This is a genomic window from Stenotrophomonas nematodicola, from assembly GCF_009467805.1.
In the GTDB taxonomy this organism is placed as follows: Bacteria; Pseudomonadota; Gammaproteobacteria; order Xanthomonadales; family Xanthomonadaceae; genus Stenotrophomonas; species Stenotrophomonas nematodicola.
Genome location: NZ_WIAY01000003.1, coordinates 168,912 through 226,582 on the forward strand (window position 1 = coordinate 168,912; position 57,671 = coordinate 226,582).

At 69.3% G+C, this 57,671-nt stretch carries 41 protein-coding genes and 1 pseudogene (2 of these 42 cut by a window edge); 11 read left to right on the forward strand and 31 right to left on the reverse strand.

The genetic code is table 11. The features are described 5' to 3' along the window. From GDJ08_RS11655 to purL, 23 genes are all read right to left on the reverse strand, one after another. On the reverse strand, positions 1-698 hold the 5' portion of the coding sequence (locus GDJ08_RS11655) for an alginate O-acetyltransferase AlgX-related protein (protein ID WP_165699798.1). 427 nt of this gene lie to the left of the window's left edge; 698 of the gene's 1,125 nt are visible here — the first part of the coding sequence; its start codon is at positions 696-698; its stop codon lies beyond the left edge, outside the window. A 4-nt stretch (positions 699-702) separates the two neighbouring features. Then, entirely contained in the window at positions 703-1,740 is a 1,038-nt protein-coding gene (locus GDJ08_RS11660; protein WP_017357517.1) for an alginate O-acetyltransferase AlgX-related protein, read from the reverse strand. A 20-nt stretch (positions 1,741-1,760) separates the two neighbouring features. Next, on the reverse strand, positions 1,761-4,589 hold the full coding sequence (locus GDJ08_RS11665) for an NfrA family protein (protein WP_153164914.1): 2,829 nt from the start codon (positions 4,587-4,589) through the stop codon (positions 1,761-1,763). After that, positions 4,586-6,730, reverse strand: coding sequence for a glycosyl transferase family protein (locus tag GDJ08_RS11670; RefSeq protein ID WP_136003638.1), 2,145 nt, complete (start codon positions 6,728-6,730; stop codon positions 4,586-4,588). The genes GDJ08_RS11665 and GDJ08_RS11670 overlap by 4 nt, the downstream gene beginning before the upstream one ends. Positions 6,731-6,736: 6 nt before the next feature. After that, positions 6,737-8,953 carry a hypothetical protein gene (locus GDJ08_RS11675; RefSeq protein WP_153164915.1) on the reverse strand — a complete coding sequence of 739 codons (2,217 nt, stop codon included), beginning with the start codon at positions 8,951-8,953 and terminating at the stop codon, positions 6,737-6,739. Beyond that, the gene (gene wecB / locus GDJ08_RS11680; RefSeq protein WP_153164916.1) at positions 8,950-10,134 is read right to left on the reverse strand and encodes a non-hydrolyzing UDP-N-acetylglucosamine 2-epimerase; all 1,185 of its coding nucleotides are present in this window, start codon (positions 10,132-10,134) and stop codon (positions 8,950-8,952) included. Before wecB ends, GDJ08_RS11675 begins: the two co-directional genes overlap by 4 nt. Positions 10,135-10,306: 172 nt before the next feature. Then, positions 10,307-11,482 (reverse strand): nicotinate phosphoribosyltransferase, encoded by a 1,176-nt coding sequence (pncB, locus tag GDJ08_RS11685; protein ID WP_153164917.1) that lies wholly within the window; start codon positions 11,480-11,482, stop codon positions 10,307-10,309. Positions 11,483-11,593: 111 nt separating this feature from the next. Further along, a complete protein-coding gene (locus GDJ08_RS11690) occupies positions 11,594-12,439 on the reverse strand; it encodes a glycosyltransferase family 2 protein (RefSeq protein WP_017356673.1) in 846 nt (281 codons plus the stop codon). Beyond that, a complete protein-coding gene (locus tag GDJ08_RS11695; protein ID WP_017356672.1) occupies positions 12,436-13,290 on the reverse strand; it encodes a glycosyltransferase family 2 protein in 855 nt (284 codons plus the stop codon). The genes GDJ08_RS11690 and GDJ08_RS11695 overlap by 4 nt, the downstream gene beginning before the upstream one ends. A gap of 64 nt (positions 13,291-13,354) precedes the next feature. Next, positions 13,355-15,556 (reverse strand): type II secretion system secretin GspD, encoded by a 2,202-nt coding sequence (gspD, locus tag GDJ08_RS11700; RefSeq protein WP_136003631.1) that lies wholly within the window; start codon positions 15,554-15,556, stop codon positions 13,355-13,357. A 9-nt stretch (positions 15,557-15,565) separates the two neighbouring features. Next, entirely contained in the window at positions 15,566-16,372 is an 807-nt protein-coding gene (locus tag GDJ08_RS11705; protein WP_153164918.1) for a general secretion pathway protein GspN, read from the reverse strand. Beyond that, on the reverse strand, positions 16,362-17,120 hold the full coding sequence (gspM, locus tag GDJ08_RS11710; protein WP_153164919.1) for a type II secretion system protein GspM: 759 nt from the start codon (positions 17,118-17,120) through the stop codon (positions 16,362-16,364). Before gspM ends, GDJ08_RS11705 begins: the two co-directional genes overlap by 11 nt. After that, on the reverse strand, positions 17,095-18,255 hold the full coding sequence (locus tag GDJ08_RS11715) for a PilN domain-containing protein (protein ID WP_153164920.1): 1,161 nt from the start codon (positions 18,253-18,255) through the stop codon (positions 17,095-17,097). The genes gspM and GDJ08_RS11715 overlap by 26 nt, the downstream gene beginning before the upstream one ends. Continuing rightward, positions 18,252-19,118 carry a type II secretion system minor pseudopilin gene (locus tag GDJ08_RS11720; RefSeq protein WP_017357531.1) on the reverse strand — a complete coding sequence of 289 codons (867 nt, stop codon included), beginning with the start codon at positions 19,116-19,118 and terminating at the stop codon, positions 18,252-18,254. Before GDJ08_RS11720 ends, GDJ08_RS11715 begins: the two co-directional genes overlap by 4 nt. Further along, complete coding sequence (locus GDJ08_RS11725; protein WP_153164921.1) at positions 19,115-19,756, reverse strand: prepilin-type N-terminal cleavage/methylation domain-containing protein; 642 nt, start codon at positions 19,754-19,756, stop codon at positions 19,115-19,117. Before GDJ08_RS11725 ends, GDJ08_RS11720 begins: the two co-directional genes overlap by 4 nt. Continuing rightward, on the reverse strand, positions 19,753-20,181 hold the full coding sequence (xpsI, locus tag GDJ08_RS11730; RefSeq protein WP_017357533.1) for a type II secretion system protein XpsI: 429 nt from the start codon (positions 20,179-20,181) through the stop codon (positions 19,753-19,755). Before xpsI ends, GDJ08_RS11725 begins: the two co-directional genes overlap by 4 nt. After that, positions 20,178-20,678 carry a type II secretion system protein XpsH gene (gene xpsH, locus GDJ08_RS11735; protein ID WP_153165011.1) on the reverse strand — a complete coding sequence of 167 codons (501 nt, stop codon included), beginning with the start codon at positions 20,676-20,678 and terminating at the stop codon, positions 20,178-20,180. Before xpsH ends, xpsI begins: the two co-directional genes overlap by 4 nt. Then, a complete protein-coding gene (gene gspG / locus GDJ08_RS11740) occupies positions 20,678-21,106 on the reverse strand; it encodes a type II secretion system major pseudopilin GspG (RefSeq protein WP_017357535.1) in 429 nt (142 codons plus the stop codon). The genes xpsH and gspG overlap by 1 nt, the downstream gene beginning before the upstream one ends. A 47-nt stretch (positions 21,107-21,153) precedes the next feature. Next, entirely contained in the window at positions 21,154-22,374 is a 1,221-nt protein-coding gene (gene xpsF / locus GDJ08_RS11745; RefSeq protein WP_017357536.1) for a type II secretion system protein XpsF, read from the reverse strand. Positions 22,375-22,411: 37 nt separating this feature from the next. Further along, positions 22,412-24,139: a type II secretion system ATPase GspE gene (gene gspE / locus GDJ08_RS11750; protein WP_136003618.1), complete on the reverse strand. Its 1,728-nt coding sequence runs from the start codon at positions 24,137-24,139 to the stop codon at positions 22,412-22,414. A gap of 123 nt (positions 24,140-24,262) precedes the next feature. Then, complete coding sequence (locus GDJ08_RS11755) at positions 24,263-26,122, reverse strand: S8 family peptidase (RefSeq protein ID WP_153165012.1); 1,860 nt, start codon at positions 26,120-26,122, stop codon at positions 24,263-24,265. 158 nt (positions 26,123-26,280) lie between these two features. Continuing rightward, positions 26,281-33,858: an ESPR-type extended signal peptide-containing protein gene (locus GDJ08_RS11760; protein ID WP_153164922.1), complete on the reverse strand. Its 7,578-nt coding sequence runs from the start codon at positions 33,856-33,858 to the stop codon at positions 26,281-26,283. Between the two features lie 447 nt (positions 33,859-34,305). Continuing rightward, the gene (gene purL / locus GDJ08_RS11765; RefSeq protein ID WP_037591298.1) at positions 34,306-38,235 is read right to left on the reverse strand and encodes a phosphoribosylformylglycinamidine synthase; all 3,930 of its coding nucleotides are present in this window, start codon (positions 38,233-38,235) and stop codon (positions 34,306-34,308) included. A gap of 289 nt (positions 38,236-38,524) precedes the next feature. On the opposite strand from purL, the gene GDJ08_RS11770 reads away from it, so the two are divergent. Then, a complete protein-coding gene (locus tag GDJ08_RS11770; protein ID WP_153164923.1) occupies positions 38,525-40,630 on the forward strand; it encodes a glycosyl hydrolase family 18 protein in 2,106 nt (701 codons plus the stop codon). 69 nt (positions 40,631-40,699) lie between these two features. On the opposite strand, the gene GDJ08_RS11775 is transcribed toward GDJ08_RS11770, so the two are convergent. Together GDJ08_RS11775 and xerD are read right to left on the reverse strand one after the other, a co-directional pair. Beyond that, complete coding sequence (locus GDJ08_RS11775) at positions 40,700-41,479, reverse strand: thioredoxin fold domain-containing protein (protein WP_017356283.1); 780 nt, start codon at positions 41,477-41,479, stop codon at positions 40,700-40,702. A 102-nt stretch (positions 41,480-41,581) separates the two neighbouring features. Beyond that, on the reverse strand, positions 41,582-42,559 hold the full coding sequence (xerD, locus tag GDJ08_RS11780) for a site-specific tyrosine recombinase XerD (RefSeq protein WP_026070805.1): 978 nt from the start codon (positions 42,557-42,559) through the stop codon (positions 41,582-41,584). Between the two features lie 70 nt (positions 42,560-42,629). On the opposite strand from xerD, the gene GDJ08_RS11785 reads away from it, so the two are divergent. Next, entirely contained in the window at positions 42,630-43,103 is a 474-nt protein-coding gene (locus tag GDJ08_RS11785; protein ID WP_136003777.1) for an RDD family protein, read from the forward strand. A gap of 167 nt (positions 43,104-43,270) precedes the next feature. Here GDJ08_RS11785 and lptG read toward each other — a convergent pair whose 3' ends face one another. Both lptG and lptF read right to left on the reverse strand, forming a co-directional pair. Beyond that, the gene (gene lptG / locus GDJ08_RS11790; protein WP_017356286.1) at positions 43,271-44,377 is read right to left on the reverse strand and encodes an LPS export ABC transporter permease LptG; all 1,107 of its coding nucleotides are present in this window, start codon (positions 44,375-44,377) and stop codon (positions 43,271-43,273) included. Beyond that, positions 44,374-45,453: an LPS export ABC transporter permease LptF gene (gene lptF, locus GDJ08_RS11795; RefSeq protein ID WP_017356287.1), complete on the reverse strand. Its 1,080-nt coding sequence runs from the start codon at positions 45,451-45,453 to the stop codon at positions 44,374-44,376. The genes lptG and lptF overlap by 4 nt, the downstream gene beginning before the upstream one ends. Positions 45,454-45,557: 104 nt before the next feature. On the opposite strand from lptF, the gene GDJ08_RS11800 reads away from it, so the two are divergent. The 5 genes from GDJ08_RS11800 to GDJ08_RS11820 all read left to right on the forward strand — a co-directional run bounded on the left by GDJ08_RS11800 (position 45,558) and on the right by GDJ08_RS11820 (position 51,517). Next, positions 45,558-47,036, forward strand: a complete 1,479-nt coding sequence (locus tag GDJ08_RS11800; RefSeq protein WP_153164924.1) for a leucyl aminopeptidase — start codon at positions 45,558-45,560, stop codon at positions 47,034-47,036. An 85-nt stretch (positions 47,037-47,121) separates the two neighbouring features. Next, positions 47,122-47,547 carry a DNA polymerase III subunit chi gene (locus tag GDJ08_RS11805; protein WP_017356289.1) on the forward strand — a complete coding sequence of 142 codons (426 nt, stop codon included), beginning with the start codon at positions 47,122-47,124 and terminating at the stop codon, positions 47,545-47,547. A 45-nt stretch (positions 47,548-47,592) separates the two neighbouring features. Then, entirely contained in the window at positions 47,593-47,781 is a 189-nt protein-coding gene (locus GDJ08_RS11810; protein ID WP_017356290.1) for a YqaE/Pmp3 family membrane protein, read from the forward strand. Positions 47,782-47,824: 43 nt separating this feature from the next. Next, a complete protein-coding gene (locus GDJ08_RS11815) occupies positions 47,825-50,593 on the forward strand; it encodes a valine--tRNA ligase (protein ID WP_017356291.1) in 2,769 nt (922 codons plus the stop codon). 99 nt (positions 50,594-50,692) lie between these two features. Next, entirely contained in the window at positions 50,693-51,517 is an 825-nt protein-coding gene (locus tag GDJ08_RS11820; RefSeq protein WP_017356292.1) for a DMT family transporter, read from the forward strand. Between the two features lie 7 nt (positions 51,518-51,524). Here the strand turns inward: GDJ08_RS11820 and rimI are convergent, their stop codons facing one another. Genes rimI through pssA form a run of 3 tightly spaced genes read right to left on the reverse strand, consistent with a single transcriptional unit; the run spans position 51,525 to position 53,280 of the window. Next, positions 51,525-52,022 carry a ribosomal protein S18-alanine N-acetyltransferase gene (gene rimI / locus GDJ08_RS11825; protein WP_017356293.1) on the reverse strand — a complete coding sequence of 166 codons (498 nt, stop codon included), beginning with the start codon at positions 52,020-52,022 and terminating at the stop codon, positions 51,525-51,527. Further along, positions 52,019-52,504: a hypothetical protein gene (locus GDJ08_RS11830; protein ID WP_165699799.1), complete on the reverse strand. Its 486-nt coding sequence runs from the start codon at positions 52,502-52,504 to the stop codon at positions 52,019-52,021. Before GDJ08_RS11830 ends, rimI begins: the two co-directional genes overlap by 4 nt. After that, a complete protein-coding gene (pssA, locus tag GDJ08_RS11835) occupies positions 52,501-53,280 on the reverse strand; it encodes a CDP-diacylglycerol--serine O-phosphatidyltransferase (RefSeq protein ID WP_136003604.1) in 780 nt (259 codons plus the stop codon). Before pssA ends, GDJ08_RS11830 begins: the two co-directional genes overlap by 4 nt. Before the next feature lie 112 nt (positions 53,281-53,392). On the opposite strand from pssA, the gene GDJ08_RS11840 reads away from it, so the two are divergent. The 3 genes and pseudogenes from GDJ08_RS11840 to GDJ08_RS11850 form a co-directional block, all read left to right on the forward strand. Beyond that, the gene (locus tag GDJ08_RS11840; protein ID WP_136003602.1) at positions 53,393-53,773 is read left to right on the forward strand and encodes a DUF4124 domain-containing protein; all 381 of its coding nucleotides are present in this window, start codon (positions 53,393-53,395) and stop codon (positions 53,771-53,773) included. A gap of 148 nt (positions 53,774-53,921) precedes the next feature. Then, on the forward strand, positions 53,922-55,613 hold the full coding sequence (locus GDJ08_RS11845) for a proline--tRNA ligase (RefSeq protein ID WP_017354683.1): 1,692 nt from the start codon (positions 53,922-53,924) through the stop codon (positions 55,611-55,613). 152 nt (positions 55,614-55,765) lie between these two features. Next, positions 55,766-56,137, forward strand: a pseudogene (locus GDJ08_RS11850) (H-NS histone family protein); the annotation flags it as partial. A gap of 75 nt (positions 56,138-56,212) precedes the next feature. Here GDJ08_RS11850 and GDJ08_RS11855 read toward each other — a convergent pair. Next, on the reverse strand, positions 56,213-57,472 hold the full coding sequence (locus GDJ08_RS11855; protein ID WP_017354685.1) for a threonine/serine exporter family protein: 1,260 nt from the start codon (positions 57,470-57,472) through the stop codon (positions 56,213-56,215). A 149-nt stretch (positions 57,473-57,621) separates the two neighbouring features. On the opposite strand from GDJ08_RS11855, the gene GDJ08_RS11860 reads away from it, so the two are divergent. After that, on the forward strand, positions 57,622-57,671 hold the beginning of the coding sequence (locus GDJ08_RS11860; protein WP_017354686.1) for an ABC transporter permease. 1,063 nt of this gene lie beyond the right edge of the window; the window shows 50 of its 1,113 coding nt (coding positions 1-50); its start codon is at positions 57,622-57,624; its stop codon lies off the right edge, out of view.

A 57,671-nucleotide genomic window follows, 5' to 3' on the forward strand; every position in this document is an offset into this window, starting at 1 on the left:
TGTCCGCGACCGCCCAGCAACGGCAGGGCGGACGCGGCGACCGCATCGGCGGCGCGCTGCGCGCCGATCCGGTTCATGTGCACGTCGGTGCGGAAGAACACCGGTTCGGATGCGCCCTGCAGCACCGGCAGCAGGTCGGTGGACGGCACGCCGGCGGCGGCGAGCGCCTGCTGCCACTGCCCCAGGCGCGCGCGCATCGGCGCGGAATGGCGCAGGCCGCAGGTGTGGGACGCCTCAATCCGCGATTTGTCCGGCACCACCACCACCAGCAGTTGCACGCCCTGCGCCTTGAGCTGCTGCGACCAGTGCTGCATCAGGCGCGTACGCTGGGCGAAGACGGCATCGCCGGTACCGGCCGGCGGGCGCAGCCCATCGCGGTAGAACAGCCAGTCCGGGCAGCCCAACGCCACCTGCGGACCGGTGTCGCCCAGAAAGCGGTAGCGCACGGCGGCACTGGCCAGATCGGCCTGCGCCTGTATGGGCAGCTTCAGCGCGTCGTTGATCGCGCGTCCGGCTTCGCCATCGGCCCAGCGCGCCGGCGCCAGTGAGGCCGCCGGCAGTCTGGCGTGGGCCAGCATCCAGGCGCCGGACGCCAGGCCGAACACGAGCAGCACGATCACCACCACAGCGGTGGCGATGTGCGCACGGGCCGGCGCGGCCGGTGGCAGGGGCGCGGGTGCGCCGGGGCGGGCACTCATCGGATCACTGTCCCAGGGCTTTGAGCAGGCGCGCCTGCCACTGCTGCGGCGTCATGATCGAGGCGTTGTCCCACTGGCCACGCGCGTCCGGGCCCTGCACGTAGGAGGGCTCGAACATCTGCCATACCAGCACCTGCGGCTTGTGCTGCTTGAACTCGGGCGATTCCAGGTACTCCAGCAGCATCACCCAGTGACCCACGTTGCCGGGCTTCCAGTTCACCGACACCGGCCGGTCGAGCACATTGGACAGCTTCTGCGGGAACCCGAAGTACGGCTGCACCATGCTGTGTCCGGTCACGTGCACGGGCGCGGGCGCGTCATCCAGCAGCGACTGCTGGTCGGACTGGCGTCGCACGGTGAAGGTGTCGCGACCGATGGCCTTGCGCTGTGCGTCGGTGAGGAACAGCTCGGCCAGATCGCCGAAGCGGCGCTCCTTGATCTCGCTGCCCAGCGCCATGCCGGTGCCGGCCTCGCCAGCGAGCGTGGGCACCTGCTGCCGCACCTGGGCAGCCACGGCCACGGCCACCGCATCGGCGGCGGCCTGGGTCCAGTGCTGATCGCTGCGGTAGAACACGTCCTGCCCGCCCTGCTTGGTCTGGTGCAGCACCTGCAGCGCGTCCACCGCCGGCACGCCCGCCTTCTCCAGGCCGTCGTGCACCAGCGCATAGCGCCCCCGCACCGCATCCCCCAGCCGTTTGCCGTCGGGCAGCCTGTCCTCGTAGAACAGCGCCTTGTCCGGCAGCACCAGCACCTCCAGTTTGACGCCGGCGGCGTCCAGGGCGCGCTTGGCATCGGCGATCAGTGCGGTGTTGCGGGCGATGGCCGGCGCATCCACGTCGGTCAGGCTGCCCCAGGCCGGGAACAACCAGCCGTCCTTGCCGATCAGCACGATCGAGGAATCCTGGTTGGCCGCGGCGGGGGCCGGCGCTGCGGCCGGCGCCTGGGCAACTGCCGGGGCCGTTGCCAGCAACGTGGCGCACAAGGCGGCCGGCAGCAGCAGCGCCGAACGGAGCGGCGGCGTGGGGCGATGGGGTCGGGTCATCGTCGATTCCTTTTCGATGGTCAGTAGTAGAGCGTGGCGGTGGCGAACAGGCCCTTGGCCCGCTGGGTGTCGCCGCCGCCAATGGCAAAGCGGTACTGCACGCCCAGATCGAGGTACGAGCGCGCCGCGTTGTAGTGGTCTTCGCGGAACCAGTAGCGCACGCCCACGCCCGGCCCGGCACCCAGCGACCAGCTGCTGGCGGTGTCGGACAGGTCGAAGGACTGCGCGCCGATCAACGGATAGGCGATGCCGCGCACCTTGGAACGCTGATCGATCCAGTCCGCACCGACCACCAGGTAGGGATTGATCACCCAGCGGGTCTGGTCGGCGCCGAAACGGTAGCTGCGTCCGGCACGCAGCTCGGCCGCGCCAAACCACTGCTGGCGGCGCAGGCGGCCGTCGGAGTCGGTCAGGCGCGCCATCGTGTCACCGTTCATGTCGATGCGGTCGACGGTGAAATGCGCACGGTTGTCATCCCAGCTGAAGCCGGCCTGGGCATAGCCGCTGATGGTCCACCACTGATTGACGTCGGTGCGCACGCCGGTGCCGTTGTAGAAGCCGTAGGTCAGGTAGGACATCCAGCCGCCGGCGTTGTCGCTGAGCCGGTAGCGCGCGGCGGTGGTCATCTGCAGCGGCTGGCTGGATTCCAGCTGGATACGGCACTGGATCGCCGCCGAATCCGGGTAGACGCCGCCGTTGCGGGTGGCCGTGCCGATGAACTGGCGGCGCTCGATGCCGGCGCTCAGGCCGGTCTGGCCGAAGGCGTAGCGGACGCCGAACGAGGCGATGGTGGACGGCCAGCCGGCAATGGAGCGCGACCGGCTGAGGCGTTCGGCACGCGCGCGTGCGTCTTCGGTCGCCACGCCCGTGCAGGGGTCCACGGCCAGGATCGACTCGTAGGTCCCGCCTTCGTCGTACAGCGTGTTGGCGATGCGCGCATACGCCTCCAGCGTCCCGTGGCGGGTGTTCAACGCCGGCGGACGCCAGAACGCTTCCAGCGTACCGAACACCGAATCGCCGGGCGTGCTGATGGCCGCGCCGCCCAGATTGGTGGCGGCCTGGCGGGCACCGCGGTAGCCGGCCGAGGCGGTGATGCCCCATTCGCGCGAGAGATTGGCGATCGAGCTGCGGGTGTTGTAGCGCTGGCTTTTGTCCAGCTTCAGCGTCCCCGCGTCGGCGCTGTCGATGGCGCCGCGCAGCAGGCTCACGGCCTGGCGGTTGTCGCCACTGGCGGCACTGGCGTAGGCCTGGTCCAGCACCACGGTCGGCGGTGCCTTGCCGGTGGCCTGGGCCGCGCGGAAATCGGCCAGCGCCTGTTCGGGCTGGCCGACGCGCTGGTTGAGGTAGCCGCGCTGCATCAGCAGACCGGCATCGGCGGGCCTGGCTGCCAACGCCGTATCCAGCCGCTCACGGGCCTGTGCCGCCTGGGCGCGATCACCGGCCGACAGCGTGGTGGTCAGCAGCGACTGCAGTGTCGGGTTCTGCGGATCTTCCTCCACTGCGCGCTGCGCCTGGCGGATCGCTTCCTGGTAGTCCTGCCGGCCGAACGCCGCGTAGGCACGCTGCGCGGGGCCGCCTTCGCCCTGCAGGTCGGCCGGCATCAGTTCGCACTGCGTGCCGTAGGGCGTGTCGCGGCACTGCTGGAACGGTGCAGGGTAATCGGCCAGGGTGAGTTCCTTGCCGCTTCCAGCATGGCGCAGCGTCTTGGCACGCTGCGCCACGGCAGCCTCGAGGACCTGGCGCGCATCGCCATCCAGGTCGGCATAGGTGTCCTGCTGCAGCGGCTGCAGCGGCTGCAGCAGCGCCGCCGCGCGCGCGCGGTCACCGGCCGCGATGGCGGCATCGGTGGCGAGCAGTCGCACATTGCGCCGCTGCTGGTCGTCCAGCCAGTCCTGCTGCAAGGCCGCATCGAAGTCGGCATTGGCCGCCTCGGTCTTGCCCTGGCGCTGGCGCAGGTATGCGCGCATGACCAGTGCCACGGTATCTTCGCTGTCGTTTTCCAGCGCCTGGTCGGCGGTGCGCTCGGCCGCAGGCAACTGCTCGTCGAGCAGTTGCGCGGTCATCAGCAGCAGCCGGTGGGATGCCACGTCCGGCGCACGCGCAACGGCCTCCCGGGCATAGCCGGTGGCCGCGTTGAAATCCTGCGCGATCAGCGCCTGGTAGCCTTCCTGCGCCGGCTTGACCGCGCGCTGGCGCCCCAGCGCGACACGCTTGGCCTGCAGGTCGCCGACATTGGGCGCGCCCAACTGGATGGCCATCGCCGCCGCCGCATCGGCCTGTTCCAACTGCTGCTGCGCTTCCAGCGACGCCACCCACAGGGTCGCCCAGGCGCCCTGCTGCGGCTGCTGGCGGAAGGCCTGCTCGGCCTTGCTGGCCGCTTCATCCATGCGGTCGTTGTTGTAGGCCTCGTACGCCTGCGTGGCCAGCGCGAAGGCACGCTGGTACGCCTGTTCGGACGCGCTTGGCCGGGCGGCAGCGGACGGGCGGCCGCCGCTGGTGGAGGCACCGCGCGCTGGCGCCGCAGCGGCCAGACCGGGCAGCGCCGGGTCGCGCAGGCCATCGGCGATGGCCCGCTGGGCCAGGCGGCGTGCCTCGTCGGGGCGGCCGAGTTTCTGCGCGGCGTAGATCTGCAGCAGGCGCAGGCGGACCACGTCGGGGCGCAGGCGCGCCGCCTCGGTGGCCGTGCGGTAGGCCTGCGGATAGTCACCGCGCTCGTAGGCACCGAACGCCTGCTCGGCAATGCGGTAGGCGTTGCCGGACAGCGGCAGCGGTTCCTGCGCCTGCGCGCTGGCGCAACCCAGCCCGAGCAGGCTCAGCGCGATCATGCTCGAAAGCAGCGTGGTTCTCATGCCTTCAGCTCTCCGCTGGCACTGTACTGGGGAAGGCCCGAGCGGCGGTGCTGCTCGCGCACGGCGGTGGCGATGGCCGCTTCGGTGGCCACGCCATGTTTGACCAGATAGTCGCCGATGCGGCCGTCGCGCTGCGGCTTGTACTCGTCCAGCACGCGCTCGAACTGGTCGCGCGGGATCAGGCGCATTTCCACCAGCAGGTCGCCGAGCAGCGGCACCGCGTCGATGCGGTAGGTCTCGCCACTGATCAGGCGCAGGCCGGCATTGATCTCGCTTTCGCGGGCGATCGACTGCACCACTGAGGTGGCCGGCAGCCCCTTCAGCAGTTGCGCCTGTTCGGCCTCGGACAACGGGTTGGCGACCGCCACCGACAGTTCGTCGGGCGTGTCCGAGGGCAGCGGCAGCAGCCGCCACTGCACGCATGCGTCCACCGGCAGCGGGAACTGCCCGCTCTGCAGGTACGCCACGTCGATCACCGCCCGCGGCAGGTCACCCTGGAAGGCGATGGCTTCGGCCAGCGTTTCATCATCCAACCACCCCTGCGAGACCAGAATGCGGCCGAGCGGCTGCTGACGCCCGCCCTCCTGCTGCTGCAACGCTTCTTCCAGCCGTTCCGGCTCGACCGCCTGCCAGGTGGTGAGCAGCTCGCCCAGGCGCTTGCGGGTCTGCACAAGCTGCGAGGCGCTGGGGAAATCGTGCATGGTCTTGTCCCATACCATGCGCTTGCCGAACAGCAGGTACAGCAGGAACATCCGCCACGCGCGGGCGGTGGCCATGAAGTTGATCATGTTGCCGACCACCATGCGCGGGATCGACATCAGCGCATGTTCCCAGCCGTACAGCTTGTTGACGAAATAGAAGCGCTGCACCACGCGCGTGGCCAGTGCGGCGGTGGTCAGCAGCGCCACGTTCATCTGCCAGGTGCCGGCCTGGAAGATGGTGGGGAACTGGGTGTTCCACAGGCCGCTGACCTTGAGCACCCAGAACAGCAGCAACTGCAGGAAGATCACGTAGGCAATGATGCTGACGAAGGACGTGACAATGCCCTTGCGATCGCGCGCGAGCAGGTATTTGGTCGCCAGCGAGCCGCGCCAGCCCAGCGTTTCCCAGCTCTGCAGGCCGATGCCCAGCACCCAGCGCGCCTTCTGCCGGTAGGACGCGCGGAAGTTGTCGGGGAAGTACTCACGCACGCACAGCGCCATGCCCTGGGTGCGCTCGCGCACCGGACCCCAGCCAAACCACGACGGACGGCGCACGCGGAACTGCACCGGGAAGCGCGCGAAGATGGAATGCATGCCCATCGCCGCCAGTCGCGCGCCGACGTCGTAATCCTCGGTCAGGCTGTCAGTGTTGAACGGCTGGTTGTTGGTGGCCTCGCTCAGTGCCAGCAGTGCCTTGCGCGAGAAACACGTGCCGACGCCGGCCGAGGGCACCATGCCGGAAACGCTCTCGCGCACTACCAGGTCCTTGGCGTGCCATTCGGCGAACTCGTCCATGTACACGCCGGCGATCAGCTCGTACCACTCGCGGTCCAGCGAGGTCACCGGCAACTGGATCATGTCCTTGCGCGGCAGCAGGTAGTTGAAGAAGCGCAGCTCCATCGGGTGCAGCACGTCCTCGCTGTCGTGCAGGATCACTCCGGCAAACTCGATGCCGTGGCGCTTCTCGTAGTCGAAGATCGACAGGATCAGCCAGTTCAGGCAGTCGGCCTTGCTGGTCGGCCCCGGATGCGGCACTTCGACGCGACGCAGCCGCTTGTAGCGGCGGCGCATGCGTTCCACTTCGGCAATGGTTTCGGCATCGTTGGGATAGGTGCCCACGAAGACGATGTACTCGCGGTAGTCGAGCACGTCGATCATGTTCTCGACCATCTGCGCGATCACGTCGTACTCGGCCCAGGCCGGCACCATGATCGCCAGCGGCTGTTCCGGCCGCTGCAGCAGGTCCTGCTGGGTCAGCGGCCGGTATTCGCGGCGCTTCTTCACTGTCAGGGTGCGCCAGGTTTCGCGCACCCAATACCAGACATCGATGAACAGGTCGTCCAGGCTGGAAATCAGGATCAACACGGCCACCGCCGCCGCGACGGTTTCCAGTCCGGCGTAGTAGTTGGCCAGGTAGATATCCCAGTGCAGGCCGTCCACGGCGAATCAGTGACCGGTCGAGGCGGACTTGCGGCGACGACGGACCTGCGCAACGCGCGCGGCCAGCAGCATGAACACCACCACGCCCACCAGCACCAGCAGCCACACCATGTGCTGCTGCCAGACCGGTTCGGGATTGCCCTGCTTGGCGACGTTGGCGCCGGTCGGGTCCTGGCCATCGAAGTCCTGGACCACGCCACGCCCGTCCAGCAGCGCGATGTTGCCGCGGATCAGCCGGAACGGTTCACCGATCTGCGGCGCATGCGCGCCGAGCTCGCGGTAGATCACCCCGGTCCTGTCGCCGCTGCCGACGACTTCCACCAGCGCCGACTGGTCCAGCCCGGCCACATCCAGCAGCACCTGCTTGCCGGTGCCGGCGATCACCAGGTGGCCATCGCGCACCGCGCCGCTGGACGCCACGTCCTGCGGGGCCAGCGCAAAGCTCAGGTAGGCACCGGCCGGCGCGATGGACGCCTTGGCGTCACTGACCTTGAGCACCGCGTGGGTCGGCGAGGCGCCGGCGGCGCTGGCGATGTGGATCACCTTGGCCAGCGAGGCCGGCGCATCCTGCAGCCAGGTCGCCGGTACGAACACGTCGTGCTTGCCGGCGAGCTGCGCGGCGGCGCCGACGAAGTCCGGCGCCATGCTGCGGTCGGCCAGGCGCAGGTGGCTGCTGGGCAGCACCGACACCGGATAGCCGGTGGCCGGGTCATGGCAGTACGGCCGCGCCGGTTGGCGCAGGAAGCTGATTTTTACCTGATTGCGGGCGGCCAGCGCGTAGCTGGGCACGGTGGCGACCAGGCGTTGCGGCTTGCCGTCGTTGGCCAGCACCTTGGCGCCGAGCAGGTAGTCGTTGAAGAAGATGGACGCTACCGCGCCCTGCCCGGCCGGGTTCGGCGCGGCAGACACGTCGAGCACCACTTCGCTGGGCAGACGGCCTTCGCTGGACAGTGCGCCCAGATCGAACGTGGCAATGCGGTCACCGCGCGTGACGATGTCCTGGGTGCCGGCCATCGCTCCGAGGCGGCTGAGCAGCACCACGTCCTTGTCGGCCTGCGGCAGCAGCGCCTGCTCAACCTGCAGCGAACGGCCCAGCGCATAGGCGCGCCACTGTTCGGTCAGCAGGCCGGCCACCTTGGCGCCGGCCCCCACCGCGACCAGCAGGGTCGGACGCCCGCCGACCATCGCCACCTGCACCGACGCGGTCCCCGGGGCGGTTTCCAGGCCGGCCATGTCGGCGCGGCGCCACTGGGTGAATGCCGCTGCCGCATCGGGCGACGCCGCAGCGACCTCGGTCGCCAGCGCATCCAGCGCGGCGCGCACGGCGGCACGCAGCGGGTCGCTGGTCACCGCCACGTCCGGCGCGAGCGGACCGTCGGCCAGCGACAGCAGCGCGCCGACTTCGGCCAGACTGCCGATCCGGTGGGTGGCGCTGCCATCGGCAAGGGCGGCATACGCGGGAATGCCGGCCAGGCTGGCCGGGATCACCAGCCCGCGCAGGTCCACCGTGCCGCCCACGGCCGGCAGGCCCACCACGTCCACGCGCTTGCCGCCATTTTCCAGTGCAGTGCCCACGCGCCAGGCCGCGTCGTAGCTTTCTACGCCGAGCGCGCGGCCATCGACCAGCAGGCGGACCCGGGCCGGCAACGCGCCCCATGCCTTGGCCACGGTGTCGATCTGGCGGCCATCGAAGCGATAGCTGAAGCGCGTGTCCGGCGACAGCCGCAACACGTTGGCCGGCGCGCTCTGGTCGGCGCACTGGTAGTCGGACACCACGGACCACCAGCCCACGCCGAAGCGGACGAAGCCGCTGGGACGGGCGAAGCCGTCGATGCCGATCAACTGGCTGGCGTCGCCCTGGGCGTCGGTGATCGAGCGCGCCGAGACCGGGTCGCCATCAACCGACAGCAGACTGGAGGTACGCCCGGTATGGCCGCGCACGTAGCGGGCATCGAGCTGCAGCTGCGCCTCGCGGGTCTCCACCCCGGCGGGCACCGGCAGGTAGATCTCGCGCTGGCTCTCCTGCCCGCTCAGCACCACCGGCTGGGTGAAGCCCAGGTCGCGGAGGGTCATGCTGCGGCTGACCGTGCTGTCGCCGGCCCACTCGGTGAACTGGCCGGCCACACTGTCGGCAGCCAGCGCCGTCGGCAGGGGACAGATCAGGACCAGGGCCAGCGGCAATACCTTGGAGAAGCGTGCGGTACTACGGTTGGTCTTGGTCATGAGGTGGCTTCAGTCAGGAAGGGAGTGGACAGAGCGTCGACCGCACGGCCGGGCACGAACTCGCCAAAGGGCACGCCGCGCAGCGCGGCGACGATGCGCGCGGATGCACGGCCGTCGCCGTAAGGGCTGGCATCGGGGCGGAACCGCGCAGGGGTCGGTGCGGCATCGCAGGCGGCGCCAACCTCGGCAACGATGCGCGCCGCGTCGGTGCCGACCAGCTTGACCACCCCGGCCTGCACGGCTTCAGGGCGTTCGGTGACATCGCGCATCACCAGCACCGGACGGCCGAGCGCCGGCGCTTCTTCCTGCACACCGCCCGAGTCGGTGAGCACCACATGCGCGCGCTGCATCAGGCGGACGAAGTGCAGGTAATCCTGCGGCGGGATCAGGTGCACATTGTCCAGGCCGCCGAGGTGCTGGTGCACCGGGCCCTGCACGTTCGGATTGAGGTGGACCGGATAAACGATTTCCAGATCCGGGCGACGGGCCAGCTCGGCCAGCGCGCGGCAGATGTTGGCAAAGCCGTCGCCGAAGCTTTCGCGGCGGTGCCCGGTGACCAGCAGCAGCTTGCGACCCGGGGTGAGGAACGGGAACGCGGCATCCAGACCCGCGCGCAGCGGCGCGTCGCGATCAATGCGGTCCACGGTCTGTTCCAGCGCGTCGATCACGGTGTTGCCGGTGATGGTGATGCGGCCCCCGAGATTCTCCTGCTCCAGGTTGTAGCGGGAGCTGGCAGTAGGGGCGAACAGATGATCGGCGACCACGTCGATGACGCGGCGGTTCATTTCCTCGGGCCAGGGCTGATCGAGGTTGCCGGTGCGCAGCCCGGCTTCGACATGCCCGACCGGGATGCGCCGATGGAAGGCGGCCAGCGCAGCGGTCATCGCGCTGCTGGTGTCGCCATGCACCAGAACGCGGTCGGGCTGCACCTGCTCGTAGAGCGCATCGAGTTTGGCGAACAACCGGCCGCACAAGCCGTTGAGCGTCTGGTTGGCGACCATGACGTCGAGGTCTTGATCGGGTTGGATGTCGAACAGCGACATCACCTGATCAAGCATCGCCCGGTGCTGTCCGGTGATGCAGACCACGGAGTGGATTCCCGGCGCTGCTTCCAGCGCGCGGACCAGGGGGCCCATCTTGATGGCTTCAGGGCGAGTACCAAAGACAGAGAGAACCTTCACCTGACCGCTCCATGTGCTGACTAACGATGTGTGACGTCCATCACGCAAATCGTAGGCCAAGTGGGGCTTCCTAGCCAGCTCAACGTGATGCGTATCACATTTCGACATCCAATGTGACGCTGTACGTCACTTTGTGTCGCCACCCGAATGTGATTGTCTCTCTGTGGGCGCGTTACTCAGGTGAAAGTTCGAACACCTGGCGCAGATAGGCCAAGTAGCCGGGGTCGTCGCACATGCTCTTGCCGGGCGAGTCGCTGAGTTTTGCCACCGGCTGGCCGTTGCAGCGGACCATCTTGATGACGATGTTGAGGGGCGTCGGACCGAGGTCGTTGGTGAGGTGCGTGCCCACCCCGAACGCCACCTGGCAGCGCCCGCGGAAATAGTCGAACAGCTGCATCACCTTTTCGATGTTGAGCCCGTCGCTGAACACCAGCACTTTGCTGCGCGGGTCGACACGGCGTGCGTTGAAGTGGGCGAGCATGCGGTCGCCCCAGGCGAACGGATCGCCCGAATCGTGGCGCACGCCATCGAACAGCTTGCAGAAGTACATGTCGAAATCGCGCAGGAAGGCCTCCAGTCCGACCACGTCCGACAGGGCGATGCCGAGGTCGCCACGGTACTCGCGTGCCCACGATTCCAGCGCCGCCACCTGCGAATCGCGCAGGCGCGGCCCCAATGCCTGGAACGCCTGCAGATACTCGTGCGCCATCGTGCCGTGCGGCGTCATGCCGTACAGGCGGGCGAAATGCACGTTGCTGGTGCCCACGAACTGGGCGCCCAACGCATCACGCATCATCGGCAGCATGCGCGCGTGCCACGCGCGCGAGTAGCGGCGGCGGCTGCCGTAGTCGGCAATGCGGCACAGCTCGAAGCCGGGCGTATCGCGCAGCAGTGCGGTCTTGGCCTGCAGCCGCCGCTCGCCTTCGGCGAAGTCGGGCGTGCTGGTATTGCGGAACCAGACCTCGTTGATGATCGCCAGCAGCGGTACTTCGAACAGGATGGTGTGCAGCCACGGGCCGGTGATGTCCAGCTCGATCTCGCCGGGAACGGTGTCCGATGCGCGCAGGCCGATGTACTTGCGGTCCAGGTGGAACAACCCGAGAAAGTCGGCGAAGTCCGGCTTGACGAAGCGCAGGCCGCGTACGTAGTCCAGCTCTTCGGCGGTGAAACCCAGGCGGCACAGGTGGTCGATCTCGTCGTTGATCTGATCGATGTACTGCGCCAGGTCGATACCCGGCGTGCGGCATTTGAACCGGTACTGCACCTGGGCGCCGGGATGCTGGTGCAGCACCGCCTGCATCATGGTGAATTTGTACAGGTCGGTGTCGAGCAGGGACTGGATGATCATGCGGAATCCACGCGCGTTCGGAAGGTGCGCCGGTAAAGTATGCGCCGGGCGTGGCGTTCACCGCCGCCCGGGCGCGGCCGTGCTTGACCACGCGTTCATCTCGGTGCGGCCTCAGGCCGGGCGTCGTGCCCGCAGCAGACGCGGCACCTGCGCCGCCGCGTGGGCCCAGATCGCTGTCCATACCGCGCCCTGCACCAGCAGGTTGCGGCGCGGCGCCTCGAACTTGCGGAAGTAACGCCACAGTCCGCGGTGCTTGTGCCATTCGACGAAGAACGGCCGCGAGCGGCTGGAGACGCCACGGACGTGGGTGACCTGCAGATCGTTGGCAATGGCCACCACCGCCCCGGCATCGCGGGCGCGGCGGCACAGGTCCAGGTCTTCGGCATGCAGGCGGTAACCGGCATCCCACCCGCCAAGGCGGTCGAACAGACTCCGTGGCATCAGCAGCAGCGCACCGGACAGCGCCGGCACGACCTGCAGGGTCTGCGCCGGATCGGCCGGAATCGCCAGGCGCGCGCCACGGCCGGGATTGCGCAGCATCGCGGCGAAATCCGGATCGCGGCGGCGTACCGCGTCGTCGCGGCGACCGTCCTCGTCCACCTGTTCCACCCCGAGCAGACAGTCGCCCAGTTCGGCGGCGCGGGCGCACAGCCGCGACAGTGTGTCCGGCACGACCAGCAGGTCCGGGTTGATGAAGGCCAACCACGGCGCCTGGCAGTCGGCCACGCCCTGGTTGTTGGCGGCCGCAAACCCGGGGTTGTCCGGATTGGCGATGAAGCGTACCCGCGCATCGGCCGTGGCGTGGCGCTGCACGATGTCCAGGGTCGCGTCGGTCGAGCCGTTGTCGACCACGCGGATCTCGGCGACATCGTGGGCGGCGCGCAGCCGGGTCAGGCAGGCATCGAGGGTGCTGCCGCTCTGGTAGCTGACAATGATGGCGGCGATGGCGTGGCTCAAGCGGGAAACTCCGGTGCGGCGGGCGGCGCGAACAGGTCACCCTGTGCACGTGGCATTATCGCCTGCTGGTAGCTCTGCTGCAGCGCCTGGCGTGCCTGGCGCAGCGGATCGCCCATCAGAAAGGCGGCAAGCCGTGGCCGCCAGCCAGGCCAGCGCGTGCCCAGCGCGTCCATGTCCCCGTCGTGCGCACGGCCCTCGTCTGCCCGCGCGACGAACGCGGTTTCGCACAGCGCATTGCGCCAGCCCAGCCCGGCCATGCGCAGGCTCAGGTCGATCAGCGCCGCATTCCAGGAGCCGTAGCTGTGCGCGTCCAGGCCCCCCGCCCTGCGCCGCGCGTTGCCGCGCAGCAGCACCGCGTGGGTCACCGCCGAGGGCAGTTCGGGGTGCACTGGCGGCAATGCCGCGCAGGCATGGGCCACGGCATCGAGCGCCTCCGGGACCGGATTGATTTCACCCAGCCGTGGCCAGGCGGCGGTTTCACCGGCATTGCACCACGGCGTGGCCGAGCCGATCGACGGATCGTGCGCGAAACAGGCCTCCAGCTGCTGCAACCAGCCCGGCGCGGGGATCGCATCGGGCGCCAGCACCACCACATCGGCACCGGCACAGGCCTGCAGCATCTCATCCAGGTGCGCCACCTCGCCGATGCTGCGCGCGCGCCGGGTGTATTCGGCACGCAGCCGGGTCTGCGCCAGCCAGTGCTCGATCACCGCCTGCGCCCGGGGCCCGGCCTGCCCGTCGTCGGCCAGCCACACCGCCGTACCGGCAGCGGTGCCGGTCTCCAGGGCGCCCAGGCACTGGTCCAGGGCGGTGTCGTCGACGCCGATCGGCAGCAACACGATCGTCCCCATCGCTTCCCCCTGTCTGTGGTGGGTGCCGGATGCGCGCAGCGTAACAGGCAGCGCGGGGGGCGCGTCAGTTCTTCTTCGGGTGGTTCGGGAACGGCTCCATCGCACGGAAGCGGCTGCTGTATTCGTCGGTCAGGTTGCGCGACTCCTGCGCGTTGCGCACGATCGTCGGGGTGAGCAGTACGATCACTTCCGAGCGACCGCTGTTCTGGGTCTTCCTGCCGAACAGCGCACCCAGCACCGGGATCTTGCTCAGCCCCGGCACGCCGTTGCTTCCATCCTCGTCGGAGTTGGTGATCAGTCCGGCCAGCATGATGGTATCGCCGCTCTGCACGGCCGCCTCGGTGGAGATCTTGCGGGTATTGATCGGCGGGTTGCAGGTGGTCTTGGTCGGATCGCAGCCGGCGGGAATCGCGCCGGCCGAGCTGACCTCCTGCACGATGTCCAGGAACACCACGCCATCGCGGGTGATGCGCGGGCGCACCTTGAGGATCACGCCCGTGTCCAGGTACTGCACCTGGCTGTAAGTGTTGTCGCCGCCCACGCCGGTGTTGACCGAGACCGAGTTGATCGGGATCTGGGTGCCGACGTTGAGCGTCGCCTCGGCATTGTTGCGTACGAAGATGGAGGGGGTCTGCAGAAGGCGCAGGTTGCTGACCTTGTCCAGCGCGGTGACCACGGCGGCCGCGTTCTTGCCAAGGAAGGTCCAGCCCACGCCTCCATCGCCGACGACCCCGGAAATGCTGCCCCAGATCGAGCGGCCCAGGGCGCTGGGCAGGTCGACGCCGCTTTCGGTCTTGCCGGTGGCCACGGCCTGCTCGAAGAACCAGTTGACGCCGTAGCTGAGGTCGCCGGTGAGCGACACTTCGGCCACCTGCGCCTCGATGTGCACCTGCATCGGCATCACGTCGAGCTTTTCGATCACCTCGCGGATGGAGCGCCAGGCCTGCGGCGTGGACCGCACCAGCAGGGTGTTGGTTTCCTCCACCGCCGACACGCCGACGCTGTCGCCCTGCACTTCCAGGTTGAAGCTGGCGTTGCCTGCCTGCCGCTGCGGCAGGCTCATGCTGCCCTCGCCCAACCCGCCACGGCTGTTGCCGTTGCCGCTGCCGGTGGTACTGATGTTGTTGGTGTTGCCGCCCAGGTCGCGGCTGCCGACCTCCATCTGCGAGCCCCCCGGCGCCAGCGAGGCGCTGCTGCTGCCACGGCCGCGGCCGTTCTCGCTGGCGAACGCCTCGGCCAGGCGCTCGGCCAGGTCCTTGGCTTTGACGTAGCGCAGCTCGTAGGAGAACAGGCGGGCGCTGCCGCCGGCGGTGTCGATGCGGTCCAGCCACTGCTGGATCTGGTCCAGGTAACGTGCCTGTGGGGTGATCACCAGCACCGCGTTGGCGTTTTCCAGCGGCAGGAAGCGGAACATGCCCGCGCTGGGGGTTTTGCTCTCTTCGCCGAACACCTTTTCCAGATCCGCAGCGACCTGCTCGGCCTTGCCCGACTGGATCGGGAACACGCCCACCGACATGCCCGACAACCAGTCGACGTCGAAGATCTCCACCGTGCGCAGGTAGTTTTCCAGTTCGTTGCGGGTACCGCCGAGGGTGATCACGTTGCGCCCGCTGTCGACGTTGACGATCGCGTTGGGCCGCGCATACGGCTCCAGGACCTTCTTCATCTCCGTGGCGGAAATGAACTGCAGCGGCACCACGCGCACCTCGAAGCCACGCGCGCTGGCGGCCGGGGCGGTGCTCGGCGCGACCGTGCCGGCGAGCGCCTGGTCGGCGGGCACGATGTTGTACCGGCCGCCGCTGTAGACCATGCGCGCGTTGTTCCAGCCCAGCACCATTTCCAGCAGGTTCAGCGCCTGCGCCGACGACACCGGCTTGGGCGTGGCCAGCGTCACGGTGCCCTGCACGCCCGGCGCGATCACGTAGTTCTGCCCGAGCATGTCGCCCAGGATGGCCTTGACCACGGCATGCACCGATTCGCCTTCAAAGTTGAAGGTCGCCTGCCCGCTGCCGGCCTGCGAGAGCGCCGGCTGCGGCGCCGCAGCGGCGCTGCGGTTGATCATGGTGCCGGTGCCGCGGCGGATCACCGCCTGCGGTGCGCCGGCCTCCAGGCCTTCGGTGGCCACGCCCTCGCGCGAGCCGTCGCCGGCCACCACCTGGTGCGGCCCGTCCAGCACGGCGTCGCGACGCACCTCGGGAGCAGGCACGGTGGCGCAGCCCACCAGCAGGGCCACGGCAAAGGAAATCGGGAAAAGACGCAGTGTCATGCTTTCACTCTAAGGGTTTTGGCCGGAGCCGCCCGCGGGCGGTCGCTGCGACGACTGTTGTTGTTGCTGCTGTTGCTGCAGTTGCTGGCGGCGCGCCTGGATGCGCTCGCGGATCGCACTCATCTGTTCTTCGCTGGGGCCTTCGTTCTGCGCCGGTGCCGGCGCGGGTGCCGGTGCGACCGGCCGCGCCACCGCGGCGGGTGACGGGCCATTGGTCGGCCGGGCCTGGGCCGCCGCCGACGCCGGTGGTGGAAGCGCGGGCATCGGCTGACCAGCTGGCGGCACGCCTCCACCGGGCGTGGGGTTGCCGAGCACGGTGGGCGGCTCGCCGCCCTGCCCGTTGAACACCGGCAGCTCCAGTACCTGGGTGCCGCCGGGGCCGGCGACAGTGGCACGACGCGGCTCCAGCGCCAGCAGCTGCCAGCCGTTGACAGCATCGCCATTGAGGCGCAGGCGCAACGACTGGTGCTGGTCGGTGGTGAGAATGGCCATCGCGAAACTGTCGGTGAGCAGCACGCCGGTCAGACTGACCGTGCTGGCCGCACCCGGTTCGCTGCCGCCCAGCAGGTAGGGCCGGGGGGTACGGTCTTCGGCAAACAACGGGCGCGTGCCGATGTCGGCGTAGCTCGCGGCCGTGGCCATGCGCTCGGGGGCCGCAGGCGGCAGGACCGGCAGCGCGGCGGCGGCGCGTCCGGGCGGCGGCGCCGGACCCAGGCGACCGCCCAGCCCGAACAGGGTCGCCAGCCAGATCGCCGCAGCCCAGGCCAGTACCGCAGCCAACCACCAGGTGCGCAGGGGCGCTACGTCAATTTTCATGCGCGCCCTCCTCATCCGGCACCGCGTCGCCACCGTCCGCGTCCATCGGTGCGGCGGGCATGGCCATCGCATCCCCCATCGACGGCGCGGCGACCGCTGCGGCGGATGCCGCGGCACCGGCGGCGTCGGCCGCAACGGGCGCCTGCGCGATGCCATCGGTCGCGGTGTCGTCCAGATACCCCACCAGCTCGAACGACACGTCCAGCCCCGTCCCGGTTTCGCTGGGCGACTGCTGGAAGCGCTGCGCGAGCAGGTTGAGATTGTCGACGAACAGACGCGGCGTGCCGGTTTCCAGGGTGTGCAGCACCGCCGCCATTTCCGGTATGCCGCAGCGCAGCCGCACCTGCAGCGCCACCCGTGCAAAGCGCGCATCCGGCGTGGTATCAGGCAGGGGTGAGCGGTTGCTGATCGTGCAGCTGCGATTGCCCGGGCTGGCCGAAGCAACCGCATCCTGCAGGCGGGTGGAGAGCGCGGCGGCGGCGGATTCGGCGGTGGCCTCGCGCAGGAAACCGGGGCGTCCCTGCAGCGCCGCGCGTGCCTGCGCCAGGCCCTGCGCCACCTGTGTGCGCTGCTGCAGCTGGGCCTGCACGCGTTGCTGGCGCTCCTGCAGCCCGGCAATGTCGGCATCGATGGCGCGCAGCGGCTGGGTAAACCACGGGTGCACCAGCAGCAGGTAGGCCACGCCGATCACCGCGATCAGCAGTGCCAGCGCCAGCCAGCGGTCACGGCGTGTCGTTGGTTGCGCCATCGGCACCCTCCGACGTTGACGGGGTGGAGGCGGTGCCCTGGCCCGGCAGTGGCTGCAGCTCGGCGGTCAACGTGAAGCGGTCGCGGCCGGCGGCGCCACCGTCGGCCTGCAGCACACCGGTCAGGTTGACCTTGCGCCACAACGGCGACACCTGCAGCAGCGGCACCAGCTGCGAGGCTTCACGGCTGAGCCCGATCAACTGCAGCGTGTTGCCTTCGATGGACAGCTTCTCCAGATAGGTTCCGTCGGGCAGCAGCCGGGTCAGCTCGTTCCAGATTTCCACGCTGCTGGCATGGCGCCCGCGCTGTTGTTCCAGGAACGCCGCACCGTCCACCAGCGACTGCAGCTGCTGGCGTTCGGCCGCCACCTGGCGGGCGTCGCGCGCCGCTGCATCGACCTGCGCCCGCAGGCGCTCGGCCGCCGCCTGGCGGTTGTCCAGCAGCTGCAGGCCAGCAAGTACCAGCAGCAGCACGCTGGCCGCGCCCAGCAGCAGGTTCCAGCGCCGCATCGGATCGCGCGTGGCCTGGCGCTGTGCCGGCGGCAGCAGGTTCACGCCGAGCGGCACGCCGGCTGCATCGACCGCATCCAGTCCGGCCAGCCCCTGCGACCACGCGCCGTACTGCTGCGCCCACTGCGCCAGCGCCTGCAGCGGCACCACCACCAGTTCGACCTGGAGCTGGCCGTCGTCGAGCACGCCGAGCTCGCGTACGTCGAAGGCGACCTGGCTTGCATCGAACGGCGTCTGCCGGTCGATCTCGAAACGCACCACGTCGTGCAGCCGCTCGGCCGCGGCCGCCGGCAGCCGCAGTGGCCGCCGCAGCACCGCCGAGGCCGGCAGCAGCCAATGCCGCGGCAGGGTACGCAGGCGTGCGTCGAGGAGACTGTCCAGCGCAGTGGGCGACGTCGAGAGCGGCACGTCCACGACCGGGCCGATCATCGCGCCGGTTTCCTGCATCAGGCGCACCTGCCCCGCCTGCACGGACAGCAGCAGGCGCGAGCGCGACCAGCCCAGCGCCCACTGCCAGCGCGCCGGCAACCACGCCAGCAGCGAACGCCGCCACCAGCGCAGGCCACGGCCCACACCCGGCGCCATCTGCCCCTGCGCCCGCACCAGACTGTCACGCCATGCCGTCATCGTGCTGCCATTCCCTGTTCCCAGCGAAACACTGTGTAGACCCTTCCCGGCGTACCCGCCGACCCCATCCGCACGACGGCGCGCAACACCGAAACACGGCCCCGCGCGTCCGTGGCGCGGCTCTCGATACTATAGGTGCCGCCGCCGCTGGCAAGCGGTGCGACAGGAACACCGGCTTCGACCGCCGCCTGCGCACGCTCGCGTTCGGCCAGCAGCCGCTCGGCATCCAGCCCCAGCGCGCTCAATACCGGACCGGCGGCGAAGCGAGGGTCCGGCCGCGACTGGCGGCTGTACAGCGTCAGCATCGGCTCCATGCGCGCATACAGCGCCGCATCCATGCCGAGCACCCGCTGCAGTTCGCCCAGGCTGTCAAAGCGCGCATTGCGCGCGCCATACGGCAGCCCGGCTGCCCGGTAGTCCGCCGTTTCGGCGCCGCCGCCGGGTTGCTTTAGGTTGTCGGCGTCGCGCCAGTCCAGGATCGCCCCGGCCAACTGCTGGGCACGTGGCGGCGGTTCACCCAGCGCGCGCAGGAAGCCGGACAACAACGCCGCATCGGCAAGGTTGAGATTGATCTTGCCGTTCTCATCGACGATACGCAGGTCGATACGGCGTTCGTCGAACTGCCACCGGTAGCGCCGGCCATCGGGTACCCACGCCGGCTGCGTGGCGGTGGGCTGCAGGCGGTGCAGCGCGTATTCCAGGCCCGCCCGCGCATGCTCCTGGCCGATTGCGTCATCGCCGACCACGCGTTGCTGAAGATGCTCCACCCGGGCGGTAAGCGCGTACGCGCCCACCACGGCCGTCAGCAGCGCGATCAGCCACAGCACCAGTACCAGCGCGGCCCCCCGCATGCGCCGCGTCATGGGCGCGCGGCCTGCTGCTGCGACAACGCCACCACCAGCGTGGGCCAGGCCGGCCCCTGTGCCGGCTGCACATCGATGGACACCAGCAGCGGCAGGCGCCGGGTATCGTCCCACCGGTCCTGCCAGGCGCCGACGTCGCCGGTGCGCGGGTCGATGCCGCGATAGCGGAAGTGCACGCCCCGCAGGCCATCGACGAGCAGTTCGGGGGCGCGCGGCGGGGTTTCCTCGATGCGCTCGCCGTTCTGCACCAGGGTGAGCGTCAGGTCCAGCCGCTGATTGCGGCCATCGGGGCGCAGCGCGAGTTCGTGCACATACGGCCCGCCGCGGCCGAGATAGCCCGGCAGTTCGGACACGAACAGCATGTGCTGCGCGTCACCGGCGAAGTAGACCGGCTCGCGGGTCGGGTCCGGCGGCGTGGTGGCGGTGCGCGTGGCCATTGCCAGGCGGCGCCGCAGGAACCCTTCGACCGCCCGCATGCGCTCGTTGTGCGCGGCCACCGCTTCGCCCCGTTGGCTGATCGCCATCGCCGAGCGGATCGTAGCGAACGCCAGGGCCAGCCCGCCCACCAGCAGTGCGGTGGCCAGCAGCACTTCGATCAGGGTGAACCCTGCGCGGGTGTGAACCGCCAGCGGCCTCATCGGGGTGCCCCCGGCACTGCGGCCGTTGCCGGCGGCAGCAGGCGCAGACTGCGCCACTGCAGCGTCTCGCCGCCACCGTCGCCCCAGCGCACCTGCAGGGTGATCCGGGCCAGGCGCGGCGCAGCGGGGTCGATGACCGACGGCGCGGTATCGCCACGCGCGTCCACGAACGGCTCCACCTGCAGTTGCCAGCGGTAGCGGCCGTCCTCCCACTCACCGCGGGTCTGCCCCGGTTGCAGCGGCGCGTCGATGCCGGTGGCCTCGAGCAGCGACTGCGCATGCAGTACCGCGCGGGTCCGCAGATCGGACTGGCCGACCTGTCGCGACGCGCCGGACAGGCTGCCCAGCAGCAGGGTCAACGCCAGCGCCAGCAGCGCGAACGCGACGATCACTTCCAGCAGCGAATAGCCGCGCTGGCGCTTCATGGACGGTCCCGCCGCATGCCCGAGCGCACCTCGCCGGTGATCCAGCCCACCTGGATGTCCCACACCGCATCGCGCGCGCTCAATGCGATCCGTCCCCCGCTGGCGCCGCCATCGGGATAGAACGCGATGGCGGCCTGGCCGGGCCCGGGGGCGACTTCGCGCGCCGCACTGACCTGGACCTCCAGCGTCGCCGGCAGGGTGCCGTGGCGGCCATTGGCGGCGGTCCAGGTACGCGCCTTCGGGTCCACCACGAAGCGCTGCTGCTCACCGGTGGCGATCGCCTGGGTCCGGGTGTAGCGCAGCTGGTTGGCCATTTCCTTGCCGGCGTTGCGCAGCCGCATGCCGTCGATGCCCCCCCGCATGCCACTGGCGGTGATCAGCCCGATTACCGCGATCAGGGCCACCACCAGCAGCATTTCCAGCAGCGACAGGCCACGCGCGCCCGTCCGCGGGGCAGCGCGGTGGTGGCGCGGCGGGTGCGGGGCGGCCGCCTCGATCACTCGTAACGGATGTCCGCGTCGTAGCTGCTGCCGCCGACCTTGCCGTCCTTGCCGAGGCTGATCAGCTCGAACGGCTGGCCTTCGCCGGGCACGCGGTACTCCAGCGCGTGGCCCCACGGATCGTTGAGATCGGCCGGCTTGGCGTACGGGCCGAGCCAGCCGCTGCTGCCGCCGGGCTGGGTGACCAGGTCGTCGAGCTTGGCCGGCAGCTTGCCGGTGTCCAGCTGGTAGTTCTCGATCTTGCCGGCCACGGTCTGCACCTGGGCCTTGGCGATGTTGGCCTTGCCGCGGTCGGCGCCGCCGAGAACGCGACTGCCGACCAGGGTGAGCACCGCGCCGATCAGCACGATGACGATGATGATTTCCAGCAGGCTCATGCCCGACTGGTTGCGCGGCGAGGAGAAGCGGATCAGGCGGCGTTGCATGCAGTGGGCTCCTTGGATCGGGTCGGTCGGGGATGGGCCGGCGGCGCTCAGCCGATGGCGTTGGTGAGGTCGTACAGCGGCACCAGCACGGCCACGATCACCAGCCCGACCACCGAGGCCAGCACCAGGGTGATCACCGGTACCAGCGCCGACAGCAGGCGGTCGATCGCGCGTGCGCTTTCCTGTTCGAACGTGTCGGCGGTCTTGAGCAGCATGGTATCCAGCGCGCCGGATTCCTCGCCGACCTGGATCATCTGCAGGGCCAGACGTGGGAAGCGCTTGCCGCGCGCCAGCGAGGCGGACAGGCCGTTGCCGTTCTTGACCTCCTCGCTGGCCGCGTCCACGTCGGCCGCCAGCGCGCGGTTGCCCAGCACGTTGCGGGCGATGCCCAGGCCGGACAGCAGCGGCACACCATTGCGCAGCAGCGTGCCGAGGGTGCGTGCCAGCCGCGCGGTCTCCAGCTTGGCCACCAGCGCGCCGATGCCGCGGCGCTGCAGCAGCCAGCCATCCAGCGCCAGGCGGAACGCCGGCTGGCGCAGTTTGCGCTCGATCACCAGCGCCACCAGCGCCGGGACCACGATCACTGCGATCCAGCCTTCACGCACCACCGTGCCGGCCGCCAGCACCCACTGGGTGAACCAGGGCAAGGCCACGTCCAGGCTTTCGTACATGGTGGCAAACTGCGGCACCACATAACCGAGCAGGAACAGCAGCGCGCCGCCGACCACGGCCAGCAGGATCGCCGGATAGATCAGCGCGTTGATCACCCGGCCTTTCAGCTCGGCGCTGCGTTCGAGGTAGTCCGACAGGCGCTGCAGGGTGTCGTGCAGGCTGCCGCCGGCCTCACCGGCGCGCACCATGTTGATGTACAGCCGCGAGAACAGGCCGTGCTGGCGTTCCAGTGCGGTGGACAGCGCGGCACCCCCACGCACGATGTCGCGGATCTCGGTGATCACCCGGCGGCTGCGCTCGTCCTCGGGCAGCTCCAGCAGGATGGTCAGCGCGCGATCCAGCGGCTGGCCCGCGCCGAGCAGCGTGGCCAGCTGCTGGGTGAACTGCACCAGCGCGGCGCCGTCGAACGGTTTGCGCCGCAGCAGCGTGGCCCACGACGATGCGCTGGCCACGCCGTCGCTGGCCAGCCGCGCTTCCATCGGCACGTGGCCCTGGTCCTGCAGCCGCGCGGCGACCTCGGCTTGGCTGGCGGCCTCCATCTGCCCGTCGAACAGCTCACCGTGGGCGTTGAGCGCCTTGTAGCGGTACTGGGGCATGCTCAGCCGCCGCTCCGCTGCCGGCACGCGCGGCGCATCAGGATTCCTCCGTCACGCGCAGCACTTCCTCAAGGGTGGTGTGGCCCTGCAGCGCCTTGGACAGGCCATCTTCATACATGGTGCGCATGCCGGCGGCGCGTGCGATCTGCTCGATCTCGCCCATGCCGGCACGCCGCATCACCGCACGCCGCAGTTCGTCGTTCATCACCAGGAACTCCATGATCGTGGTGCGCCCCAGGTAACCGGTGGGCGCTGCCGCCGACGGCTGCGCGCGGTACAGGAAGATCTCGCCCTGCGGCTGCAGGCGGCGCAGGCCGAACTTCTCGATCTCCTCCGGCGAGGCCGGATAGCGCAGCGCATGCGACGGCTCCAGGCGGCGCACCAGGCGCTGGGCGAGGATGCCGTTGATGGTGGACGTCAGCAGATAATCCTCCACGCCCATGTCGAGCAGGCGGGTGATGCCACCGGCGGCGTTGTTGGTATGCAGCGTGGACAGCACCAGGTGGCCGGTGAGCGCGGACTGGATGGCGATGCGCGCCGTTTCCAGATCGCGCATTTCGCCGATCATGATGATGTCCGGATCCTGGCGCACGATGCTGCGCAGGGCGTTGGCGAAATCCAACCCGATCTGCGGCTTGGCCTGGATCTGGTTGATGCCTTCGATCTGGTATTCCACCGGGTCTTCGACGGTGATGATCTTGACGTCGGCGGTGTTCAGCTGGCTCAGCGCGGTGTACAGCGTGGTGGTCTTGCCCGATCCGGTCGGGCCGGTAACCAGCAGGATGCCATGCGGCTGTTCCAGCACCCGGCGGAACTGCGGCAGGAAGGCGTCGGTGAAGCCGAGGCGCTGGAAGTCGAACACCACCGTGTCCCGGTCGAGCAGGCGCATCACCACGCTCTCGCCGTGCGCGGTGGGGACCGTGCTCACGCGCAGGTCCAGCTCTTTGCCCTGCACGCGCAGCATGATGCGGCCGTCCTGCGGCAGGCGGCGTTCGGCAATGTTCAACCGGGCCATGATTTTGACGCGGCTGATCACCGCCGCGGTCAGATTGGCCGGCGGACTTTCGCCGTCGATCAGCACACCGTCGACGCGATAGCGCACCTTCAGGCGGTTCTCGAACGGTTCGATGTGGATGTCCGAGGCGCGCAGTTCCACCGCGCGTTGGATCACCAGGTTCACCAGGCGGATCACCGGCGCTTCGGAGGCCAGGTCGCGAAGATGTTCGATGTCGTCCACCGCAGCGCCTTCGCCGTCAGCGGTCTCGATGATCGCGCCCATCGCGCTGCGGCCCTGGCCGAACCAGCGTTCGATCAGATCGTCGATCTCCGAGCGCAGCCCCACGTGCAGGCGCACCGGAACCGAGGTGGCCAGCTGCACCGCCTCGGCGGCGTACGGGTCCTGCGGGTCGGAGACCCACAGGTCGAGCACGCCGTCCTGCAGCGCCAGCGGGCAGACGTGAAACTGTTTGAGAAAACGCAGCGACAGCGGCAGCGTTTCGAGCAGGGCCTCGGGCGGGCTTTCCGGAACCGCCTTGGCATCCAGCAACGGCAGCCCCAGCACCTCGCTGCTGGTCTGGGCATGGTCGCGCTCGGACACCAGACCCAGCCGCACCAGCAGCTGCAGCAGGCTGCCGCCGGATTCACGGTGCAACGGACGCGCGCGCGCGAGGTCGCCTTCCTTCAGGCGCCCCTTCTGCAGCAATACGTCGACTAGTCGTGTTTCCGCTGCGGATTCGGCAGTGGGATCGTGGGCAACCGCGTTCACGAAGCTCTCCTGGCAACCCCTGCGACTTTAGCAGTTCGTCGCGATCCTACGCGGGATTCCCCGGTGCGGAATGCAAAAGCGGGAGCCCGTCACAAGACGGACTCCCGCAGCAGGGCGATACGCTTACTGGTTGGCGACGATGCTCACGCCGCTGAACGCGGACTCGCCGACCAGCTTGATGTAGTACCTGCCCGCCACCGGCGCGGTGAAGCGCACGGTTTCACTGTTGCCCGGACGGGTCGACTTGGCGTCGTAGGCCGTCGCGGTCGGTTCCTTGCCCTGGCTGACGTACACCGACACGTTGCCGCTGCCACCGTAGGTCAGCAGGCTGAGCACCTTGCCGGCCTGGGCCTCGAAGCTGTAGAGCACTTCGCTGCCACCGGCGCCGCTCAGGCCGCCCACCGCCACCTTGTTGGTCAGCGGCGTCGCGGTCGGGCCGCAGTCCTCGGTGCACGGCTCTTCCAGCGCCTTGTCCAGCGCGGCCTTGGCATCGAGGATGCCGGTGCCGATCGGGGTGGACGCCGGAATGCTGACCGGGAACGGACGGGCCGTCTCCTTGAGCAGGGTCTCCATCGCCGCCGGGGTCAGCGGGTCGCGGTTGTTGGCGATCAAGGCGCTCTGCACCAGCGCGGCCACGGCGGCCACGTGCGGCGAGGACATCGAGGTGCCGCCCTTGCCACCGTAGGTGGAGGTGCCCAGATCCGGCGAGGTGGTGCTGCTGGACACGGCCTGCCAGACGAAGCCGCCCGGGTTGCCGTCGACGCTGCCGCCGCCACCCGGTGCGGACAGATCCACTGCCGGGCCGTAATTGGAGTAGTAGGTGATGCCACCGGTGATGCGGGTGGCACCGACGGCCACCACGTTGTTGCAGTTGGCCGGACGTGCGTTGGCCACCGGGCCGCCGTCGTTGCCTGCCGCCACGATCACCACCGTGCCGCGCTGCACCGCACCGTTGATCGCGGCCTGGTAGACCGGATCGCACGCGCCACCGCCGCCCAGGCTCATATTGATGATTTCGGCCGGGTTGGGGTTGGCCGGAATGCCGGCCACGGTGCCGCCGGACGCCCAGGTGATCGCATCGGCGATATCCGACAGGCTGCCACCACACTTGCCGAGCACGCGTACCGGCAGCACCTTGGACTTGTACGCGACACCGGCCATGCCGATGCCGTTGTTGGTCGCTTCGGCCACGGTACCGGCCACGTGCGTGCCGTGCCAGGAGCTGTCATCGGCAAGCGAGCCCTGGTAGCACTCGTTGTCGTTTTCCACCCAGTCGCCGTAGTCCAGGGCGCCGGGCACGCGGTCATTGGTGGGGCGACGCGAGCGCGCCGCGTTGCTGATGAAGTCGTAGCCCTCCAGCAGATTGCCGGTGAAGTCCACATGGTTGGGCACGATGCCGGTATCGATCACCGCCACCACCACGCCCTCACCCTGGGACACGTCCCAGGCGGCCGGTGCGTTGATGCCGCCCACGGCGTTGTGGAAATGCCACTGGTACTGCTGGTAGTACTGGTCGTTGGGCACCAGTTGCGGGGTGGGGTCGGCCTTGGCGCGCAGGTCGGCGCGCTGCATCAGCACGTCGGCCACGGCGTACTGCACCGAGGGATCGGCCGACAGTTCGGCCAGTACCTTCTGCAGTTCGGCGCCGCCGAGCCGGCTCTGCAGGCGGATCAGGTCGGCACCCACACCGAGCGTGCGCACCACCTGCGGGCTGAGCGCGTTGGCGCGCACGGTGCCACCGTTGAGGCTCGCCCGCGACAGCGCCGAATGCACCACCTGCAGCTTGGCCGAGCGGTCGGACGCAGCAGCGGTGCCGCTGCGGTACTTGATGATGATGCCGTCGCTGACCTGCTGCGCGACAGTGGCCGCGCGTACCGGCTCTTCGGCGCGAAGGGTGCCGGCAAACGCGGCACCGGTGCCGACCGACATCGACAGCAGCGCGGCTGCCAGTACGTTGATGCGAAGGTTCTGCTTACTGATCACGTTGAAGTCCTCTTCAAGGTCATGGATCAAACGACTGTTCAGGCCAACACTCCATGCGAAAACCACTGGCCGGCCCTGGCCAGGGTTCCCGTGACCCGCCCCCTCAGGCCTTGCATTTCCCGGGGCGACACCCTGCCGGTGCCGCCCCGTCCACACGCTTACCAGCCGAAGCCGGCACCCACGCCGACCGAGCTGTCATCGCTGCTGAACGCACCGCCCAGGGTGACCGTGGCGCGCTCGCTGATGGCGCGCTGGTAGCCCAGCGACAGCGCCGATTCGCCGCCCTGGAACCCGATGCCGACACCGACGCGGTTCTGCGTGCGTACGCCGGCGGCACTGGTGGCCATGTTGAGCATCGCCGCGCTCATCGCGCCCTGGCGGTCGATGCGGCGATCCTGGTGACGGAGGCGCTGGTCGATCTCGCCCTTGTAGATGTCAAAGCTGTCGGCCATCGTGGTGAAACGCTGGTCGGTGTAGCTGTTGGCGCTGGCGATGCCACCGTCGAGCTGGCCCTTGTTGACCGCGTCGGTGGCCTGGGTACCGGCCGCGACATGGGTGACCTGGCGTTCGTTGCCGGTGGCACCAACCGAGACCGTGTCGGCGCGGTCGGCGACCGAGCCCTGGCCCAGCGCCACCGAGTTGGCTGCGGTCGCCGACGCCCCCTGACCGATCGCGGTGGACGCGGCCCCGCTGGCAACCGCGCCCTCGCCCATCGCCACCGCGTTCACGGCAGACGAGGCGGCGGCGGACGGTGCCACGTAAGCCTGGCTGCCGCCCACGCTGGCGGCGGTCGGCGTGCCCTGCACGTCGGCCAGCGCCGTATCACTGGACAGCGGTACGGCCGTTTCCACGGTGGCCAGACTGGCGCTGGCCACCGTGGCACCGGCACCGCGTGCCCGTGCCGTGCCGCCACTGCCGGCCATGCGCTGGTCAAGCTCGGTGACCTTGCGGTCGAGCGCACCCAATGCATCGCCGACGTTGGCGTAGCTGGCGCCCTGGATCACGTAGTTGGGCGCCACGAACACGCCCTGCATGCCCACACTGGCACCGCCGCCGAGGAAGCTGGCAGCATCGCTCAACGACTGGAACAGCTGGCCGCCGTTGATCGCCTGGCGGCTGCCGGACGCGATCGAGCCGTTGCCCACGTTCTCCAGCGTGGTGCCCTGCAGACCGGACAGGGTCAACGTGTCGCGGTTGCTGTCGTCATAGGTGAGCGCATTGGCCGCCACGTTCTCCACCGAGCCGATGCGGGTGTCGATATCGCCCACGCGGGTTTCCACCGCGCCCACGCGCTGGTTGGTGGTGTTGAGCTGCCCGCCGGTAACCGCATCGGTGCTGCCCTCGGCGATGCGACCGGCGCCGACGTTGACGATCCGGCGCGTGGCCGGACCATCGGTACCGTTGCCGCCGCCCACCGAGACCACGTTGGCTTCCACCGCGCGCGAACCGGCACCCAGCGCGACCGCGTTGGCGCCGGACACGCCCGCCGCAGAGCCGATGGCGATGCTGTTGGCACCGTTGCTGGCGAAGGCACCGTTGCCGATGGCCACGCCGTTGGTCGCATTGGTGGAGGCCTGGCGGCCGATCACCGTGCTGTTGGTGCCGCGTGCGGATGCATCGGCGCCGATCGCGGTGGCTCCGGTGGCCGACGCCACCGCAGCGGTACCCAGCGCACTGCTGCGGGTCGCGCTGGCGGTCGCACCGGCACCGGCGGCGAGTGCGTCGGTGCCGCTCGCCGTGGCGACGCCGCTGCCGCTGGCCTGGAAGTGCTTGCCTACCGCATCGGCAGTGGCGGCCACGCTGTCCAGCTGCGACTTGTTGACCGCATCGGTAGCGTTGACGCCCGCACCCACGTTGGTGATGCGGCGGGTTGCCGGACCGGTGGTGCCGTTGCCGCCGCCGACCGAGACCACGTTGGCCTCGCTGGTCCGTGCACCGGCGCCAAGCGCGACGCTGCCTTCGCCGCTGGCCGAGGCGCTCTTGCCCAGCGCGGTGGCATTGATGCCGCTGTAGGCATAGCTGTCCTGGCCCAGTGCGGTGGAACCGGCCGAGGTCGCCCACGCCAGCTGCCCCACCGCCGTGCTCTGCGCGGCAGTGGCCCAGGCGTTGGCGCCGGCGGCCAGGCTGTTGGCGCCGCTGGCCTGCGACGCGTAGCCGATCGCGTTGGCATAGCTGCCCGACGCGGCACTGCCCCAGCCCAGCGCGGCAGCGTAGTCGCCGCTGGCCTCGGCACCGTAACCGAGCGCGGTGGTACGCACGCCGGTGGCGGCACTGAAGGCGCCCACGGCGGTGCTGTAGTCGCTGCCCGCCTCGGCGCTGAAGCCGAACGCGGCCGACTGCAGCCCGGCCGAGGTGGCGGCCGCACCCGTGGCGGTGCTGAACACGCCCTCTGCCTGTGCACCGGCGCCCAGTGCGGTGGCGCCGATACCGCTGGCACTGGTGGCCTGGTCGAGCACCACGTTGCCATTGGCGTCCTCGTAGTACAGCGCACCACCGATCGCGGTGGCCGAATCGGCCGTGGCCGACGCGTTGAAGCCCGAGGCCGACGCGTTGCGACCGGACGCCAGCGCGCCGCTGCCGTATGCCGATGCGCCGGTGCCGAAGGCGTTGGCCGCCTCACCTGCCGCCGTGGCGTAGGCACCGTCGACATAGCTGCCGACATCATCGCCGTTGCCGCTGCCCGACGCCTTGAAGTACCGGTTGGTTTCCTCGGCCACATCGGCCACGGCATTCAACTGGTCCAGATTGACCGCGTCGGTGCCTTCGGTACCCGCCGCCACGTTGGTGATCTGACGCTGCGCGGTGGCCGTGCCCACCGAGACGGTATTGTCGCGGTCTGCGGTCGACCCGGCGCCCAGGGCGACGCTGTTGACGCCACTGGCCACTGCGCTTTCACCCAGCGCGGTGGCGCTGGCCGCATCGGCCCATGCATTCCAGCCGATCGCGGTGGCGTAGTCGTCGGTGGCCCATGCGCCGGCACCAAAGGCCGCCGCCCCCGTACCCGACGCGCGTGCCGGCAGCAGACCGTAGAAGGTCGAGCCGCCGATGGCCACGCTTTCATCGCCGGTAGCCTCGCTGGATTCGCCGAGCGCGACCGCGCTGGCACCGGACGCGGTCGCCGAGGTGCCGACCGCCGTGGCCAGGTTGCTGGAGGCGATGGCGCCGTAGCCCAGTGCCGCCGACAGACGCCCGCTGGCTTCGCTGTAGCTGCCGTAGGCGGTGGCGCCGGCATCGCTGGCGCTGCTGCGGAAGCCGGTGGCGGTGGCCTGCTGGCCGCTGGCGATCGACTCGGCGCCGGTGGCGGTGCTGTAGGCGCCGGAGGCCTGTGCCGCAGTGCCGATCGCACTGGCACCCAGCTCGCTGGCGCTGGCACCGGTACCCACCGCCACGCTGTTTTCGCCGGTGGCCTGGGCATTGCTGCCGATGGCCGAGGCACCTGCGCCGGTCGCCAGAGCATCGACACCGATCGCGGTGGCGTTGTCCGCCAGCGCATTGGCTCCGCTGCCGAGCGCGGTGGTGCCGTCACCGATGGCGTTGGCCGCTTCACCGGCCGCCAGCGCGTTGTCGCCGTCGACCAGTGCACCGGCATCGCTGTCGTCGCTGCCACTGGCCTGGAAGTACATGCTGGTGGTTTCGGCCACCGCTGCCACCTCCTTCAGTTGCGCCACGTTGACCGCATCGGTGTCCTGCGTGCCGGCAGCCACGTTGGTGATCTGGCGCTGCGCGTCGGCGCTGCCGACCGACACGGTATCGTCGCGGTCGGCGATGGAGTCGGCGCCGAGGGCAACGCTGTTGGCGCCGCTGGAGGTGGCTGCATTGCCCAATGCCGTGCTGTTCACACCCGGCGACCACGCCCCACCACCGACGGCAGTGGAATAGTTGCCGGAGGCCTCGGTGGGCAGCAGACCGAACAGGGCGCCACCGACGGCCACGCTGTTGGTGCCGCTGGCCAGGCTGCCCTGGCCGGTGGCGGTGCTGTAGGCGCCGGAGGCTTCGGCATCGCCACCCACAGCCACGCTGTTGGAGCCGGTGGCCTGCGCGAAGCTGCCGAGCGCGGTGGCATTGAAGGCCGAGGCGACGGCATAGCCACCAATCGCGGTGGCGTAGTTGGCGGTGGCTTCGGAGGCGAAGCCGTAGCCGGCCGCGAGCGTACCGCTGACCACGCTCTCCGCACCGACCGCAGTGGCACCCTCGCCACTGGCGGTGCTGAAGTAGCCCAGCGCCACCGATTCTTCACCGGCCGCTTCGGACAGCGCACCGCCGGCGAGACTACCGGCACCGGAGGCGATGCTGGCCGCACCGGTGGCGGTGCTCTGCTCGCCGGAGGCTTCGCTTTCGGCACCGCTGGCGGTGGCGTACTCGCCGGTGGCCTGCGCGTTGGCACCCACCGCAACCGCGTTGGCCGCACTGGCCAGCGCATTGAAGCCGACCGCGCTGGCATTGTTGGCCAATGCGAACGCACCACTGCCCAGCGCGGAGGCGCCGTCAGCGCCGGCGTAGCTGCTGGAGCCCACGGCCGTGGCGTAGTCGCCATCGGTGGCGGCGTTGGCACCGGCGGCCACGCTCTCTTCACCACCGGCCACCGCCACGCCATCACCGCTGGCCTGGAACTGGTCGGTTGCCGCGTTCAACTGGTCCAGATTGACCGCGTCGGTGCCTTCGGTACCGGCGGCCACCTGGGTGATCTGGCGCTGGCGTGCATCGCTGCCCACCGACACCGTGTACGCACGATCGGCCACCGAGCCGGCACCGAGCGCGACCGCATTGCTGGCACTGGCCGCGCTGCCGGCACCGATGCCGATCGCGCTCTCGCCGCCGGCCACCACGTTGGTGCCGATGGCAATGCTGTTGATGCTGTTGCCCAACGCCTGGAAGCCGACCGCGACGCTGTTGTCGCCATAGCCGAACGCACCACGCCCGAGCGCGGTGGCACTGCTGCCGCGTGCCCAGCTGTTGTAGCCGATGGAGGTGGAACCGGTGCCGCTGGCCCAGGCCGACTGGCCCACGGCCGTGGCATTGGCTTCGGTGGCCCACGCACTCGCACCGAAGGCGGTCGCGCCGTCTGCCGTTGCCCACGCATAGGCGCCGGTCGCGGTGGATTCCTCACCGCTGGCGAAGGCGTTGTCGCCCTGAGCGACGCTGTAGTCGCCGGTCGCGCGGGCTTTGTAGCCGCCAGCCAGGCTGTTGTCGCCCGTGGCCTGCGCGCCGCTGCCGAAGGCATTGCTCAGTGCACCGGTGGCCTGTGCACCGGCTCCCACCGCAACCGCGTCCGCGACGGCCGTGGTGCCGACCAGGACCGCGTTGCCGTCGGCATCGACCAGCGGCTGGTTGTACGCGTCGTACGCCTGCCCGAGCCCACCGATGGCGACGCTGCCGTTGCCGTTGGCGGCCACGTTGCGACCGACGGCCACCGTGTCATCGCCCACCGCGCTGGCGCCGTTGCCCAGCGCAGCGGCACCGGCACCGAGCGCGTTGCTCGCTTCGCCGGCGGCCAGCGCGCCATCGCCGTCGGCGAAGGCACCCACGTCACTGCCGTCGGAGGCGTTGGCCTTGAAGCGGTTGGCGGTGACGTTGGCGACCTGCGCCACGCCATCGAGCTGCGCCTTGTTGACGGCGTCGGTCGCCTCGGTACCGGCGGCCACGTGGGTGATCTGCCGCTCGTTGCCGACATCGCCCACCGAAACGGTGTTGTCGCGGGTGGCGGTGGAGTTTGCCCCCAGCGCCACGCTGTTGGCGCCGCGCGCGGTGCTGTAGAAGCCCACGGCGGTGCTCAGGTCGCCGCTGGCCCAGCTTTCCGCGCCCAGCGCCGAGGCTCCCTCGCCCGGTGCATAGGCAAAGTAGCCGACCGCCGTCGCTTCGGTGCCCGATGCTTCGCTCAGGGTGCCGTTGGCGACCGCGTAATCGCCGCTGGCGATGGCGCCGGCACCGACGGCCGTGGCGGCTTCGCCGCTGGCCTGGGTCTGCACGAAGAAGCCCAGCCCCGGCAGCAGATCGGCCGGACCGCCGATGGCGGTACTGCTCGCGCCGGTGGCCACGCTCTGCGTGCCGACCGCCGTGGAATAGTCACCGGTCGCATTGGCGACCGCACCGAACGCCGACGATTGCGCACCGCCTGCGTATGCGCCGACACCGTAGGACGAGGCTGCGAACCCGGATGCTTCGGCGCTGGCACCGACGGCCGTGCCACCGACGCCGGCGCTGGTGGCGCCGGTATCCACCGGCACGCCCCCACTGGTGATCAGCGGATTGCCGTCGGCGTCCACTGCTGCACCGCCGACGGCCACGCTGCCCGGGCCGTTGGCCTGTGCGTTGTTGCCGAAGGCCGCGCTGTTCTGGCCGCTGGCCACGGCGTTGTAGCCGACCGCCGTGGCGTTCTGCGCCACGGCCGTGGCGCCGCTGCCCAGTGCGGTGGCGCCGTTGCCGAGTGCATTGGATGCTTCGCCGATTGCCGTGGCGTTGTCGCCATCGACATACGCACCGGCATCGCTGTCGGCGCTGCCACTGGCCTGGAAGTACTTGTCGGTGGTGGCGGCCACCGCGCCCACTTCATCCAGCTGGGCCTTGTTCACCGCATCGGTGGCTTCGGTGCCTTCGGCAAGATTGGTGATCTGCCGGCGCAGGCCGTTGTCGGCATTGCCGACCGACACCGTGTCCACGCGGTCGGCGTAGGAGCCGGCACCGAGCGCCACGCTGCCGACCGCAACGGCGGCGGAGTTGGCGCCGAGGGTGGCGCTGAAATCGCCGACGGCCACGCTGAACGCGCCGACCGCCACGGAGGCTTCGCCGCCGCTGCCGGCACCGCGGCCAAGCGAGGTGCTGCCCAGGCCGATGGCGAGCGCGCCACCACCGACAGCGGTCGCGCCATCGGCACTGGCTTCGGCCAGGCCGCCGATGGCGGTCGCCGCGCCGTTTTCGCTGGCCGCGACGGCCGACGCGCCGAGCGCGACGTCGCCGAGGCCGACAGCGACCGCACTCTGCCCCACGGCGGTGCTCGCATCGCCCAAGGCCAGTGCGTTCTGACCGAAGGCGCTGCCACCGAGGCCGGCGGCGATCGCGTCACTGCCCACGGCCGTGGTCGCATTGGCCAGCGCCTGGCTGCCGCGCCCCAACGCGGTTGCTCCGTCGCCTTCTGCAGTGGCACTGGCGCCAGCCGCCAGCGCACCCTCGCCATCGATACGGGCCGCATCGGTGTCGTCGCCGTCACCATCGGCCTTGAAGTAACGGGTCGCGCCTTCGGCGGCGACCGCGACCTTGTCCAGCTGCGCCTTGTTCACCGCATCGGTGGCGGCGGTGCCGGCCGCGACGTTGGTGACCTGGCGCTCCTTGCCGGCATCGCCGACCGACACCGTGTTGGCGCGGTTGGCGCGCGAGCCGGCGCCCAGCGCCACGCTGTTGGCCGCCGACGCGGTGCTGCTGCTGCCGATGGCCACCGCATTGGTGCCGGTGGCGCTGGCGCTGCCGTCGACCACGCAGCTGTCGAGGATCTTGCTGTTGAGCACCACGCAGTTCGCGTTGCCCCCCACTTCAACCGACTGCGCACGGGCGGTTGGCGTGACAACAGCCGCGCCGAGGCCAAACGTCAAGGCGATGGCGGCCGACAGCAACGTGGCGTTGCGGCCGCCAGTGGATCGGCGCTGATCGATGACTCCCCCCGGGGACTGGCTGCTGGCCAATTCCGAGGCGACGACCATCTGCCCCAGTGCTTTGTTCCAGACCTTGCGATAAATCCGATTCATCGATACGGCTCCTGATTAGGCTGGTTTTAGGCAAAGCGACGCCAACGCCGGGCCGCGTGGCCCAACGTCCCCTGGGGGCGTTTTCGCTTGATTTACTGCGTTATGCCGAACGGCAGGCAGAGACGTACAGCGTTGCTCGCTTTCCGTGCGGTTACTGCTGACTGAACGCTGTCGAAATGAGAATGCAGTGTTAACTTACCGTGCCGAATCCGTCAAGACATTGACGTGGAAAAACATATGACCGTGTGTTTCGTCACATTTTCGACGCGATACTCGGTTATTTCGTTATAACAGCGTGAAACCACGTGAAAACGGATTTCGGCCATGTAACGCGCTGTAACTCATTGCCAGCGATGAAAATCGCGGCGCAAAAAAAAGTCGCCGGTGATACCGGCGACTTTCTTCATGCGACTTTCACAGTGCAACCATTCGCAACAGTAGGGTTGATCATCCGCACCATACGCGTGCGTTGCGGAACATCCGCAGCCACGGCGAGTCGCCGGTCCACTCGGCCGGATGCCAGCTCAGATTCACCGCGCGCGGCGTGCGCTCGGGGTGCGGCATCATGATGGTGACGCGGCCGTCGGTGGTGGTCAGGCCGGTGATGCCGTCCGGCGACCCGTTCGGGTTGAGCGGGTACTGGCTGGCCACATTGCCATCGCCGTCCACGTAACGCAGCGCGACGCGGGCGGCCGCCTGGTCCACGGCGGAGGCGAACACCGCCTGGCCTTCGCCATGCGCCACGGCCACCGGCAGGCGCGAGCCGGCCATGCCACGCAGCAGGATCGAGGGCGATTCCACCACTTCCAGCAGGGCGGTGCGCGCTTCGAACTGCTCACTGCGGTTGCGGCGGAACTGCGGCCAATGCTCGGCACCCGGGATGATGTCCTTGAGCTGGCTCATCATCTGGCAACCGTTGCACACACCCAGCGCGAAGCTGTCCTGCCGCGCGAAGAACGCCGCGAACGCATCACGAAGCGCCGTGCGCTCCAGCACCGAGGTGGCCCAGCCGCGGCCCGCACCGAGCACGTCGCCGTAGCTGAAGCCACCACAGGCAACCAGCCCGGTGAAGTCCGACAGCGCGACGCGGCCTTCGATCAGGTCGCTCATGTGTACGTCGAAGGTGCGGAAACCGGCACGTTCGAAGACGTTGGCCATTTCAATCTGGCCATTGACGCCCTGCTCGCGCAGCACCGCCACGCGCGGACGCGCGCCGATGTTGATGCGCCGCTCCTGCCCCTCCTGCGCCCGCGACACGGGTGCATCCCGGTACGGCGACGCCACATCCTCGTTGAGGTCGAAGGTCAGCTTCGGCTTCAGGCCCGGCGCGGTGAAGCTGCGCGCGACCGCACGCTCCTGGTCGGCGTTGTCCGGGTTGTCGCGCAGCTTCTGCATGGCGTGGGTCACCGACCACCAGGCATCGAACAGTGCTTCCCAGCGCCACTCGACCAGGCTTTCGCCCTGCAGCGACACCCGCACCACCGGCGCGGTGGTCGGCCGTGCGATGCGCTGCGCGCATTCGGTCAGCGCATGGCGCTCGACCAGATCGGCGAACGCGGCGCGGTCTTCCTTGGCGATCTGCACCACCGCACCGAGTTCTTCGTTGAACAGGCTGCGGAACGGATCATCGCCCCAGGCATCCAGGGTGATGTCCATGCCCAGACGCGAAGCAAAGGCCATTTCGCACAGCGCGGCGAATGCGCCGCCATCGCTGCGGTCGTGGTAGGCCAGCAGCAGGCCGGCCTGGCGCGCGTCACGGATCAGCTCGAAGAACGCACGCAGGCGCTGCGGATCGTCCAGGTCCGGTACGGCACCGGCGAACGCGGGCAGCGCGCTGTGGTCGGCATGCACCTGGGCCAGGATCGACCCGCCCAGACGCTGTTTGCCGGCGCCCAGGCCGATCAGCCACAGCTCGCTGTCGGCATCGCGGTCCAGCAGCGGGGTCAGCTGGGTGGTGGCGTCGGCCACCGGCGCGAACGCGGAGATCACCAGCGAAACCGGCGAGACCGACTTGTGCGCGGTACCGGCGTCGTGCCACTGCGCCTGCATGGACAGCGAGTCCTTGCCGACCGGAATGCTCAGGTCCAGCTGCGGGCACAGCTCCATGCCCACCGCACGCACGGCGTCGTACAGCAGCGCGTCTTCGCCGTTGTGGCCGGCCGCAGCCATCCAGTTGGCCGACAGCTTCACCGTCTCCAGCGCGTCCACCGGAGCGGCGCACAGGTTGGTGATGGCTTCGCCCACCGCCATGCGTGCCGACGCGGCCGCGTCCAGCAGCGCCAGCGGGGTGCGCTCACCGATCGCCATCGCTTCGCCGGCCACGGTGTCGAACCCGGCCAGGGTGATGGCGACGTTGGCCAGCGGCAGCTGCCACGGACCGATCATCTGCTCGCGCGCGGTCAGGCCGCCAACGCTGCGGTCGCCGATGGTGACCAGGAAGTTCTTGGACGCCACCGACGGATGCGCGAGTACGCGCAGGCCGGCGTCATGCAGGTCCAGCCCGGCGGTCTTCAGCGCCGGCCAGCGCGGCGGCGCCGGGTGAACGGTATCGCGGTGCATCTTCGGCGCCTTGCCGAACAGCACGTCCATCGGCAGGTCGATCGGCGCGTCGGCCGGGATGTTGTCCACGGTCGCGCCGTAGGCCACCACCAGGCGTTCTTCGGCGGTCGCCACGCCAACGGCGGCGAACGGGCAGCGCTCACGCGCGCACAGCGCGGCGAACTCGGCCAGGCGCGCCTGCGGCACGCCAAGCACGTAGCGCTCCTGCGATTCGTTGCACCACAGCTGCATCGGCGACAGCGACGGGTCGTCGGTGGGCACCTTGCCCAGGTCGATCACGCCGCCCACGCCCGAGTCGTGCAGCAGTTCGGGAATCGCGTTGGAGAGACCACCGGCGCCGACGTCATGGAACCAGCGGATCGGATTGTCCAGGCCCAGCGCGACGCAGCGGTCGATCACTTCCTGGCAGCGGCGTTCCATTTCCGGGTTGTCGCGCTGCACGCTGGCGAAGTCGAGGTCTTCGGCACTTTCGCCCGAGGCCACCGAACTGGCGGCACCACCGCCCAGGCCGATCAGCATCGCCGGACCGCCGAGCACGATCACCGCGTCGCCCGGCTGCAGCCTGAGCTTTTCGACCTGGACCTGGTCGATGGCACCGAGGCCACCGGCCAGCATGATCGGCTTGTCGTAGGCGCGGGTCAGGCCCTCGCCTTCGGGCAGCTCGAAGCTGCGGAAGTAGCCAAGCAGGTTGGGACGGCCGAACTCGTTGTTGAACGCGGCGCCGCCGAGCGGGCCGTCCAGCATGATGTCCAGCGCCGGGGCCATGCGCGGGTTCAGCGCGCGCGGCGCTTCCCACGGTTGCGGCAGGGTCGGAATGCGCAGGTGCGAGACCGAGAAGCCGGTCAGGCCGGCCTTGGGCTTGCCGCCGCGGCCGGTGGCGCCCTCGTCGCGGATTTCGCCGCCGGCGCCGGTGGACGCGCCCGGGAAGGGCGCGATCGCGGTCGGGTGGTTGTGCGTTTCCACCTTGATGCAGAACGCCGAATCGACCACCGCTTCGCTGCGGTACTCGCCCGTGGCCGGGTCCGGACGGTAGCGCGCGGCGGGGAAGCCGGCGACCACCGCGGCGTTGTCGCTGTACGCGCTCAACGTGTGCTGCGGGGTCTGCTGGTGGGTGTTCTTGATCATGCGGAACAGCGAGTGGGGCTGGTCGGCACCGTCGATGGTCCAGCTGGCATTGAAGATCTTGTGCCGGCAGTGCTCCGAGTTGGCCTGCGCGAACATCATCAGTTCCACGTCCGACGGGCTGCGGCCAAGCGCACCGAAGCGCTCGCGCAGGTAGTCGATCTCGTCCTGGGCCATCGCCAGCCCGAGGCGGCGGTTGGCCGCTTCCAGGTCATCCAGCGCGATGCGCTCCAGCTCACCCCGGGCGGGCGCGGTGAACAGCGCCTGGGCCTGATCGGCGCTGTCCAGCACCGACTGGGTCATCGGGTCGTGCAGCACGCGCGCCACCGCCTCGGCCGTGGCCGCGTCGGCCGGCCAGCCGACCAGATCGATGCGCAGGCCGCGCTCGACGCGGCGGATCGGCTGCCCGGCACCGCGGACCAGCTCGGTGGCCTTGCTCGACCAGGGCGACAACGTCCCCAGGCGTGGCACGACGAAGCGGGTAACGGCCCCCTCTTCCTGCCCGGCCAGCGTCGGCTGGGCTTCCAGGATCCGGCTCAGGATCGCCGGGTCCGGGGCGGCATCGCCCTCGGTCTGGATGAAGTAGACATGCCAGGCACCGGCGATGCGCAGGGAGGCGGCGAGGGACTGCAGGCGGGATTCAAGACGTTCGCGGCGGAACGGCGAAAGGGCGGATGCGCCCTCGAGGACCATCATGTCCGGGGAACCGTGGTTGGAGACGGGGCCCACTATTGTACCCAAGTCCACCGCCGGAACCCGCCCGGCCGGGGGAGCAGCCCCCTGCGTCTTCACGGCTGAACCATGCACTGGTTCACGGATTGTCGGCCGAATGCATGACAACGTTATCACCACCTGGCCGGGCGCCTTCCGGCCGGGGCTCCGTCCGCCCCCACTGCTGTCGCCGGCCTCTCTCACCGGCCCCGGACTGCTGCACGCATGGCGCCAACCCGGCGCCATGCGCCCACCACCTGATCGGAGAATTCCCATGCAGGACCCGATAGTGCGCAGTGCAGTGACATCGATATCTCCCCCGGCCCGACGTGGCCATGCCCGCTGGCTGCTGGTGCTGGCCCTGGCCGCCGCCGCCGGCGCGCCGACCCTGGCCCAGGCCGCCAGCTGTACCGGCGTGCCGGAATGGAACCCGGCCGCCATCTACCTGGCCGGGTCCACCCTGCAGAAGGGCGGCGTGCTGTACCGGGCCAACCAGGACATCTGGAACGCCCCGCCGGATCACCCGGCCGGCGCGCCCTACTACACCAACCTGGGCACCTGCGACGGCAGCGGCGGCAACCAGCCGCCGAGCGTCAGCCTGACCTCGCCGGCCAATGGCGCCAGCTTCAGCGCCGGCAGCAGCATCACCGTCAGCGCCAATGCGAGTGACAGCGACGGCAGCATCAGCAAGGTCGAGTTCTTCCGCGGCGGCACCTCGCTGGGCATCGACACCAGCGCGCCGTACAGCGTGACCTGGACCAATGCAGCGGCCGGCAGCCACACCCTCAAGGCCGTGGCCACCGACAACTCCAATGCGGTCACCTCCTCGACCACGGTCAGCGTGACCGTCACCGCCGCCAGCAACGACACCACCCCGCCCAGCGTGCCCGGCGGCCTGGCATCGCCATCGAAAACGGCCACCACGGTCAACCTGACCTGGAACGCAGCCACCGACAACAGCGGCGGCAGCGGCGTGGCCGGCTACGACGTGTACCGCAACGGCGGTCTGGTGGGTTCGCCCAGCGCCACCCAGTACACCGACGGCGGCCTGACGGCGAGCACGGCCTACACCTACACGGTCCGCGCACGCGACAACGCCGGCAACGCCTCGGCGCAGAGCGCATCGATCAGCGTGACCACGGCGGCCGGCGGCGGTGGCGGCGGCACCAAGCGGGTGATCGGCTACTTCACCCAGTGGGGCATCTACGGGCGCAACTACCGGGTCAGGAACATCGACACCAGCGGTGCGGCGGCCAGGCTGACGCACATCAACTACGCCTTCGGCAACGTGCGCAACAACCGCTGCGAAGTGGGCGTCACCCAGGCCTCCGATCCGAACACCGGCGTGGGGGGCGATGCCTTCGCCGACTACACCAAGGCCTTCGGCGCCGGCGAGAGTGTCAGCGGCAGCGCCGATACGTGGGACCAGCCGCTGCGCGGCAACTGGAACCAGCTCAAGCAGCTCAAGGCCAAGCACCCGAACGTGAAGGTGCTGATCTCGCTCGGTGGCTGGACCTGGTCGCGCGGCTTCTCCAGCGCGGCGCAGCCGGCCAACCGCCAGGCCTTCGTGGCCTCGTGCATCGATGCCTACATCAAGGGCAACCTGCCGGTCACCGACGGTGCCGGTGGGGTGGGCGCGGCCGCCGGTGTGTTCGATGGCATCGACATCGACTGGGAGTACCCGGTGGCCTGCGGGCTGAGCTGCGGCACGCCGGCCGACAACGCCAACTACACGGCACTGCTGGCCGAGTTCCGCCGTCAGCTCGACGCGGTGCGGCCGGGGCTGCTGCTGACCGTGGCGGTGGGCGCGGGTATCGACAAGATCCGGGTGACCGATCCGGCCGCGTTCCACCCGTACCTGGACTTCATCAACGTGATGACCTACGACTTCCACGGCGCATGGGACCCGCAGACCAACCATCACTCGGCGCTGTTCGACTCGCCGGCCGACCCCTCCACGGGCGACCAGAAGTTCTACAACAGCAACGATGCGATGGAGGCCTTCATCAGCCGCGGCGTACCGGCCAGCAAGCTGAACCTGGGCATCGGCTACTACGGGCGCGGCTGGACCGGCGTGGCCAGCGGCAACAACGGCCTGTACCGCAGCGCCAGCGGCGCGGCACCGGGCACGTACGAAGCCGGGATCGAAGACTGGAAGGTGCTCAAGAACCTTGCCTGGCCGGTCTATACCGACACCACGGCCAAGGCCACGTGGATCTCCAACGGCACCACGTTCTGGAGCGTGGACACCCCGGCGATGGTCACCGAGAAGATGGGCTACGTGAAGGCCCAGGGCCTGGGCGGCGCGTTCTTCTGGGAGTTCAGCGGCGATGACGCGCAGGGCACGCTGACCAAGGCGATCAGCGACGGCCTGAACTGACCGGTCGCCGGCCGACCCTCGGCCGGCCCCGCAACGGCAACGCCCCGGTCATGCCGGGGCGTTGTTGTTTCAGCGGCTGCCGCCGGCCGAGATGCGTTCCAGCGCGGCCTTGAGCTGCGCCGGGGGCACATAGCCGCCGAGCTGGGTGCCATCGGCGGCAAAGATCGCCGGGGTGCCATTGACGCCGATCTGCTGGCCGAGCGTGTACTGCATGGCCACCGGGTTGGTGCAGCTCCTGGCCGGCACCGGCTTGCCGGTCTTGGCGGCAGTCAACGCCTGCTTGCGGTCGGCTGCGCACCACACCGAGATCATGTCGGTGTAATCCTGGCTGCCCAGGCCCATGCGCGGGAAGGCGAGGTATTCGACGGTGATGCCGTTGCGGTTGAGCTCGGCGATATCCTGGTGAAGCTTGCGGCAGTACCCGCATTCGATATCGGTGAACACGCTGACGGTGTACTTGGCGTTGGGCGCGGCGAACACGATGCGCTCGCCCTGCGGCACCTTGTCCAGCAGACCGCGACGGTATGCGAGCAGGCCGGGGCTGCTGGCCGGCGCCTTGTTCTGGATGTCGTAGGGCTGGGACTGCATGAGGTAGCGACCGTCATCGGAGACGTACAGCACCTGGCCGGCCACCAGCACTTCCCGGAACCCGGCGAACGGTGCAGCGCCGATGAAGTCCGGGGCAAACTTGGGGTCCAGCTGCTGCAGGGCGGTGCGTACGCGCTGCTCGGCGCTGCCGCCGGCCACCGGGGCAGACGCGGCGGGCTTGGCAGCCGGCGCGGAGGGCTGCTGCGCGCAGGCAGTCAGGCTGAGCGCGCCGAACAGGGCGGCAATGGCAACTCGGAGCATGGCGCGATCCGGTAGGAAAGAAGGTCCGGGATTCTCGCATAGCCGGGCCGTCGCCCGGCTGCACGGCAGCGGAACAGTGATGCGTTGCACGCCGGGGGCGGGTCAGCCGCGCGGATGGTGCCGGGCGTGCAGCTTCTGCAGGTGCTCGCGCGCGACGAGGGTGTAGATCTGGGTGGTGGACAGCGAGCTGTGGCCAAGCAGCATCTGCAGCGCGCGCAGATCGGCACCACGGTTGAGCAGGTGGGTGGCAAAGCTGTGCCGCAGCCCGTGCGGGCTGATCCGGACCGGGTCGATGCCGGCCAGGGCGGCATACTTTTTCACCAGCCCCCAGAACTGCTGGCGACTGAGCGGCTGCAGGGACGGAGCGAGGAACATCGGCACGCTGCCGTCCTGGCCGCCGGGCACGCTGCGCCCACCGGCCAGCCGCGGGCGCGAGTGGGCAAGGTAGCGTTCCAGCCAATGCTGGGATTCCTCGCCCAGTGGCACCAGGCGCTCCTTGCTGCCCTTGCCGGTGACGCGCAGCACGCCCTGGCGCAGGTTGACGGCGTTGGCGGGCAGGTGCACCAGTTCGCTGACGCGCAGGCCGGCGGCATACATGAGTTCGAGCATGGCCCGGTCGCGCAGGCCGATCGGATCGTCGATGTCGGGAGCATCGAGCAGCGCATCGATCTGGCTTTCGGCCAGGGCCTTGGGCAGCAGCCGTGGCAGGCGCGGCGGGTCCAGCAGGGCGGTGGGATCGTCGGCGCGCCGGCCGCGACGCACGGCATCGGCAAAGAACGCGCGCAGGGCCGAGAGCAGACGTGCGTTGCTGCGCGGCGACCATCCATGCTGCGCGCGCCACGCCAGGTAATCGAACAGACCGGCACGGTCGATGGCGGACAGGCCACCGGCCTGTCCGTCGCGCCAGCGCGCGAGCCCTTCCAGATCACGCCGGTAGCTGTCCAGCGACGCACGCGCCAGGCCCTGTTCTGCCCAGATCGTGTCGAGAAAGTGCTGGATGGCGGCCGCATCGGCATCGCGCAGCGCGGGCAGGTGCTGGACCAGTTGGCGACGTTGCGCCGGGGTGGAGGCATCGGACATGCCGCCAGCATACGGAGCGCGGCACGCGCCGGCCATCCACGCCGGGCCGATGCCCGGGTATGCTCGCGGCATGGTCACCACCGCCGATGCCCCCACCGCCACCCGCCCCGCGTCGCTGCTGCTGTGGCGCCTGCTGGCGCTGCTGTACGACTTCTTCCCGGCGCTGGCGCTGTGGATGCTGGTGAGCTCGCTGTTCGTGGCCGGCTACACGCTGTCCGGGCACGCGGCGCGCGACAACATCGCGCCGTTCAGTACGCTGCAATGGCTGCTGTGGCTGTGCTGCTGGCTGGTCACCGGCCTGTACGCGACGTGGAGCTGGCGTCGCGGCGGCCAGACGCTGGGCATGCGGCCGTGGCGGCTGCAGGTGGTCAACACCGACGGAACGCCGCCCACCCGCCGCCAGCTCTGGCTGCGCTACAGCGTGGGCACCCTCTCGGTACTGCTCGGGGGGCTGGGCCTGTGGTGGGCCCTGCTCGACCGCCAGCGTCTGACCTGGCACGACCGCGCCAGCGGCACGCGGCTGGTGCGCCTGCTGAAGCGCTGAAGCGCTGAAGCACCGAAGCACCGAAGCACCGAAGCGAAGGCAACTGCAGCGTTTCAGGTGTTCCCGCGCTGGGTACCCGTACCCCAGGGCTGCGGGACACGCCTGCCCCGGGACAACCAAAACGCCGCACGCCCTGCTTCTGCTTAACGCCTGACGCCTGACGCCGCTTACCCCGACTTCCGCCGGAACAGCATGCCCGACACCACCAGCATCACGATCGGTGGCAGCGCGTAGGCGATGCGGTAATCGAACTTGAGCGCGCCGGCCATGCGGCCGAAGAACAACTGCAGCAACCAGAAGCCCAGCGCGAACAGGATGCCGAGGAACAGGCGCTTGCCCATGCCGCCGCTGCGCAGCGAGCCGAACGCGAACGGCACGGCCGCCAGGCACAGCGCCAGCACGTTCAGCGGATAGAACCAGCGGCTCCAGTAGATGTCTTCATAATCGCGCGCATCCAGCCCGTTGCGCTTGCGGTACTCGATGCTGTTGCGCAGGTCCATCGCCGTCAGGTTGCGCGGCTTGGCGATGCCCGTGGCCAGCGCCGCCGCATCCAGCCGCGAATCCCACGGCTCCGAGGCCACGGTCTGGCGCGTTGCCGAGCGGTCGCCGAAGGTATCCCGGCGCACCGTTTTCAGCACCCAGCCCTGCGCATCGTGCTCGGCCGTTGCCGCGTGCGTCAGCGAGGCCAGACGCCCATCGTCGCCGATCTTGTACAGGCGCACATCGTGCAGGACCAGGCGCGTCCCGCCCCCTGCCTGCAGCTGCTCATCGCCACTGGTCGCACTCAGGAACGTGTCGCCCTCGCGCGCCCAGACGCCCTGGTAGCGCGCCGCGCTGAGCGTGCTGCCCCAGCGCGCGCTGATCTTGATGTCGTCGGCCTTGCTCTGGCCCCACGGTCCCAGCGTTTCGCCGCTGAACACCATCACCGCGGTCAGCAGCGACAGCGCCACTGCCACCGACACGCTCAGCCGCTTGCGCGACAGACCCAGCGCCCGCAGCGCCGTCAGTTCCGAGGTGGCCGCCAGCTGCCCCAGCCCCATCAGCGCGCCGATCACCGCGGCCGTCGGGAAGAAGGTGTAGGCGCGGCGCGGCACCGTGTACAGCACCCAGGCCGCCGCATGGCCAGCCGTATAGCTGCCCTTGCCCACGTCCTTGAACTCGCCGGAGAACGCCATCACCACGTCCAGCCCGACCAGAACCGCCCAGGTCAGCAGGACCGTGCCGAACACCGCCCGGCCCAGATAGAAATCAAACCGCATGGGACGCAGTTTCATGCGGTCCTCCGGGGACGCGACAGCTTGCCGTCGCGGAAATACATCCAGATGGCCAGCGCCAGCAACGGCAGGCTCAGCCACCACAGGCCCACACTGCCGGGCACCTTGCCATCGGCGATCCAGCGGGTGCCGATGAACATCAGGTTCATGCCCACCATGTAGGCCAGGAACGCCAGCATCATCCGCCCGTAGCGCTGCTGGCGCGGCGAACTGCGTGCCAGCGGCAGCGTCATCAGCGCGAAGGCAAGCGCGATCAGCGGCGGGGCGATGCGCGCGTGCAGCTGCGCGCGGGCCGCCGGCCGGTCATCGCCGAGCAGCTGACCTGTCGTCAACAGCTCCGGATCGTCGTCCTTGCGCGTGTCGGCCCCGTCCGGCAGCGCCACATCGTTGCGCGCGAAGGTCACCAGCCTGTAGTCCAGGCCGCCGTTGACCGGGCCTTCCACCTGGTGGCCATCGTCCAGCTCGAGGTAGCGCTGGCGCTCGCCCTCGAAGAACATCCGGCCACGGTCGGCCGAAACCACCTCGATGCGGTCGCCCTTCTGGCGCTGCATGAACACCTTGCCCAGCTGGGTGCCATCGGGCGACACCGAGGACAGATAGACCACCCCGCCATTGGGCAGCGAGGTGAACTTGCCCGCCTCCAGGCCGGCCATGACGATGCTGCGGTTGGCCTCGTCGATCATTTTCTCGCCGGTGCGGTCGGCCCAGGGGCCCAGCCACAGCGAGCACAGCCCGATCACGGCGATCACCGGCAGCACCAGCATCATCAGCGGGCGCAGCAGGCGCCGGGGCCCGACCCCGATGGCGGTCAGCACCGCCATCTCCGAGTCGCGGTACAGGCGGGCGGTGGCCAGCAGCAGGCCCAGCATCAGCGCCAGTGGCAGGATCAGGGGCATGTACACGATGAACTGCAGGCCCAGCTGCGAGAACAGCAGGCGGGCGGGCAGCCGGCCATCGGCGATGTTGCCGAGGATGTCCACCAGGACACCACCGACACTCACCACCAGCAGCACGATCAGGGTGGCCAGGAAACTCTGGAGGAAATCACGCAGGAGATAGCGATCGAGCTTCGACATGGGGCGGTGGTTTAAACTCTCGGATTCGTTCGCGGCATGGTCCAGTCTACTGGCTGGGCGTAAACAGCTCGCGATTGTACGGATTTGCCAACGGAATCTGATCAATGGCCCTGGAATTCACCCTGAACCGCGCAGCACCGGCCACCGCCGCGTGCGACTGCGTCATCGTCGGCGCCTTTGCCGACCAGTCCCTGAGCCCGGCGGCACAGGCCCTGGATGCTGCCTCCGGTGGCCGTCTGTCGGCGCTGGTCGCCCGCGGCGACGTCGGCGGCAAGACCGGCAACACCACCCTGCTGCACGATCTGCCGGGCGTGACCGCACCGCGCGTGCTGGTCGTCGGCCTGGGCGAAACCGCCAAATTCGGCGTGCCGCAGTACCTCAAGGCGGTCGGTGACGCCAGCCGCGCCCTTAAGAGCGGCGTCAACCACCATGCGCTGCTCACCCTGACCGAACTGCCGGTGAAGGGCCGTGATGCCGCCTGGAACATCCGCCAGGCCATCATCACCGCCGACCACGCCGCCTACCGCTACAGCGCCACGCTGGGCAAGAAGAAGGCCGAAGAACCGGGCCTGACCACCCTGGCCATCGCCGGCGACGACGCCCAGGCGCTGACCCAGGGCCAGGCCATCGCCGCCGGCGTGCAGTACGCCCGCGAGCTGGGCAATCTGCCGCCGAACCTGTGTACCCCGGCCTACCTGGCCGAGTCCTCTGTCGCCTTCGCCCAGGCCCACGCCGGCGCCGATGCGGAGATCCTGGACGAGACCCAGATGGAAGCGCTGGGCATGGGGTCGTTGCTGGCCGTGGCCCGCGGCTCGGCCAACCGCCCGCGCCTGGTCGTGCTGAAGTGGAGCAACGGCGGCGACGCCAAGCCGTACGTGCTGGTCGGCAAAGGAATCACCTTCGACACCGGCGGCGTCAACCTGAAGACCCAGGGCGGCATCGAAGAGATGAAGTACGACATGTGCGGTGGCGCCAACGTCATCGGCACCTTCGTGGCCGCGGTCACCGCCAAGCTGCCGCTGAACCTGGTGGTGGTGGTGCCGGCGGTCGAGAACGCCATCGACGGCAATGCCTACCGCCCGTCCGACGTGATCACCTCGATGTCCGGCAAGACCATCGAAGTGGGCAACACCGACGCCGAGGGCCGCCTGATCCTGTGCGACGCCCTGACCTACGCGCAGCGGTTCGAGCCGGCCGCCCTGGTCGACGTGGCCACCCTGACCGGTGCGTGCATGGTCGCCCTGGGCCACCAGACCGCCGGCCTGATGACCAAGCACGACGACCTGGCCAATGAACTGCTGGCCGCCGGCGAGCACGTGTTCGACCGCGCCTGGCGCCTGCCGCTGTGGGACGAGTACCAGCCGATGCTGGATTCCAGCTTCGCCGACGTCTACAACATCGGCGGCCGCTGGGCCGGGGCGATCACCGCCGGCTGCTTCCTGTCGCGCTTCACCGAAGGCCAGCGCTGGGCCCACCTGGACATCGCCGGCGTGGCCAGTGACGAAGGCAAGCGCGGCATGGCCACCGGCCGTCCGGTTGGCCTGCTGAGCCAGTGGCTGCTGGACCAGGTCGCACGCGCCTGATGCCGTGTCGATCGGGGCGGCCGACCGGCCGCTCCGATCCCGCCCGGCCGGCTGCCGGGCATTCCCCTCCGCTCCAGGCCTGCCCATGTCCCGTGCTGATTTCTACCTGATCGCCAAGCCCCGCTTCCTGACCGAGCCCCTGCGCCTGGTCTGCGAGCTGGCACGCAAGGCCAACGACGCCGGGCTGTTCACTCTGGTGCTGGCGCGCGACCAGGCCCAGGCCGAAGCGCTGGACGAACTGCTGTGGGCGTTCGACGACGATGCCTACATTCCGCACCAGATCGCCGGCGATGACGTCGACGAGGAAGAGGCGCTGGTGCTGATCGCCGCGCCCGGCACCGACGCCCCGGCCCGCCCGCTGGTCATCAATCTGCGCGACGACCCCTACCTGGCCAGCTGCGACCGCGTGCTGGAAGTGGTGCCGGCCGACCCGGAAGCCCGCGAGCCGCTGCGCGAGCGCTGGCGCCAGTACAAGGCGCTGGGCTTTGACCTGAACAAATACGACATGTGACGCCCGGCACCCCGCGCGGGTGCCCGCTGCGTCCGGAGACCCTTGATGCGCCTGCTGATTGCCCTGATCTTTCCCTGGTTGTCGTTCTTCACCATCGGTCGCCCGTTTGCGGGCATCCTCTGCCTGATCCTGCAGATCACCCTGATCGGCTGGCTGCCGGCCGCCATCTGGGCCGCCTACGCGGTCTCGCAGTTCCATACCGACCAGAAGATCCGGCGCGCCCTCGGCCGCTGATTCTCCGGCACCCCCACCTCCCGTCTTCGATCCCGGTTTCCGCATGACCCAACTCGCCTCCAGCTACGACCCCGCCACCTTTGAGACCGACCTGTACGACGGGTGGGAGAAGGCCGGTCATTTCAAGCCGTCCGGCAAGGGCAAGCCGTACACCATCCTGCTGCCGCCGCCGAACGTGACCGGCACGCTGCACATGGGCCATGCCTTCCAGCAGACCCTGATGGATGCGCTGGTGCGCTATCACCGCATGCGCGGCTACGACACCCTCTGGCAGGTGGGGACCGACCACGCCGGCATCGCCACTGAAATGGTGGTGTCGCGCAACCTGGCGCTGGCCGGCAATGGCGAAAGCCGCGATTCGCTGGGCCGTGAGGGCTTCATCGAGAAAGTGTGGGAGTGGAAGGCGCAGTCCGGCGACACCATCGAGCGCCAGATGCGCCGCCTGGGCACCTCCAGCGACTGGTCACGCAGCACCTTCACGATGGACCCGCAGCCGTCCGAGGCGGTGGTCGAGGCGTTCGTGCGCTGGCATGAGCAGGGCCTGATCTACCGTGGCCAGCGCCTGGTCAACTGGGACCCGGTGCTGAAGACCGCCATTTCCGACCTGGAAGTGGAGAGCGTGGAGGAAGACGGCTTCCTGTGGTCGATCAGCTATCCGCTCGCCGATGGCAGCGGCAGCCTGACCGTGGCCACCACGCGCCCGGAAACCATGCTCGGCGACACCGCAGTGATGGTGCACCCCGAGGACGAGCGCTACACGCACCTGATCGGCAAGATGGTCAAGCTGCCGCTGACCGACCGTGAGATCCCGGTGATCGCCGACGATTATGTCGACCGCGAGTTCGGTACCGGCGTGGTCAAGGTCACCCCCGCGCACGATTTCAACGACTACCAGGTCGGCCTGCGCCACAACCTGCCGATGATCAACCTGTTCACCCCGGTGGCGGCGATCAACGACAACGCCCCGGAGAAATACCGCGGGCTGGACCGTTACGAGGCGCGCAAGGTGATCCTGGCCGAGCTGGAAGACCTGGGCATCCTGGTCGAAACCAAGGCCCACAAGCTGCAGGTGCCGCGTGGCGACCGTACCCAGCAGGTCATCGAGCCGTACCTGACCGACCAGTGGTTCGTGAAAATGGACGTGCTGGCCAAGCGCGGCCTGGAGTTGGTGGAGAACGGTTCGATCCAGTTCGTGCCGGCCAACTGGATCAACACCTATCGCCACTGGATGGAGAACATCCAGGACTGGTGCATCAGCCGCCAGCTGTGGTGGGGCCACCGCATTCCGGCGTGGTTCGACGATGCCGGCACCTGCTACGTCGGCCGCGACGAAGCGGACGCCCGCGCGAAGAACAACCTCGGCCCCGACATCGCCCTGCACCAGGACAGCGACGTGCTGGAAACCTGGTTCTCCTCGCAGCTGTGGCCATTCTCGACCCTGGGCTGGCCGAACGAGCAGGCGATGGACGCGCGCGGTTTCGAGCGCTATCTGCCGTCGTCGGTGCTGATCACCGGCTTTGACATCATCTTCTTCTGGGTGGCCCGCATGATCATGGCCACCGACAGCTTCACCGGCAGGATTCCGTTCAAGGACGTGTACATCACCGGCCTGATCCGCGATGCGCAGGGCCAGAAGATGTCCAAGTCCAAGGGCAACGTGCTCGACCCGCTGGACATCATCGACGGCATCTCGATCGAGGACCTGGTCGCCAAGCGCACCACCGGCCTGATGAAGCCCAAGGACGCGCCGAAGATCGAGAAGGCCACGCGCAGGGAGTTCCCGGACGGCATCATTGCCCACGGTGCCGATGCGCTGCGCTTCACCATCGCCGCGCTGGCCACCCACGGCCGTGACATCAAGTTCGACATGAACCGCGCCGAGGGCTACAAGAACTTCTGCAACAAGCTGTGGAACGCCAGCCGCTTCACCCTGATGAACACCGAGGGCAGCTGCTTCACCGGCGCGCCGCAGCCGCGTACCGATGCCGAGCGCTGGATCCTGGCGCGTCTTGCCGCGGTCTCGGCCGAGGCGCAGACGCACTACGCCAACTACCGCTTCGACCTGCTGGCGCAGTGCCTGTACGAGTTCGCCTGGAACGAGTTCTGCGACTGGTTCCTGGAACTGACCAAGCCGGCGCTCAACGGTGCCGACGCCGACGATGCCAACAGCACCCGCCACACCCTGCTCTACGTGCTCGAGGCGCTGCTGCGCCTGCTGCACCCGCTGACCCCGTTCATCACCGAACAGCTGTGGCGCCAGGTCGCCCCGCGCCTGGGCATCACCGAAGACACGGTGTCGCTGCGCCCGTACCCGGTGGCGGACGAATTCGCCGGCGACTACGCCCGTGCCGAAGCCGACGTGGAATGGGTGAAGTCGATGGTCAGCGCCCTGCGCCGCGTGCGCAGCGAGTTGAACGTGCCCCCGTCCAAGCTGGTGCCGCTGCTGCTGCAGCGTGGCAACGACGACGACCGCGCGCGGATCGCCCGTTTCACCTCCGCGCTGTCGTTCCTGCTCAAGCTGGAGCGCATCGCGTGGCTGGCCGATGACGGCGAGATCCCGCCGGCCGCCACGGCGATCGTGGGCGACCTGCTGCTGCTGGTGCCGCTGGAAGGCCTCGTCGATCTCGGCGCCGAACGTACGCGCCTGGACAAGGAAATCGCCCGGGTCGAGGCGGAAAAGGAAAAGAGCGAGACCAAGCTGTCGAAGTTCACCGACAAGGTCCCGCCGGCCGTGGTCGAGCAGGAGCGCGTGCGCCTGGTCGACTGGACCGCCCAGCTTGCCGGCCTGCGCGGACAACGCGCCAAGCTGTGATTCACTGACCGGGGATGCGTCCACGCATCCCCGGTTGCCGGTCAACCACCGCCGCTGCTGGCATCATGGGTGCCCTGACACGGCGCGCGTACCGACACGATGTCGTTGACCATTTTTCTGGTGGTGGTGTTCGCCGCGGCGTTGCATGCCAGCTGGAATGCCATCGTCAAACGCGGCAGCGACACGCTGCTGACCACGATCCTGGTGACCGGTTCGGCGGCCGTGATCGCCGCCCTCGTCCTGCCCTTCCTGCCGGCGCCGGCACGCGTGAGCTGGCCGTGGCTGGCGGCATCGACCCTGCTGCAGGTGACGTACTACGTGCTGGTGGCCCGCACCTACCGGGTCACGGACATGAGTGCGTCGTATCCGCTGATGCGCGGCTGCGCACCGATCCTGGTGGCGCTGGTCGCCACTGTCGTGGTCGGCGAGCCGCTGCCGCCGCTGGCCTGGGCCGGCATCGCACTGGTCTGCCTGGGCATTCTGACCATGACCTGCGGCCGGTCGCGGCAGCACCTGTGGCTGCCGCTGCTCAATGCCGGTGTCATCGCCACCTATACGCTGGTCGATGCCTGGGGCGCGCGCCAGTCCGGTGCCGCGTTGAGCTACACCCTGTGGCTGTTCCTGCTGTCCGGGCTGCCCCTGCCGGTGTGGGCGCTGTGCACGCGCGCGGCGTCGCTGCGGGCGTACGCACGGCGCAACTGGCGGTATGGCGTGGTCGGCGGTGTCGGCACACTGACGTCGTATGCGCTCGCGCTGTGGGCGATGACCATCGCGCCGGTGGCGATGATCGCGGCGCTGCGCGAAACCTCGATCCTGTTCGGCATCCTGATCTCCGCGTTCGTCCTGCGCGAGCGGGTGGACCGCCAGCGCTGGATCGCCGCGGGAGTGATCGTGCTGGGCGCGGCGGTGCTGCGGATCGCGTGATGCCCGCCTACAGCGGGGGCATCGCCTGGATGTCGTCGTCGACCAGTTCCATCGCCATCACCAGCGCATCCTCGCGCCCATCGCGGGCCGGGTAGTAGCGCGGCCGGCGGCCGATCTCGTTGAATCCTTCGCTGTGGTACAGCGCCACTGCCGGGGTGTTGGACGGACGTACCTCCAGAAACACCCGCTGCGCGCCGTGGTCGCGCGCCAGCTTGACCAGCGCCCGCAGCAGGAAGCGGCCATGCCCGCGCGACTGGCACAGCGGGTCCACGCAGACGTTGAGCACATGTGCCTCGTCGGCAGCGATGCTCAGCACGCCATAGCCCATCAGCAGGCCGTCGTCCTCCAGCGCCAGGGCCGGGTAACCGGCGCGCAGACAGTCCTGGAAAATGCCGCGGGTCCACGGATAGGGGTACCCGCGCACCTCGATCGCCATCACGGCGTTGAGATCGCTCTCGCGCAGCGCGCGCAACGACAGCGGCCGCGGTGAGCTGACCGCGCTCACGACCGGCCCTGCCGGCGCAGGGCGCGCAACTGCGGCCACAGCGCGCGCTTGGCGGCCGGATTGCCGCGCAGTTCGTCCAGCGCCCAACCGGCCATCAGGGCCTGGGTCTCCGGTGCGTTGGGGTTGCAGCCGGAGGCGCGCAGCAGGGCAATCTGCAGGCGGTCGGGCATCTGTACCGCCGGGCGGCGACCGGCGCGCGCACGCGCCGGCGCCGGGGGCGCCTCGGCCGCCAGCGGGGCGGTACGCCGTACCGGTGCGTCGGCCGGCGCGGCGACCGGGGCAATGTCAGGCCGGGTATCCGGTGCGGCCGGTGCGACCGGTGCGCGCGCCACCACCGGCGCCGCACTCAGGTCGATCTGCGCCGCCGGCGCCACCATCGGCTCGGGCGCGACACTGCCATCCACGAACACGGTGTAGCCCATCGCCTGCAGCCACGACTGCTGCGCCGGGGACCACAGCGGCGGCAGCACCGGCGAACTCACGCGCCCGGCTCGGCCGTCTTGCGGGTGCGCTGCCACAGCCAGTACACCGGGCCGGACAGGGCGTACAGCACGCCCACCGCGAACAGCACGCGCGGCAGGTCGATGACCATGATGGCGATGCCGATCGGCACCAGCGCCAACGCCAGGAACGGCACGCGGTCGGCGCGCGGCCCCTTCTCGCCACTGCCCTTGAAGCTCCAGAAGCGGATCCGGCTGACCATCAGCAGGGCGGCCACCAGGGTCACCCCGAGCGCCACGTAGCGCAGCTGGTTGCCGTCCCAGCCCAGGTTGCCGTCGGCAAAGGCCCAGACGAAGGACATCATCAGCCCGGCCGCGGCCGGGCTGGCCAGGCCGATGAACCAGCGCTTGTCGACCACGGTGACCTGGGTATTGAAACGGGCCAGGCGCAGCGCCGCGCAGGCGGCATACAGGAAGGCGACCGCCCAGCCGACCCGACCCATCACCGGATCGTCGAACTTCAGCCAGGACAGCGACCAGTGGTACATCACCAGCGCCGGGGCCATGCCGAAGCTGACCAGATCGGCCAGCGAGTCGTATTGCACCCCGAATTCGCTGCTGGTGCCGGTCAGACGGGCGACCCGACCGTCCAGGCCATCCATGACGGCGGCCACGAACACGGCGATGGCGGCGTTGACGAAATCGCCGTTGGCCGCGGCAATGATCGCGTAGAAGCCGGCGAACAGGCCTGCGGTGGTGAACAGGTTCGGCAGCAGGTAGATGCTGCGGTTGCGCGGCGGGGGTTTCATCTCATCCATGCCGGCCAGTTTAGTGGGTGCGGCGCTCTTTGGGGCAGTGCGGGCGGCCCGGCTTGCCAGCACGCCGGCGGAATGCTGCAATCGCGCACCTGCCCTGATGCCCGGAGTTGCCATGCGTGCCCTGCCCTCTCTGTGCTGCCTGCTGCTGCTCGCCAGCGCCACGGCCAGTGCCGGTACCGTCTACAAGTGGAAGGACGCCAACGGCGTGACCCAGTACTCGGAGAAGCCGCCGGCCGGCAAGACCTTCGAGACGCGCCAGGTGCAGCACCGCGACCCGGCCGGCCCGCGCGCCCAGGCTGCGGCGCCCGCCGCCGAATCGACCGACTGCACCACCGCCCGCAGCAACCTGGCCCTGCTCAACGGCCAGGGCGCGGTGATGCAGGACACCGATGGGGACGGCAAAGCCGAAACCGCCCTGAACGACGAACAGCGTGGCGCGCAGAAGACGCTGGCCGAAGCGGCGATCAAGGCCTACTGCAAACCCGCCGGCTGAGCGGGCCGGGGCCGTCGCCGTCCCGCGCAGACGACCGCCGCCAGGCCCGCCGTCCCGGCAGCCCCGTCCGCCCCGTCCCCGCTGACCGTTGGTCGATCGGGGCCGGGCTGGCAGAATGTAGGCTTTCCGCCGTTCAGCGAAGCCGACGATGCGCCTCTCCCAGTTCCACCTGCACACCACCAAGGAAACACCCAGCGACGCGGAGCTCACCAGCCACCGCCTGATGCTGCGCGCGGGCATGATCCGCAAGCTGGCCTCGGGGCTGTACACCTGGTCGCCGCTGGGCCTGCGCGTGCTGCGCAAGGTCGAACGCATCGTGCGCGAGGAAATGGACCGTGCCGGCGCCGTCGAGTTCCAGATCCCGACCATCCAGCCCAAGGAACTGTGGGAAGCCACCGGCCGGTGGGAAAAGTTCGGCCCGCAGCTGCTCAAGATCAAGGACCGCAAGGAACAGGTGTTCTGCTACAGCCCCACCGCCGAAGAGGCCGCGGCCGATTTCGCCCGCCAGGAGCTGTCCAGCTACAAGCAGCTGCCGGTCAATTTCTACCAGATCCAGACCAAGTTCCGCGATGAGATCCGCCCGCGTTTCGGCGTGATGCGTTCGCGCGAGTTCCTGATGAAGGACGCTTACTCCTTCCACCTGCACGATGAGTGCCTGGTGCGCGAGTACGAAAACATGAAGGCGGCCTACAGCCGCATCTTCACCCGCCTGGGCCTGGATTTCCGCATGGTGCAGGCCGATTCGGGCGCGATCGGCGGCGACGCGTCGCAGGAATTCCACGTCATCGCCGACTCCGGCGAGGATGCGCTGGTGTTCTCCACCGGCTCGGATTACGCGGCCAACATGGAAGCGGCCGTGGCCGCCGCCCCGGGCCCGCGCCCGGCCGCCAGCGAAGCGCTGCGCAAGGTCGATACGCCCACCCAGAAGACCTGCGAGGCTGTCGCCGCGCTGCTCGGCCTGGGCCTGGAGCGCACGGTCAAGTCGATCGCGATCATGAGCGAGGCCGGCTTCGTGCTGGCCCTGGTGCGCGGCGACCACGACGTCAACGAGATCAAGCTGGCCAAGGTGGCCGGCCTGCAGGGCTACCGCATGGCCAGCGAGGCGGAGATCGCCGCGCACCTGGGCAGCGAGCCCGGTTTCCTCGGGCCGCTCGGCCCGGCCCAGCCGGTGCGCATCGTCGCCGACCGCGACGTCGCGGCCCTGGCCGACTTCGTGATCGGCGCCAATGAAACCGGTGCCCATCTCGCCGGCGTCAACTGGGGCCGCGACCTGCCCGAACCGGAAGTGGCCGATATCCGCAACGCGAAGGAAGGCGACCGTGCCGCCGATGGTGGCGAGCTGAGAATCGCCCGCGGCATCGAGGTGGGTCACGTATTCCAGCTTGGCCGCCAGTATGCGCAGGCGCTCAACGCCACCGTGCTGGATGAGAACGGCAAAGCCGCGGTGATGGCGATGGGCTGTTATGGCGTGGGTATCTCGCGCATCGTCGCCGCCGCCATCGAGCAGAACCACGATGACGCCGGCATTATCTGGCCCGACGCGATGGCGCCGTGGCAGGTGGTGGTGTGCGTGATCAACCCCAAGCAGGACGAGACCATCGCCGCCGCTGCTGCCGACCTGCTCGCCGAGCTGCAGGCCGCGGGGCTGGATGCCGCACTGGATGATCGTGGCCTGCGCCCGGGGGCGATGTTCGCCGACATGGAACTGATCGGCGTTCCACACCGCGTGGTGGTCTCCGACCGCGGCCTTGCCGCAGGGACCTACGAATACCGGGCACGCCGCGCCAGCGAAGCGCAGCACCTGGACCGGGCGGCGCTGATGGCGACCTTGACCGCGTGATGACAGAAAGCCGGGACAATATCCCGGCTTTCCTGTTTTACGATGTGATTGATTATTCCCCGGGGTTTGTACCGCGGACTTCCGGGAATGTATGCTGTTGTCGATGCCAAGGACCGGCTCACCCTGTCCTTATATACATTCCGGAGTGGTAAATGAGCATTGACCTGAGCGGCCTGTCCGCCAAAGAGCTGGGCGCACTGATCAAGAATGCGAAGAAGCAGCAGACCATCGTCGCCAAGCGGCCGGCCATCAGCAAGGTGCGCGCGCAGCTGACCAAGCTCGCCAAGGCGCAGGGTTATTCGGTGGAAGAACTGTTCGGTGGCACCGCGCCGGCACGGGGTCGTGCCGCCAAGGCGGCCACGTCACCGGCCAAGAAGGCCGTGCGCAAGCTGGGCAAGGTGGCGCCGAAGTACCGCAACCCGGCCAATCCGAAGGAAACCTGGACCGGCCGTGGCAAGCAGCCGCGCTGGCTGGCCGCGCATACCGCCAAGGGCAAGAAGCCGGAAGATTTCCTGATCAAGAAGTAATCGCGGCCCGTCCGCGAATGAAAACGCCGGCCCTGTGCCGGCGTTTTTGTTTTCCGCTTCGGCAAAGCCCGTTCAGAGATTCTTGCGCGCCGGCACCAGAAGATTGCCGAACAGCAGCCCCGCCACCAGCGCCATCACCACGTTGAGCACGGTCATCAGCACGGTCTGGCCGGCGCTCATGTCCTGCTGCTGCACCAGGGTGAGCACGCCGCGCAGGCTGGTGCTGCCCGGCACCAGCATGATGATGCCGGGCAGCCGGATGATCGCGCCGGGGCGCTGCACCAGCCGGCCGAACAGATTGCCCGCTGCGGTCATCAGCATCGCCGACATGAAAATGCCGGCCGGCAGGCCCCAGGCCTGGCCGGCGAACTTGGAAATGGCGTAGCCGGCCACCGACGCGGCCATTACCCAGGGATAATCGCGGCGGTTGGCCTTGAACAGCATCGCAAAGGCGAACGCGGCCAGCAGCAGCGCGCTCCACTCCACCCAGTCCGCCTGCGGACGCGAAGCGCGCACGTGCGGTTCCAGGCCGATGATGCCCGACAGCGTGACCGCGATCACCGCCCCCACGGTCAATTTCAGGATCGTGGTGATCGCGCCGGCAAAGCGTGCGGTACCCGATACCCAATGCTGGCTGGCCAGTTCGTTGACCGCGTTGGTCAGCGACATGCCGGGCAGCATGACCACCAGCGAGGCGATGATGACGGTATTGAGGTTGAGCGGCCCGATGAACGAGGCCACCAGCGCGGCCACGGTGCCGGCCAGCAGCGCCGCCAGCGCCTCGCTGGCTTCGCGGCTGGCGGGGCGACGATCGGTGTACAGCGTCATCAGGCCGATCAGCAGCCCGATCATGCCGGCGGTGGCGATATCCAGCCACGGCAGTTTCCACAGCCCGGCCACGCCGGCCGCGCCAAGGCTGTAGGACAGGATCATGCGGATCTTGCCGCGCCGGCCGGGGTCCTTGTCGAGCTGGCGCAGAGCGGTATGGCCCTGGGCGATGCTCATCGTGCCGTTGGCGACCGCATCGGTGATCTGGTCGGCGATGCTGAGTTTGTGCAGATCGTTTTCGCCCGGCGCCAGACGGATCACGCGGGTGATGTCCGACGAGCCGATCGCCTTGGTCGGGTCGCTGAAACTCAGGATCAGCCCGGTCGGGTTCGACCACGGTTCACAGTCCAGGTCCAGTCGCTGCGCCAGCGCCACCACCGCCGCTTCCAGCCGCTGCGCGGTGGTGCCATAGCTGTGCAGGCGCCCGGCGATCTCCGAGACGAACGCCACCCGTTGTGCATAGGTGGCTTGGGGGGTGGGAATGGCGGCGGCATCGGCGGACATGCGTCGTAGTATTACCTGAACCTTGCCCGGGCAGAACATCGGGCGTCGCCGCAGCCCCGCACCGCGCATGGACTGCGGCACGTCCACGCACTGCATCACGCGCTCTAGCCTTGCACTCGGACAAGGTATGCTGCGCGCAGGACGACCCCATGACTTCATCCCAAGCCCCCCATCTCGAGCAGGATGCCCAGGACCCCGG

Excerpts from the sequence above, each read along its gene's own strand:
- GDJ08_RS11660 (WP_017357517.1), bottom strand. The coding sequence starts at position 1,740 with ATGACCCGACCCCATCGCCCCACGCCGCCGCTCCGTTCGGCGCTGCTG.
- GDJ08_RS11665 (WP_153164914.1), bottom strand. The coding sequence starts at position 4,589 with ATGAGAACCACGCTGCTTTCGAGCATGATCGCGCTGAGCCTGCTCGGG.
- GDJ08_RS11675 (WP_153164915.1), bottom strand. The coding sequence starts at position 8,953 with ATGACCAAGACCAACCGTAGTACCGCACGCTTCTCCAAGGTATTGCCG.
- pncB (WP_153164917.1), bottom strand. The coding sequence starts at position 11,482 with ATGATCATCCAGTCCCTGCTCGACACCGACCTGTACAAATTCACCATG.
- GDJ08_RS11695 (WP_017356672.1), bottom strand. The coding sequence starts at position 13,290 with ATGGGGACGATCGTGTTGCTGCCGATCGGCGTCGACGACACCGCCCTG.
- gspD (WP_136003631.1), bottom strand. The coding sequence starts at position 15,556 with ATGACACTGCGTCTTTTCCCGATTTCCTTTGCCGTGGCCCTGCTGGTG.
- GDJ08_RS11705 (WP_153164918.1), bottom strand. The coding sequence starts at position 16,372 with ATGAAAATTGACGTAGCGCCCCTGCGCACCTGGTGGTTGGCTGCGGTA.
- gspM (WP_153164919.1), bottom strand. The coding sequence starts at position 17,120 with ATGGCGCAACCAACGACACGCCGTGACCGCTGGCTGGCGCTGGCACTG.
- GDJ08_RS11715 (WP_153164920.1), bottom strand. The coding sequence starts at position 18,255 with ATGACGGCATGGCGTGACAGTCTGGTGCGGGCGCAGGGGCAGATGGCG.
- GDJ08_RS11720 (WP_017357531.1), bottom strand. The coding sequence starts at position 19,118 with ATGACGCGGCGCATGCGGGGGGCCGCGCTGGTACTGGTGCTGTGGCTG.
- GDJ08_RS11725 (WP_153164921.1), bottom strand. The coding sequence starts at position 19,756 with ATGAGGCCGCTGGCGGTTCACACCCGCGCAGGGTTCACCCTGATCGAA.
- xpsI (WP_017357533.1), bottom strand. The coding sequence starts at position 20,181 with ATGAAGCGCCAGCGCGGCTATTCGCTGCTGGAAGTGATCGTCGCGTTC.
- gspG (WP_017357535.1), bottom strand. The coding sequence starts at position 21,106 with ATGCAACGCCGCCTGATCCGCTTCTCCTCGCCGCGCAACCAGTCGGGC.
- xpsF (WP_017357536.1), bottom strand. The coding sequence starts at position 22,374 with ATGCCCCAGTACCGCTACAAGGCGCTCAACGCCCACGGTGAGCTGTTC.
- GDJ08_RS11760 (WP_153164922.1), bottom strand. The coding sequence starts at position 33,858 with ATGAATCGGATTTATCGCAAGGTCTGGAACAAAGCACTGGGGCAGATG.
- purL (WP_037591298.1), bottom strand. The coding sequence starts at position 38,235 with ATGATGGTCCTCGAGGGCGCATCCGCCCTTTCGCCGTTCCGCCGCGAA.
- GDJ08_RS11770 (WP_153164923.1), top strand. The coding sequence starts at position 38,525 with ATGCAGGACCCGATAGTGCGCAGTGCAGTGACATCGATATCTCCCCCG.
- GDJ08_RS11775 (WP_017356283.1), bottom strand. The coding sequence starts at position 41,479 with ATGCTCCGAGTTGCCATTGCCGCCCTGTTCGGCGCGCTCAGCCTGACT.
- xerD (WP_026070805.1), bottom strand. The coding sequence starts at position 42,559 with ATGTCCGATGCCTCCACCCCGGCGCAACGTCGCCAACTGGTCCAGCAC.
- GDJ08_RS11785 (WP_136003777.1), top strand. The coding sequence starts at position 42,630 with ATGGTCACCACCGCCGATGCCCCCACCGCCACCCGCCCCGCGTCGCTG.
- lptG (WP_017356286.1), bottom strand. The coding sequence starts at position 44,377 with ATGAAACTGCGTCCCATGCGGTTTGATTTCTATCTGGGCCGGGCGGTG.
- lptF (WP_017356287.1), bottom strand. The coding sequence starts at position 45,453 with ATGTCGAAGCTCGATCGCTATCTCCTGCGTGATTTCCTCCAGAGTTTC.
- GDJ08_RS11800 (WP_153164924.1), top strand. The coding sequence starts at position 45,558 with ATGGCCCTGGAATTCACCCTGAACCGCGCAGCACCGGCCACCGCCGCG.
- GDJ08_RS11805 (WP_017356289.1), top strand. The coding sequence starts at position 47,122 with ATGTCCCGTGCTGATTTCTACCTGATCGCCAAGCCCCGCTTCCTGACC.
- GDJ08_RS11810 (WP_017356290.1), top strand. The coding sequence starts at position 47,593 with ATGCGCCTGCTGATTGCCCTGATCTTTCCCTGGTTGTCGTTCTTCACC.
- GDJ08_RS11815 (WP_017356291.1), top strand. The coding sequence starts at position 47,825 with ATGACCCAACTCGCCTCCAGCTACGACCCCGCCACCTTTGAGACCGAC.
- GDJ08_RS11820 (WP_017356292.1), top strand. The coding sequence starts at position 50,693 with ATGTCGTTGACCATTTTTCTGGTGGTGGTGTTCGCCGCGGCGTTGCAT.
- pssA (WP_136003604.1), bottom strand. The coding sequence starts at position 53,280 with ATGGATGAGATGAAACCCCCGCCGCGCAACCGCAGCATCTACCTGCTG.
- GDJ08_RS11840 (WP_136003602.1), top strand. The coding sequence starts at position 53,393 with ATGCGTGCCCTGCCCTCTCTGTGCTGCCTGCTGCTGCTCGCCAGCGCC.
- GDJ08_RS11845 (WP_017354683.1), top strand. The coding sequence starts at position 53,922 with ATGCGCCTCTCCCAGTTCCACCTGCACACCACCAAGGAAACACCCAGC.
- GDJ08_RS11855 (WP_017354685.1), bottom strand. The coding sequence starts at position 57,472 with ATGTCCGCCGATGCCGCCGCCATTCCCACCCCCCAAGCCACCTATGCA.